This is a genomic window from Saccharolobus shibatae B12, from assembly GCF_019175345.1.
In the GTDB taxonomy this organism is placed as follows: domain Archaea; phylum Thermoproteota; class Thermoprotei_A; order Sulfolobales; family Sulfolobaceae; genus Saccharolobus; species Saccharolobus shibatae.
Genome location: NZ_CP077717.1, coordinates 576,107 through 633,777, shown reverse-complemented (window position 1 = coordinate 633,777; position 57,671 = coordinate 576,107). Strand labels below are relative to the sequence as shown.

At 36.5% G+C, this 57,671-nt stretch carries 47 protein-coding genes and 7 pseudogenes (1 of these 54 cut by a window edge); 24 read left to right on the top strand and 30 right to left on the bottom strand.

Going from position 1 to position 57,671, the window contains the following annotated elements; all coding sequences use genetic code 11:
- Window positions 1–484 precede the first annotated feature (484 nt).
- The 8 genes from J5U23_RS03565 to J5U23_RS03530 form a co-directional block, all read right to left on the bottom strand.
- Entirely contained in the window at window positions 485–2,014 is a 1,530-nt protein-coding gene (locus J5U23_RS03565) for a phospholipase C (protein WP_218266979.1), read from the bottom strand.
- Between the two features lie 91 nt (window positions 2,015–2,105).
- Complete coding sequence (locus J5U23_RS03560) at window positions 2,106–2,516, bottom strand: DUF2299 domain-containing protein (protein WP_218266978.1); 411 nt, start codon at window positions 2,514–2,516, stop codon at window positions 2,106–2,108.
- A 2-nt stretch (window positions 2,517–2,518) separates the two neighbouring features.
- Complete coding sequence (locus J5U23_RS03555; RefSeq protein ID WP_218266977.1) at window positions 2,519–3,091, bottom strand: HAD family hydrolase; 573 nt, start codon at window positions 3,089–3,091, stop codon at window positions 2,519–2,521.
- Window positions 3,088–4,569 (bottom strand): 4Fe-4S binding protein, encoded by a 1,482-nt coding sequence (locus J5U23_RS03550; RefSeq protein WP_218266976.1) that lies wholly within the window; start codon window positions 4,567–4,569, stop codon window positions 3,088–3,090. Before J5U23_RS03550 ends, J5U23_RS03555 begins: the two co-directional genes overlap by 4 nt.
- Window positions 4,569–5,219 carry a TorD/DmsD family molecular chaperone gene (locus J5U23_RS03545; protein WP_218266975.1) on the bottom strand — a complete coding sequence of 217 codons (651 nt, stop codon included), beginning with the start codon at window positions 5,217–5,219 and terminating at the stop codon, window positions 4,569–4,571. The genes J5U23_RS03550 and J5U23_RS03545 overlap by 1 nt, the downstream gene beginning before the upstream one ends.
- A gap of 23 nt (window positions 5,220–5,242) precedes the next feature.
- Window positions 5,243–6,085, bottom strand: a complete 843-nt coding sequence (locus J5U23_RS03540) for a 4Fe-4S dicluster domain-containing protein (RefSeq protein ID WP_218261208.1) — start codon at window positions 6,083–6,085, stop codon at window positions 5,243–5,245.
- 10 nt (window positions 6,086–6,095) lie between these two features.
- Window positions 6,096–10,379 (bottom strand): twin-arginine translocation signal domain-containing protein, encoded by a 4,284-nt coding sequence (locus J5U23_RS03535; RefSeq protein WP_218266974.1) that lies wholly within the window; start codon window positions 10,377–10,379, stop codon window positions 6,096–6,098.
- 81 nt (window positions 10,380–10,460) lie between these two features.
- Window positions 10,461–11,285, bottom strand: a complete 825-nt coding sequence (locus J5U23_RS03530; RefSeq protein ID WP_218266973.1) for a tetratricopeptide repeat protein — start codon at window positions 11,283–11,285, stop codon at window positions 10,461–10,463.
- A gap of 119 nt (window positions 11,286–11,404) precedes the next feature.
- Here J5U23_RS03530 and nrfD point away from each other — a divergent pair, with 119 nt between their 5' ends.
- From nrfD to J5U23_RS03515, 3 genes are all read left to right on the top strand, one after another.
- Window positions 11,405–12,472, top strand: a complete 1,068-nt coding sequence (nrfD, locus tag J5U23_RS03525) for an NrfD/PsrC family molybdoenzyme membrane anchor subunit (RefSeq protein ID WP_218266972.1) — start codon at window positions 11,405–11,407, stop codon at window positions 12,470–12,472.
- A gap of 165 nt (window positions 12,473–12,637) precedes the next feature.
- Entirely contained in the window at window positions 12,638–13,264 is a 627-nt protein-coding gene (locus J5U23_RS03520) for an IclR family transcriptional regulator (protein ID WP_218261204.1), read from the top strand.
- Complete coding sequence (locus J5U23_RS03515; protein WP_218266971.1) at window positions 13,261–14,160, top strand: hypothetical protein; 900 nt, start codon at window positions 13,261–13,263, stop codon at window positions 14,158–14,160. The genes J5U23_RS03520 and J5U23_RS03515 overlap by 4 nt, the downstream gene beginning before the upstream one ends.
- On the opposite strand, the gene J5U23_RS03510 is transcribed toward J5U23_RS03515, so the two are convergent.
- A complete protein-coding gene (locus tag J5U23_RS03510) occupies window positions 14,149–15,141 on the bottom strand; it encodes an alcohol dehydrogenase catalytic domain-containing protein (RefSeq protein ID WP_218259475.1) in 993 nt (330 codons plus the stop codon). The genes J5U23_RS03515 and J5U23_RS03510 overlap by 12 nt on opposite strands.
- 163 nt (window positions 15,142–15,304) lie before the next feature.
- Between J5U23_RS03510 and cbsA the strand changes: the two genes are divergently transcribed.
- The 6 genes from cbsA (at window position 15,305) to J5U23_RS03480 (ending at window position 21,025) form a co-directional block, all read left to right on the top strand.
- Window positions 15,305–16,717, top strand: a complete 1,413-nt coding sequence (gene cbsA / locus J5U23_RS03505) for a cytochrome b558/566 subunit A (protein WP_218266970.1) — start codon at window positions 15,305–15,307, stop codon at window positions 16,715–16,717.
- A complete protein-coding gene (cbsB, locus tag J5U23_RS03500; protein WP_218266969.1) occupies window positions 16,714–17,658 on the top strand; it encodes a cytochrome b558/566 subunit B in 945 nt (314 codons plus the stop codon). The genes cbsA and cbsB overlap by 4 nt, the downstream gene beginning before the upstream one ends.
- 36 nt (window positions 17,659–17,694) lie before the next feature.
- On the top strand, window positions 17,695–18,669 hold the full coding sequence (soxL2, locus tag J5U23_RS03495; protein ID WP_218266968.1) for a Rieske iron-sulfur protein SoxL2: 975 nt from the start codon (window positions 17,695–17,697) through the stop codon (window positions 18,667–18,669).
- Between the two features lie 45 nt (window positions 18,670–18,714).
- Window positions 18,715–20,325, top strand: a complete 1,611-nt coding sequence (gene soxC / locus J5U23_RS03490) for a proton pump complex cytochrome B SoxC (RefSeq protein ID WP_218266967.1) — start codon at window positions 18,715–18,717, stop codon at window positions 20,323–20,325.
- A gap of 10 nt (window positions 20,326–20,335) precedes the next feature.
- On the top strand, window positions 20,336–20,629 hold the full coding sequence (locus tag J5U23_RS03485; RefSeq protein WP_218259470.1) for an antibiotic biosynthesis monooxygenase family protein: 294 nt from the start codon (window positions 20,336–20,338) through the stop codon (window positions 20,627–20,629).
- Between the two features lie 117 nt (window positions 20,630–20,746).
- The gene (locus tag J5U23_RS03480) at window positions 20,747–21,025 is read left to right on the top strand and encodes a heavy-metal-associated domain-containing protein (RefSeq protein WP_218266966.1); all 279 of its coding nucleotides are present in this window, start codon (window positions 20,747–20,749) and stop codon (window positions 21,023–21,025) included.
- Here the strand turns inward: J5U23_RS03480 and J5U23_RS03475 are convergent.
- Window positions 20,998–21,426 carry a hypothetical protein gene (locus J5U23_RS03475; protein ID WP_244988814.1) on the bottom strand — a complete coding sequence of 143 codons (429 nt, stop codon included), beginning with the start codon at window positions 21,424–21,426 and terminating at the stop codon, window positions 20,998–21,000. The genes J5U23_RS03480 and J5U23_RS03475 overlap by 28 nt on opposite strands.
- A 243-nt stretch (window positions 21,427–21,669) precedes the next feature.
- Here J5U23_RS03475 and J5U23_RS03470 point away from each other — a divergent pair, with 243 nt between their 5' ends.
- From J5U23_RS03470 to J5U23_RS03460, 3 genes are all read left to right on the top strand, one after another.
- Complete coding sequence (locus J5U23_RS03470; RefSeq protein ID WP_218266965.1) at window positions 21,670–23,190, top strand: long-chain fatty acid--CoA ligase; 1,521 nt, start codon at window positions 21,670–21,672, stop codon at window positions 23,188–23,190.
- Between the two features lie 39 nt (window positions 23,191–23,229).
- A complete protein-coding gene (locus J5U23_RS03465; protein WP_218266964.1) occupies window positions 23,230–24,186 on the top strand; it encodes an acetamidase/formamidase family protein in 957 nt (318 codons plus the stop codon).
- Window positions 24,187–24,353: 167 nt separating this feature from the next.
- Window positions 24,354–24,491, top strand: coding sequence for a hypothetical protein (locus J5U23_RS03460; RefSeq protein WP_218266963.1), 138 nt, complete (start codon window positions 24,354–24,356; stop codon window positions 24,489–24,491).
- Between the two features lie 165 nt (window positions 24,492–24,656).
- Here the strand turns inward: J5U23_RS03460 and J5U23_RS03455 are convergent, their stop codons facing one another.
- The 8 genes and pseudogenes from J5U23_RS03455 to J5U23_RS03420 all read right to left on the bottom strand — a co-directional run bounded on the left by J5U23_RS03455 (window position 24,657) and on the right by J5U23_RS03420 (window position 30,653).
- On the bottom strand, window positions 24,657–25,451 hold the full coding sequence (locus J5U23_RS03455; RefSeq protein WP_218259465.1) for a hypothetical protein: 795 nt from the start codon (window positions 25,449–25,451) through the stop codon (window positions 24,657–24,659).
- Between the two features lie 190 nt (window positions 25,452–25,641).
- A pseudogene (locus J5U23_RS03450) lies at window positions 25,642–26,504 on the bottom strand (transposase).
- Between the two features lie 143 nt (window positions 26,505–26,647).
- Window positions 26,648–27,451: pseudogene (locus tag J5U23_RS03445) on the bottom strand (helix-turn-helix transcriptional regulator).
- Between the two features lie 351 nt (window positions 27,452–27,802).
- Window positions 27,803–27,993, bottom strand: a pseudogene (locus J5U23_RS03440) (IS256 family transposase); the annotation flags it as partial.
- 754 nt (window positions 27,994–28,747) lie between these two features.
- Complete coding sequence (locus J5U23_RS03435) at window positions 28,748–29,131, bottom strand: nucleotidyltransferase domain-containing protein (protein WP_218259463.1); 384 nt, start codon at window positions 29,129–29,131, stop codon at window positions 28,748–28,750.
- Complete coding sequence (locus J5U23_RS03430) at window positions 29,128–29,505, bottom strand: HEPN domain-containing protein (RefSeq protein ID WP_218259462.1); 378 nt, start codon at window positions 29,503–29,505, stop codon at window positions 29,128–29,130. The genes J5U23_RS03435 and J5U23_RS03430 overlap by 4 nt, the downstream gene beginning before the upstream one ends.
- A 242-nt stretch (window positions 29,506–29,747) precedes the next feature.
- A complete protein-coding gene (locus J5U23_RS03425) occupies window positions 29,748–30,224 on the bottom strand; it encodes a GNAT family N-acetyltransferase (RefSeq protein WP_218259461.1) in 477 nt (158 codons plus the stop codon).
- A gap of 123 nt (window positions 30,225–30,347) precedes the next feature.
- Window positions 30,348–30,653: a hypothetical protein gene (locus J5U23_RS03420; RefSeq protein WP_218259460.1), complete on the bottom strand. Its 306-nt coding sequence runs from the start codon at window positions 30,651–30,653 to the stop codon at window positions 30,348–30,350.
- A gap of 337 nt (window positions 30,654–30,990) precedes the next feature.
- Between J5U23_RS03420 and J5U23_RS03415 the strand changes: the two genes are divergently transcribed.
- The 5 genes from J5U23_RS03415 (at window position 30,991) to J5U23_RS03395 (ending at window position 37,269) form a co-directional block, all read left to right on the top strand.
- On the top strand, window positions 30,991–32,889 hold the full coding sequence (locus J5U23_RS03415) for a 2-oxoacid:ferredoxin oxidoreductase subunit alpha (protein ID WP_218266962.1): 1,899 nt from the start codon (window positions 30,991–30,993) through the stop codon (window positions 32,887–32,889).
- The gene (locus J5U23_RS03410; protein WP_218259458.1) at window positions 32,876–33,793 is read left to right on the top strand and encodes a 2-oxoacid:ferredoxin oxidoreductase subunit beta; all 918 of its coding nucleotides are present in this window, start codon (window positions 32,876–32,878) and stop codon (window positions 33,791–33,793) included. Before J5U23_RS03415 ends, J5U23_RS03410 begins: the two co-directional genes overlap by 14 nt.
- A 169-nt stretch (window positions 33,794–33,962) precedes the next feature.
- Window positions 33,963–35,795: an FAD-binding protein gene (locus tag J5U23_RS03405; protein ID WP_218259457.1), complete on the top strand. Its 1,833-nt coding sequence runs from the start codon at window positions 33,963–33,965 to the stop codon at window positions 35,793–35,795.
- Window positions 35,796–35,797: 2 nt separating this feature from the next.
- Window positions 35,798–36,985: an NAD(P)/FAD-dependent oxidoreductase gene (locus tag J5U23_RS03400; protein ID WP_218259456.1), complete on the top strand. Its 1,188-nt coding sequence runs from the start codon at window positions 35,798–35,800 to the stop codon at window positions 36,983–36,985.
- A complete protein-coding gene (locus J5U23_RS03395; protein ID WP_012712409.1) occupies window positions 36,982–37,269 on the top strand; it encodes a ferredoxin family protein in 288 nt (95 codons plus the stop codon). Before J5U23_RS03400 ends, J5U23_RS03395 begins: the two co-directional genes overlap by 4 nt.
- On the opposite strand, the gene J5U23_RS03390 is transcribed toward J5U23_RS03395, so the two are convergent.
- The 6 genes from J5U23_RS03390 to J5U23_RS03365 form a co-directional block, all read right to left on the bottom strand.
- The gene (locus J5U23_RS03390; protein WP_218259455.1) at window positions 37,266–38,204 is read right to left on the bottom strand and encodes a PEP/pyruvate-binding domain-containing protein; all 939 of its coding nucleotides are present in this window, start codon (window positions 38,202–38,204) and stop codon (window positions 37,266–37,268) included. The two genes, J5U23_RS03395 and J5U23_RS03390, sit on opposite strands and share 4 nt — an antisense overlap.
- A gap of 96 nt (window positions 38,205–38,300) precedes the next feature.
- Window positions 38,301–39,068 (bottom strand): formate dehydrogenase accessory sulfurtransferase FdhD, encoded by a 768-nt coding sequence (gene fdhD / locus J5U23_RS03385; RefSeq protein WP_218266961.1) that lies wholly within the window; start codon window positions 39,066–39,068, stop codon window positions 38,301–38,303.
- A complete protein-coding gene (locus tag J5U23_RS03380; protein WP_218266960.1) occupies window positions 39,049–39,405 on the bottom strand; it encodes a DUF1641 domain-containing protein in 357 nt (118 codons plus the stop codon). Before J5U23_RS03380 ends, fdhD begins: the two co-directional genes overlap by 20 nt.
- Window positions 39,369–42,308, bottom strand: coding sequence for a formate dehydrogenase subunit alpha (gene fdhF / locus J5U23_RS03375; protein WP_218266959.1), 2,940 nt, complete (start codon window positions 42,306–42,308; stop codon window positions 39,369–39,371). Before fdhF ends, J5U23_RS03380 begins: the two co-directional genes overlap by 37 nt.
- Before the next feature lie 273 nt (window positions 42,309–42,581).
- Window positions 42,582–43,058, bottom strand: a complete 477-nt coding sequence (locus J5U23_RS03370; protein ID WP_218259451.1) for a hypothetical protein — start codon at window positions 43,056–43,058, stop codon at window positions 42,582–42,584.
- Window positions 43,045–43,674 (bottom strand): molybdopterin-dependent oxidoreductase, encoded by a 630-nt coding sequence (locus J5U23_RS03365; protein ID WP_218266958.1) that lies wholly within the window; start codon window positions 43,672–43,674, stop codon window positions 43,045–43,047. The genes J5U23_RS03370 and J5U23_RS03365 overlap by 14 nt, the downstream gene beginning before the upstream one ends.
- Before the next feature lie 86 nt (window positions 43,675–43,760).
- Here J5U23_RS03365 and J5U23_RS03360 point away from each other — a divergent pair, with 86 nt between their 5' ends.
- Both J5U23_RS03360 and J5U23_RS03355 read left to right on the top strand, forming a co-directional pair.
- Window positions 43,761–44,780, top strand: a complete 1,020-nt coding sequence (locus J5U23_RS03360) for a potassium channel family protein (protein WP_218259449.1) — start codon at window positions 43,761–43,763, stop codon at window positions 44,778–44,780.
- A gap of 179 nt (window positions 44,781–44,959) precedes the next feature.
- Window positions 44,960–45,274 carry a winged helix-turn-helix domain-containing protein gene (locus J5U23_RS03355; RefSeq protein ID WP_218266957.1) on the top strand — a complete coding sequence of 105 codons (315 nt, stop codon included), beginning with the start codon at window positions 44,960–44,962 and terminating at the stop codon, window positions 45,272–45,274.
- A gap of 32 nt (window positions 45,275–45,306) precedes the next feature.
- Here the strand turns inward: J5U23_RS03355 and J5U23_RS03350 are convergent.
- The 4 genes and pseudogenes from J5U23_RS03350 to J5U23_RS03335 all read right to left on the bottom strand — a co-directional run bounded on the left by J5U23_RS03350 (window position 45,307) and on the right by J5U23_RS03335 (window position 50,499).
- Window positions 45,307–45,744: pseudogene (locus J5U23_RS03350) on the bottom strand (STK_08120 family protein).
- A gap of 109 nt (window positions 45,745–45,853) precedes the next feature.
- Window positions 45,854–46,811: pseudogene (locus J5U23_RS03345) on the bottom strand (mechanosensitive ion channel domain-containing protein).
- A gap of 94 nt (window positions 46,812–46,905) precedes the next feature.
- Window positions 46,906–48,534: a hypothetical protein gene (locus J5U23_RS03340; protein WP_218266955.1), complete on the bottom strand. Its 1,629-nt coding sequence runs from the start codon at window positions 48,532–48,534 to the stop codon at window positions 46,906–46,908.
- Window positions 48,535–48,741: 207 nt separating this feature from the next.
- Window positions 48,742–50,499, bottom strand: coding sequence for an AAA family ATPase (locus J5U23_RS03335; RefSeq protein WP_218266954.1), 1,758 nt, complete (start codon window positions 50,497–50,499; stop codon window positions 48,742–48,744).
- A gap of 169 nt (window positions 50,500–50,668) precedes the next feature.
- Here J5U23_RS03335 and J5U23_RS03330 point away from each other — a divergent pair.
- From J5U23_RS03330 to J5U23_RS03315, 4 genes and pseudogenes are all read left to right on the top strand, one after another.
- A pseudogene (locus J5U23_RS03330) lies at window positions 50,669–51,898 on the top strand (RNA-guided endonuclease InsQ/TnpB family protein).
- Window positions 51,899–52,027: 129 nt separating this feature from the next.
- Window positions 52,028–52,729 carry a creatininase family protein gene (locus tag J5U23_RS03325; protein WP_218266953.1) on the top strand — a complete coding sequence of 234 codons (702 nt, stop codon included), beginning with the start codon at window positions 52,028–52,030 and terminating at the stop codon, window positions 52,727–52,729.
- On the top strand, window positions 52,726–53,109 hold the full coding sequence (locus tag J5U23_RS03320; RefSeq protein ID WP_218266952.1) for a putative metallopeptidase: 384 nt from the start codon (window positions 52,726–52,728) through the stop codon (window positions 53,107–53,109). The genes J5U23_RS03325 and J5U23_RS03320 overlap by 4 nt, the downstream gene beginning before the upstream one ends.
- Before the next feature lie 442 nt (window positions 53,110–53,551).
- Entirely contained in the window at window positions 53,552–54,061 is a 510-nt protein-coding gene (locus tag J5U23_RS03315) for a PaREP1 family protein (protein ID WP_218266951.1), read from the top strand.
- 38 nt (window positions 54,062–54,099) lie between these two features.
- On the opposite strand, the pseudogene J5U23_RS03310 reads toward J5U23_RS03315, so the two are convergent.
- A pseudogene (locus J5U23_RS03310) lies at window positions 54,100–54,345 on the bottom strand (ISH3-like element ISC1225 family transposase); the annotation flags it as partial.
- Between the two features lie 716 nt (window positions 54,346–55,061).
- Window positions 55,062–56,762, bottom strand: a complete 1,701-nt coding sequence (gene glcS / locus J5U23_RS03305) for a glucose ABC transporter substrate-binding protein GlcS (protein ID WP_218266950.1) — start codon at window positions 56,760–56,762, stop codon at window positions 55,062–55,064.
- 761 nt (window positions 56,763–57,523) lie between these two features.
- Between glcS and glcT the strand changes: the two genes are divergently transcribed.
- Window positions 57,524–57,671, top strand: partial view of a glucose ABC transporter permease GlcT gene (gene glcT, locus J5U23_RS03300; protein ID WP_240781742.1) — the start only. The gene runs 710 nt beyond the window's last position; 148 of the gene's 858 nt are visible here — the first part of the coding sequence; its start codon is at window positions 57,524–57,526; the stop codon falls past the right edge of the window.

The window sequence follows — 57,671 nt, the reverse complement described above, 5'->3', positions numbered from 1 at the left end:
CGTAACTTATAAGTTTTCATTAAACCTAGTGTATTCCCTAAACGTTTCTCAACGAACCGGAGAAACTCCTCCACCTTTCTGCTCAATCCTTTCATCTCCAGTATTCCAACTAAGGAATTGAAGGATTTAATGAAATCACTCTGGCAATGTCCGGCTTCTTCTCGGACTTCCCACTTTTCAATCAACCAAATGCAAAATTAAAAACTTCATCGATAGTGCTCAAAATCTTGAATAACCGAGGGAAATTAGAATAACTGCTACTAATATGATACTCATAACTAAAAATCAGTATTAATGTCAACTTTAAAACATGTTCTATAGAATCTGAGACTAAAAATGGTAATTAGGTTGAGAATAATCACATTAATCATCCTAAAGATCATATCAAAACTTCCGTTTTTAGAATTTGATGTTAAAAAGGAGAAGAAATTGTCTCTAGTCCCTCAAAATTGGAAGGTAAAAAAATGAAATGGGAAACGCTTGTTCATTTCTTTCTCCTCCTAACTAATAATGCTGTTCCTCCAAGTACTCCTATCAGTGACGAATATACGTAAAACTCAGCGACGAAACTATATAAATTATAAAAAGTGTAATAATAAGTCGAAATTCCAAGCACAATCAGTAACACTATGAGACCTATAGGAGTCAGTAACTTTTTCCTCCCTATTATTAATATGATTCCGACTATTTCTAGAGGCAATATATATTTCAATGAAGGTGCAGGGTACACTGTAGCATAACTTTTGTAATCGTTAGTAACTACAGCAATGTAACCATAATGGATAGGATGTTGTAATGGAATCGGATAAGTCCAATTATTTGGCGAGAGAATGATAGGGGATCTTGGCTTAGATGAGAAGTTAAACGCTTGTAATAATCCTTGCAAGTCACTGTTCTCCACGTATTTAGTTAACCACGGTAAATGCCAATTATAGTCAATAAATGCCAGTAACGTATAACCGGAGATGGTGTAATTATCCACGTAACCTTCCTTTGCATAAGGTGAAATTATAAGTAACGGAACTCTCTGCCCTAGCCCGTAATAATTAATTGCAGGAGGAACTACGTGATCATAATACCCACCGCCCTCATCAAAGGTTATAAATATTATAGAGGAGTTCCAAGACTTACTCTCCATTACAGCATTAACTACTTTAACAAGTTCCATTTCACTAGCAGTAACATTATAGGGCGGATGCATATCATACTTATCGCTATTACCTCCTAAGAACATCACCCAACTAACGGCTGGAAGGCTACCATTCTCTAAATCCTTAAAGAACACTGATAAATCGTAAATATAAGTCATATTAATTCCCGTAAATGCGGTTAGAGGCCATGGTATTCCATTAAGGTCATAAACGAAATAACCCCAACTTATATTACCCTTCTCTAGCTGATACATTATGGTCTCGTTGAAAGGTACTACGTTATACGCTTCATCGCTGAAGAAGTCAGGAGGAAATCCGGTTAAATAAGCTACCCTATTTGGTTCAGTCAATCCTAATACCGGCGAGAAGTAAGCATCAGCTAGCGTGTATTCCTCAGCGTAATCCCAAAGTATTCCCGCTTGTTGATAAGAAAAGTAGGCCATTGACTGTGTACCGGAGTAAAATACGAAACCAATTGGTTTTCCAAACCAGTAATCTCCATGGTATATAGTCCAACCTTCAGAAGGATCTAGTGTATCATAAGCATTAGCGTAATATGGATGGGAATACGACAATGGTAACCAAGGGATTGTGGGTACTGATAACCAACCAAGGACTCCGTTTCTAGTGTCTTCAAGCTGTATGTAGTTATCGTATAGTCCATCCGGCCACATCACAGAGAGCGTAATATTGTTTATAATTGGTGGGTAACCAAATGGATAAGTCCCAAATAAATTATCGAATGAGTGATTCTCTTCTATTATTATAATAACGTGTTTTATTGGCATTGAGGTATTTGCATGGAAGGTATCACTTATCAATAAAAGTGGGATTAGTATTATTAGAATTAACAACTTTTTCATATATTAAAATGTAACGTATAGATTTTAAGCATTGCTATATAGAGTATATAATCCATCCATAGTGAAAACGTATTAGGAAGTCAAAGAGTTTTCAACTTTCATTTAAAAGCTGTAATACTAATAAGGCCGAGTTCTTAACCAGAGTTACGTTATTTAAGGCTTCGTTTTTAGTTAATCCATCTGTAAACATTAGCCTAGCCACCTGAATCGACTTCGGTTCCTTATCATTAGGAGTGAAGAAGAATTCTACATTCATTCTCAATAACTCTTTCTTGATTTGTTCAACTAATCTTGGACTGTTTTTTAATTTCTCTTGATCTAACTCTAGTAATACAGCCACTATGTAGTATGTTGAATCTTGTCTAGGTCTTATAACAGACACCGGAAGACCGCCCATTGGAGGTGATACTGTAAAGTGAAAATATAGGTCACCGCTTTTAATTTGCTCTACCTTCATCCCAAGCTCTTTAAACCAACTGAATAATTCAGTATCACTAACCATTCCTAACACCTCAACGCTGAATCCCCCATTCCAGACTCCACCTTATGTTGTGCTGTAATCTCAACCAACTCAATTAGATTCTTCCTTATCTCTACCTTTATGTCTTTGGGCAATGATATTAAGTTACGAATTAAAATAGCTCTCACACCTATGTTACTTATAAGAATAGCGTAATCTATATGGGGAGTAATGAAAGTAATTGAGCCTAATGGTGAATTAGCTTTTCTGGATATGAACATTAAGACCTCTTTTGAGGGAAAGTATTTATTAGTGTCCTCTGGTGTTATTACGTCTTGGACGAATGTGTCTATGTTATGTCTTAAAAGAAGTGATTTAGCGTCTATTTTAGGTAAGTTAGTTACAACGTAAATTCTAGCCCTATAATTTAACTCTTCTAAATACTGTGAGTCAGGGTAGGGTTTAAATTTAGAAATATCGAGATCTCCTATTACTGTCTTCAGCAAATCCTTAGGTGGATAGTGTCTTACATTTGAGAGGGATGAAGTGATTAGTCTATAGATTTCAATAGAGGATAGATCGAAGATTGCATCTAAGTCAATAATGTATGGTATCATTTCTTACCACTTAACAATTTCTCCAACCAGATCTTAGTTAATATTTTTTGCTTACATTCATTGCAGACATCAGTATACTGTGCAGTTCCAGCGAATCCATATTGTATTAGTAGAGTATCAACCTTAGTCTTGATCTTCTCTGAACCCAATGGTTTTCCACAGAATCTACACTTTGCCACCTCTGCCTTATTTACAACTTTCTTTTTAAGGTCAGAAATCTTGGCGAAACCAGTTACTACTACGGCTTTCTCTGGGCAATTCCTAACACATCGTTGTGAACCAATACAATAAGGTATATTATAGCTTAACTCTAAAGTATTATTACCCTTTAATTCGGGAACTAACATTTGACAAGCCCTTACACACACTCCACATAATACGCACTTGTTTGGATCCACCTCTACGTTATAAACTTCTGGGACAACATCGTCTTCGTTTAATTTAACCTTTTTCGACATCTCTTCTATGGACCATATTAGGAGCGCTCTTCTCCTACTACGCTGTAAAATAACGTCTAGGGGTATTTCGGATCTACTAAGTTGTGTCCACTTAATAGAGAGGAGTGTGCTTTTAAGCTCCTCGTCATCTTTAGCCTTACTAATGGTGAAACTAGTACCGGGAAAATGAGATGGTAATTCGTCTAATCTCTTTAACGCAATATCCCTACTTCCACATTTTGATGAAACGTGAACTATAGGAGTTATTCCAGCGGCACATGATGCAAGAACGAAGGAGTCGTGAACTCCTGCAGTACAAGGCATTAAGAATGGGAATATGCCTTCTGGTACCTCGTCCATTATTGAGTCTGTAAACAATAATGCAGCTTGTTTATCCTCATAGTAGTTAACTATTGCATTAATGAAACTCACTACTTGATCCGTAGTCGCTGTTGGAATTTCAAGATACCCTAAGTATGAACTCGCGGAGCAATAACCACATACACTGCATCTCTCTGGATAACCCACTGATGGACCTTCTGGAGCTTTAACTATTAATCCTTGAGGGCAAGACTCAATCGCTCTATTTATTTCCCTTTCTGCGTGAACTTCATCGAATAGTACTGGGTATGGTTTGTATTCGTATGTTTTCAATTTAAGCAGTGATCTTCTGGAGACCGAGGAAGTGGGAGTAGGTTGAACTCTATAAGCTAAATCCATTAATTCTACTCTCAAAGAATATGCCGTAAGTAAGGTAAAAACGTACTCCTTAGTCTTATCTTTAAACCAGCTCGGAGGTATTATAAGAATAGCTAGTGGCGAAATTCCTAACTTCTGATCTATATCCTCCATCCATCTTTCTCTTCCATTTTCACTAACTACTAACAAAGCTTTCAGCTCATTATTCTTAACGTCATCTATTATGTAATCGCCCATCTCAGCAACATAAGATAGTTTAGCCTCTTCAAAAACCTCCTTTAGTATCTCATCCCCTATTATCTCCCTAGCTTTTTTCGATACTATTAATCCAGCGTTTAACATTAATTTACACCTAAATATTTTCTCTCAAATTCAAGAAACTTAGCCAATTCAGAACATACAATTTTGTATATATTTGATCTCGGATCGTTAATTACGTCATTGATCCAATCGGGAATCCACGAGAAAATATGGGTTAGTGCGAAATTCTTCTCATCTTGTACTATTTTAAACGGATCTCTTCCTTCACTTCTGTGCTCATACTCCTCCTCAATAAGCAAAGACATGAATGCGAAAATAGAAGAAACGTGATCAGGTTCAGGATTAAATTGGGATGAGAATTTCATAACAATCCCCTTGGATTTGTAGAACCTGATAACGTCAGTGTACTTGAAAGTGGCAACTTTCTCTCCTATAAGCTGAAATAATCTCTTACTTTCCACTGGCAACAAGGGTTTAACTCCAAATCCAGAAAGGAATAATGTTGAGTATTCCAACAGATAATCTGACCTTTTAGTCTCACTAAAAACCCTTTTTATTTCATTAACTCTTATCCCCATAACCTCTTCCAATTGTTTACCTAGTTCTCTATCCACTACGTCAATCTTCTCCAAGAGCTGTTTATAGTCATCTTCTCCAAACTTATAAAGGAAGAGATCCGCGAATAAATCGTATAACGCATGCCTAACGTTTAACAAGACGGAAACTGACAATATAAATCACCAAATAAAAAAAATTATGAACTTGAATTAGAATTTGAGCCATTACCTTCAGTATATGTAGAGTTGTTCCCTTGAGCTCCAAGTTGTACAACGCCATTAGCAGTCCATACGTTATAATACTCAGCCTCACTAAGTAATTGGACATCACTTTCAGCGTATTTGCTACGCCATGGTAAATAGCCACTTGCAGGCTGTGCTCCAGTTTCAGGCCCCATTACAAATCCTCCTTTATCGTAGAATAAGATCGTACCAGGGTCAGTTGGGTCTAGGATATTAGCCCAAATTCTTGCTTGAACCATACATCCGTGGATACACGCTGGTATTCTCTCCTCTGGTGGTAATGTAGGATCATAAATCCTATCGAAGCAATGGGTACACTTCTTTGTAACGCCTTCTACATAATCGAAGAATCTGTTCCCGTATGGGCATGCATAAATACAGTATTTAGTCCCTATACATTCTTCATAGTCAACTAAAACTATACCATCCTCAGTCCTCTTGAATGTAGCACCTACTGGACAAACTTCGGTACAAGGTGCATTTATGCAGTGGAAGCAGTTTATTGGTATGTTGTAGACCTTTGTCTGGGGATATGTTCCCACTTCTACATAGAGTACTCTTAGCCAGAACATGACGTCTAATTCTCCGTATGGATTTAGATCTGGTATTGGTCCAAACATTCCCGATGTGTTCCATTCCTTACATGACATCTGGCAGCCTCCACAACCAAAGCACTTGTTTAAATCCGTTATTATGGCGTAGTTTGCCTTTAAGCTGAACGGTGGAGCATGTTGAACCCCACCTTGTCTTATATCTAATTTAATTTGGGGTGTAGTCGTATTTTGGGGAGAAGACATATCTATCACCTTAAGAGGAAGAGGGTTCTGTTGCGAACCCGTATCTTATCTTATATTGCCCTATAGTATAAGTTGGGGCTAACGAACCAGGTGCAACATAACTCCATAGACTAGTTGACGTAATATTATTAACGTCAAATCTCAGATGTGGAATATCGATCGGTTGTGCAAATGTTGGTTGTGATGGCGTATTATTTACTGTTATTTGACCTCCCATTTGGCTTACTATTACGCTAAGTATATCTTGGTTTGAAAAGTCTTGGCCCATGTAAGTGAACTTATTGGAGACTACTTGAACTTGTGTTGATGCACTTTTGCCCACAATTCTTATTCTACTATCATGCCATGAAGTTTGTCCAGTAATTGGATCAAGATATAATATTGGGAACGCATTATCTTTCACAGGATCTAATATTCCACCTCTGGATGGAGGCATATAAGAGATATTAGCCCAATTGTTAAGTATGCTATATTTAACCTGTGGTGAATTGGTTGCTTGGCTTCTAAAGCCTGGTAAGGCTTGCGACGATACGATCACCCATGCCGTACCTGGCCTTGTTGCGTTATCTAAGAAGGCAATTGCGGTAATAGTAGTTCTTTGTCCTCCGCTAGACGGTTGGTTAACTGCTTCAAACTGTACCATATCACCACTTTGGATTCCCATGCTCTTAACATAGGGATCTGCTGCACTTAGCATTACTGGTGTGTATGGCATTATTGCAGTTAACCATGGTACTACGTAAGACCACGAATGGTACATTCTATCATGTCTTCTAACGAAGAAGGTTAACGGATACTGACTTAGATCTATTCCATCAGAAGTTATATCTGACTGCCATGCCGGTACGGGATAGTAACCACCAAATGGTCTGAAGTAATCTAGAATATTCTTTTGTAGAGCTTGACCATAACTATCATTAGGAAGCTGTGATCTTACTAGGAAGCTGCTATTCTTAGTTTTTAGATAGTAGTAGTAATAGGCAGCATTATAACCAGTCCATTTTCCAGCAGCGGCTAATCTAAACTTCTGTAAGTATTCTAAGTATATTCTATGTAAGTATGGTAGACCTATTGATCCATAAGCTCCGGGCATGTAAGCTCCCCATCCAAGGAAGTAGAACATATTAACGTTTCTCATGTATCTTATTGAAGGTGGTAATACGTATACTGCCCCTCCTTTTCCTACTTTAACATAACCGGGATTGATATCGTCCAATGTCATGTTTCCTGCAGCGTATTTATTGATTATGGTCTGTAACATTGATTGTAACTTAGGTTGAAACTCTACTGGAATCCTAAAGTAATGTTCTATTCCGCTTGATCTATTGCTAGTGCCAATCTTGTAAGTTGGAGCCGTGGAAAATGTTTGTCCACTGGGTACACTACTTAGTATCTGATTTATTACAGCATCTTGCGTTGAATTGTTTGGTACTGATGAGGCGTAGAGCTTTAATTGCTGAGGATTGGGTGATTGTTTACCATTAGCGTCTGTCAAAATGTACTGGAACTTGTCACCATAACCTGCCAATAATATCCCTTGCTTTAATATGAACATTCCGGTGGATATTAATCCGGGCTGACCTTGTTGTAGAATTGTAGTTCCGGTGATTGGGTCATGCAACGTTATAGGGCTAACCAGGTCTCCACCCGTGATAGGATCTTGAGTTGTATAGAATGGGTTCTTCGTGGGGTCTATTGTATTCTGGCTTGGATATGCCCTTAATATCCATAGTAATGTTAATAGAGTGTCACCAGTACTTAATACGGGGTATAATGAGGGTAATGCGGGCCAGTTCAACGAATCAGAAGGACCTTGAGGTAATGAAGTGGGTCTATCAAAGGTACTGTGGAAACCATATACTTCAAGGAATGATAAGTCTGGCATAATTAGATCAACGACGTTATCGGTTTCATGCATGAACAAGTCGTATGAGACTGTAAATGGAATGATGTAATTTCCATTGCTATCTTTTTCAGTTACCATTTGAAGAACTTCTGCAAGATTATATGCGTTATTCCAGAACGGTGATGTTATGTACCACATCATGGCATTTATCGTATATGGTATAACTTGCTTTGGATACTTGTTCATAAGATATGAGGTAGGTACTACAGCTGAAATAGACCTCTGCGTTGTTAGTGGTAGTTCCCAAGAATAACCTCTGTCTACTAATAATGGTCTTCCAGTCTTATAAATTACTAAATCATCTGGCCCATCTGGAAATCCATAGGGCCCAGCTCCTACCACAGTTACATTCTTTATATCTACTGTTCCATCATTATATATGTATTCAGTTTTCAAGAACCCACTCCTACCCTTGGGTATTGTTAGATTTAGCCCTTGTATCGCACTTGCAACACTTGGGTCTATTTGTGGAGCATTAGCCAAGGGATGCGGTGGTACTGCGTGACCGGGGAAGTAGTGCGGATAAGGATATTTGTACAGATCAGCGCCCGGGTTATCCCACGCACCTACCATTAACACTAAGTAGTAAAGCGATGCAGCACTCATAAAACCATTTGCATGAGCAGCTAAACCTCTCATGAAGTAAATTGAAACTGGCCTACCTATCACGTGGTCATGGAATCTTCCTAAATAGTCTACCCACTTAGCTGGTTCGTATATCGCCTTTTGGAAAGCAACATTAGCAATCTCATTAGCAATTCTCACTACAGTTTGATGTGGAATTCCAGTAACTGATGCGACGTTTAGTGCACCATATTGTGGAGTTTGTGATGAGGGTGTGTATGGGTCGTAGTTAAATAACTCAGCCCTTAATAACTCAAATGCCGTAGTAGCCGTTAAGGTAATTGTCTCTTGAGAACCTAAAGCTTTAGGAACGGTAACCTGAATGGCTGGTACTTTTACTACTGTTCCGTTCTTTAGTTTATAAGGTACTTGAACGATCTGTGATTGCATATTTTGTGGTAACTCATCTAAAGTAAGTACTGGCATAACACCTTTCTGCCATGGAGTGTCAACATACGCATAAACATTACCATCGCTTCCCATTATTGCTTCTAGCCAAGGATTATTACTACTATACTGTGGATTACTTACGGGCATTCTTACGTGAAGTCCCACGTTATTCTCAGCTGTAGGATCTGTGGGATCTAAACAGTCACCGTTTTGTGGATTTGAGTTTACAATTACTAGCCAAGATAAGTTAGTGTAATACCTTAAGAATTCTTCATCAATATGTGGGAATACTGCTGTAGAGGGAATATCACCTAAACTTGATAGAGTTACTACTTGACCGGATGTGGTTATTGTTTGCATCCATAATTGACCAGAGGCCGGATCTACAGCTTGTTGGACTGGCTGTAACGTTATTGGGTTAAGTACTCTTTGTCCTTGAGAAACCTTGTATACGTAATAGTGGAAATCAACAAGAACCCTTATCCAACCCATTGCTAGTGCTCCATCTGATGCCGGATTAACGAAGAGATGTTCATCAGAAACTGAATAAAATCCATACCTCTCGGGGGCTATTGTGAGCGCCTTTCCACCATTCTCCCTTATTCTAGCAATTATCCTTCTCATCCAGTTAGGGAAATGATCTCCAGCTAGCCCGGCTAAAATAAAGTATTGTGATCTTTCCTCATCTGGCCCTGCATACTCCCATACTGGAGCGCCGGTAACGTAAACTCCAGCAGTGTAAACATTCATTGAGCAGAAACCACCGTGAGCTGCTGCGTTTGCTGTACCGAAATTTGCTGAGAAATATCCACCCGTTATAGCGGGTATTAATTGATCTCTTCCTTCCCAAAATGCTAAAGCATGTGGATTTGTTTCTCTAATTTTAAGCAATCCAGGGAAGTTTCCAATGCCTAATTGTTGGGGATTTAATCCCAGTTTACTCCAACTTTGTGCAGATGTACCATTTACCAATATATCAAACGCGGTATCGTAGTCAACAGCGATCCACTTTCCAGAACCCCTTTCTCCTGCTCTCAGTAAGGGATATCTAAGTCTAGACGGAGCAAAGTAATAGAAGACATCAGCTGCACCTCTTGGACAAACTCCTCCATCATTTATGTGCCATCCTATTGTTCCAGTCACATATCTGGGGAAACCTGTAGGAGTCCTAACTACTTCTATTGCACACCTACCTAAGCATTGGAAACAATTAGTGTATACGATTTCGTCACTAGGATAATTAAGAGTGTAATTCGTCTCAGAAACACTATCAAATATCCTCTTCGCTACACTATTACCTCCTAAAATTAACGCAGTTGCTACAGCAGTTGCACCAGATATCTTGAGAAAGTCCCTTCTACTTAACTTTAACATTAGACCTCTTTCTTCACTTCCGTGTGTTATTTATTTAAATATTCATTTCATTTTACCGATATTTCCTACTAAACATATTTCCTATTTTTTGAAAATATCTTCTATAATTGCCTTGGTTGATGGATCTAACTCAAAGGCCTTTTCTATTTCTTTGGAAAATTCAGCTTTAAGTTCTTTAAGTATTAGTGCCTTTAATAGATGGTAATTAGCTTTCTCACCCTTTGATAGGGCTAAATCTATGAACGTCAAAGCATCATTATACATTTTTAAGTTATAATAGCAAGACGAAGCATTATAATAGTGATCTGGATTATTGGGCTCGTAATGAGCAGCTATCTTAAATTCGCTTAAGGCTAGCTTATAAAATCCAGTCTCAAAGTATATTTTACCCTTTAACTCGTGAAGTGATGGATCATCTTTTCTAACATTTAACGCGCGATTAATCTCTGATAACGCATCTAACTTTAATCCCATATTGTAGTAGCAAAACGCTTTCATGACCCTAGCGTCAACGTTGCTTGGATTTATCCTTAAGACTTCCGTTAACTCGATATTAGCTTCTTCATACCTTTCTAATTTAAACAATATCCTAGCCTTTATGAATCGATATTCAGAGGAAAAGGGCAAAATTTCTAACGCCTTATTTATGTTCTCTAACGCCTCTTCCAGTCTTCCCTCATCCTCCAAAATCTCAGCCTTAGCTGACAATATTAGGTAACTGAAGGGAAAAGTTTGAATACCTTTATCTAATTCCGCCAAAGCCGCTTTGAAGTTACCCATTCTCAAATAGGCTTCAGCCCTAAGCAAGTACGCTTCCACATTTTCAAAATTCTCCAAGATTCTCAAAACTTCGTTATAGTTGCCTTTTTCCAATAGTTCCTCAGCTTTCTTAATGACATCCTCCACATTTTAATATACAATTATATTAGCAAAAAAGTTTATTTAAAAATATGTACAAGTGAACATATCGGAAGAGTGAAATGAAACTTTATTTAAATTATTAGTCAACTTTATAAAGGATAAAAATGGGACTATTTACTGCACCTGCGCCAAGTACGTCTTTTGGGGTACAATCTCCTATCATTCAGATAAATCAGTATCCATTATGGGGAGAGTACGTAGCATTAGCGTTATACTTCACAGAGATAGCCGGTATGCTAATGGCCATAATAGGTTTAATGGAAGTAACTGGAAAGTATAGGGCTTTCAACAGAAGGGCATCGGTAGCTGCTTTTGTCGCGTCCATCTTAGCCTTACTGTTTTTCGATATGGATTTAGGTAGACCAACAGCGGCAATACTTGCCCCAGCTGAAGCATTATTCTATTTTGCATTTTCATGGATGGCCAGGGGCATTATATTCGTAGGTGGACTGTTACTTTTCTCGTTTATATACATGGTAATTTCGTTACTTAACGTTAAGAATAAATGGGCTAGGGGTGTAATTGCTATATTAGGCGTATTTGCAGGAATATTTTCCACAACTTATAGTGGATTTGAATTGGCAGCCACTACTGGAATACCATTCTGGAATAACGGTGGGTTACCAGCCCTCTATTTAGCTGATGGTATATTCGCTTCTAGTGGACTTGGATATCTAGTATCGTTAGTAGGTAAAAGTGAGGATGTTGTAAGGGCTAGGATAACGCTCACTAAGTTGATGTTCTACTCCAGCATTGCAATTTTAGCAACATGGTTCCTATTCCTAGCCAACGTTAATTACTTGAACGTTTTCAATCAAGTAGCTTATGAGTATTTGTTATCTCAAGTTACTTTCTATGTAGATATGGCACTATCTGCGATTACCTTGATCATATCTGGAATAGGTTATATGTCAATTACTAGGTTCTTAATGTTCGGAATGAAGCAAAAGGCTCCAGAATCGGCTACGGGTCCAATGCCAATAATTGATTTGCCGACTGCAATTAAATACGTAATAGTTGTAGCTGCAATATTTGCGTTAGTTGCTGGTTTTCTAGCGAGAGCTGATGTATTATTTGCTGGCCAATACGCATATCAACTATCCCCAATGACTCCATTCCAATCAGTCTCCAATCAGCCAATTCCAATTGGTTCCTTCGGCTGGAGAGGTTGAAAGTAATATCCTTTTTCTACTATTTTTCTATGTTAGATTTAGAATTTTTTAGAAAAGCTAAGTAATTTAAGAAGTAGTGTTAGTTGATTAGAGAAACATAAAAATTTTTTTGTCCTAAATCATGATAATAAGAATATATAAACTAACATAATATATTTATTATTGATGAGTATCAAAATCCTCGATGAGAGGGACACTGTAGTATTAGAGTTCTTAGTAATATATGGCTATCTAACTTCATACAAATTAGCTAAAATCTCAGATATTCCAATGGCTACAGTATGGCGTATACTAGTTAATTTAAAATCCTTAAGTCTAGTGACAAAACAAAAGAAGGGATTTACAATTACTCCACGTGGTCTAGCATTTGCATACTATTTAACAAATAAGGAGAATATCCGTTTACAAGCTCTTCAAAAGCTTAAAGAAGCATGGAAGTATGACGGTTCCGTGAATGAGATTAGATCATTTTTAGATACGTTGAATCAATTTTTGAAAAAATATGAAATTTCACTAATAAGTGTTTGTTTTAATCATCCACTTTCTGTAATAAGCCTTATGTTACCCAAGGCAAAGGAATTAGATGAGTTCAGTCAACGTTTGCTCGCTAGGTTCATACTGAAAGCATTTCCAACAGTTGTTCTTCCTACAGGTTGCAAAGCTATTATAAGCTTTGACGAAAAAGGTGAACCTTATGCGCTAGCTGCAGATTGTAAAGATGAGGGAGTTCATATATTTCACAAGTGCCCCTACATAAGCAAATACTTTAGTGTAGAGGTCAAACCAAGGTGATTGACCTACAGAGAAAATTTTTCCTTAATCTTTCCAAATTAATTAGACATGGTTTTCATCCAGTCCTACTCCTAAATGGTTGCCAGAAAAAGGTATTACCAAATATGAAGATCATCAGCTCTAACGGAGAGTTAAGCGGTGACCTTAAGATAAACTTGTGTATTAAAATGGGAATGAGAGAGGACAAAAGTTGTGAGTTCTTTTATCCCTCTACTAGAGAAATCACTTACGAAAAGGAAATCTCCACGTCTAAAGGTAATAGATTACTTATGGCCAGTAGTGAGGGTTTACTTTTCGTTGATGTTATACACCCTGAAAGGAACAAGGAAATACTAAGAGCTACACTATCTAATTTAATAACAACATGGGGAGTTGAGTGGTATGAAATCGAAACTAAGGATGATATGGTAGGTTTTGTATGGGGCTTTGCAGATAGGGGATATGTGGAAGTTAAGGAAGGAATGAAGGTTGGTATGATAAACAGACCAGGAGGAATGTTGCCAGTGAAGTTGCTTTATAAGGCACTAAATGGAAATATTGAATATCTTGAGAAGAGAGGTATTGGTATTAATTACGTTTATGAGTTAGCTGAAGAGACTTTGAGTAGGGCAACTAAAATATTGAGATTAAATAGTAACATTTTACCAATAAATATTACTAGAGTAGGAATTAATAATATAGATAATTTATTTCCAAATTATTCACTGAAAATCCAATTACCAACGCCGTGGTATGCAGAAATCATGAAGGAGACTGCTCCCTTTATTCAAGACCCATTACAGTCAGAGTTGTTAGTACTTGTAATAGGTGAAAAAAGGGAAGTAGAAGATGTCCTTCAAGAGGCGGAAAAACAAGGATTTCCATCTTTCCTAGTTGGAGAAATTTTAAGGAGATAGGAAAATTCTACCATCCCTCTCTTTAGAGAAAAGCTCTTTCAGAGCTTGTTTACCCTCCTCTAACTTAAATATCTTCCATGTCTTTACTTTACAATCCTTACAAATGTCTAATAACTCTACAAAGTCCTTCCTATTACCCCTATTAACACCTAGAATACTAATGTGCTTACTGTATAACTGACTTAAATCAACCTTCACATTACCACCTAACAATGTTCCGAAGGTGACTAACTTACCCCTAATCCCTACAACTGAAAAGCTCTTATCCCAAAGTTGTTCTCCTAAGGAGTTCACAACTACGTCAGCCATCTTACCATTTGTAATTTCCTTCACCTTTTCCTCTACTTCATTATAATCAACTACAAAATCGGCTCCGTATTCCCTTAACCAGCTCTTTTTTGATACAGCTATTACTTTTGCCCCAAACTTCTTACCCAATTGTACCAAAAACATTCCAGTATTTCCAGATGCCCCAAATATAACTAGTGTTTGTGACGGCCTCAATTGTGCTTCCTTTAATGCGTGATAAGCTGTTAAAGCAGCTACTGTCAAGCTTGATCCCATTTCCCACGTATATTCATTTGGTAACTTAAACACATACTTCTCTTCAACTGCAATATATTCAGCCCATCCACCATTAGCGTCAACTCCTATTCTCCCACCATTTCTACAAACTGTTTCATATCCAGCCATACACATGTCACAGGTTCCGTCAAATATTCTACCATAAATTGTAACCTTATCGCCTACACTTACACTTCTAACATGATCTCCAACCTTAGCTATCTCCCCGCTAAATTCAACTCCGGGTATATGTGGTATCGGGTTCGCTTTTAGTCTTTCAACAGTATAATAGTCAACTGGATTTACGCCAGCCAGTTTCACTCTTATTAATACTTCATGATTACCTATTTCTGGATCTCTATAATCTGTAAACTTTAGATTTTCTATTCCGTTCTTATCAAATGCGAGAGCCTTCATCACTTTTAACTTAAGCTTAAAGGTTAATAAGTTAACTTTAGATTGGTAAAGATAATAAGCAAAGTTAGGAGAAAAATTATCTTAAACGCATCTCGTTACATTGCTCATAAGTCCAACGATTTATGTTTAATAGTAACATTTGCTTAAGCACTTTTGTGAGAGGATGAGCATTAAGAGAAGGTCAAAATACACATTAAGCGTTCTTCTACTTGCTTCATTTTTAGCTATTATAATGGGATTAGCAAACGTTCCAATGGCTCAGACTTCCCCGCAAATTCCCGTTTATAAAGTCGTTGGTAGTGCAGATTTGTCAAATCCTGGATCTGCAAGTTATTGGAACCAAATACCATGGATTAACATTTCATTAACTGCAAATATACCAATGGCGCCAACTTCTGGGCTTACTCATTATCTTCTTGTCAAAGCAGTATGGAATGGATCTTGGATAATAATATTAGAAAGATGGTACGCTCCAGAACCCGCATTTGGCGCCTGGTCAGCAGCCGCAGCAGCACTTTATCCCCCAGCGTCTGGTCCAGGTTTGTTTAGACAAATAATGCTAACACCTGGTACTACTTATACGATAGAAAAGAATTATACTAACTATTTCTCAATAGTTAATGGAAATACTATACAAGGGAGATTAGTATTAAACTACTCTGGAATCTTGTTACCAACTCCAAACAATACACAAATTAGCGTAATGTCTAATGGTACAATAATATTATGGCATTCCCTAAGACCAATGGAAGATCTTCTTTATTCAGATGGAATGTTTTATGGTTATTACACTAACTCAACGTGGTATTATCCAGATAGAGCTGCTATAATGTGGTATATGGGTAGTGTAATACCACCTACTAAAGATGGGATGAATATTGGTGGCAAAGCTCCTGGCCAAACATTTGATGGTGTGACTTTTAAAGATGCCGGAGGCTCTTTAGTACAGTCTGGAGGCGCAGCAAATATATGGATGTGGGTATCCGGGGCTACATGGAACAACGCAACTTATGATCCTGCATTTAAAGCAAATCTCTGGCAGAACACATCATTAACCGGATTATCTTATGTAGACCCTAATAATCACGGATTTGCAGTTCCACTATATACTAATAATACTAACATGTATGAAGTAGATACTTCTGGAATATGGTACGCACCAGTAGCATCAAGTGGATTAAACGGATCGCTATTCTTTATATGGACTGGAGCAACATATCAGAATGGTTATTGGACAGTAGAGTTCGCTAGGCCCCTTGCAGTTCCTTCGGCCTATGCAAATTGGATGCCTAATATAACAGTTGATAAAACCTATTATGTAGCGTTTGCAGTATGGCAAGGAAAACTTGGTGAGACGTTATTTGACAAGTCTATTACGTCAAACTTCCTAACGTTAGAATTAGTTACTACTCCACCAACTAGCACGACCTCCAGCACAACGCCTGCCACTTCAGTTACCACAACTAGCGTTATCACAGTTACAAGCATACCCTCTGCTACAATATATGTTACAATAGTTGGCGTCGTGATAGCTATAATAGCACTTGTAATACTTTATGTGGTGTTTAGAAGATGAAAATAGTAGATGAATTAAAAGGTAATTTAAACCTTTTTTTAATTTTACTTGGCATTTTCAGCCTCTTACAGTTTTCATTCAAACAAGCCTTTATGTTTCCCTCTATTTTACCTCTTAATATCCCTAATGCAAATTTACTTCTCGTTTTAGGGAATATCTCGTTCTACTTCTACTTCGTATTTCTGTTGATAGTCAGTATAATCTTATCCTTTACCTATAAGTCATTAATACCCATTACAGTTATATTGCTAGTCTCACCCTTTATTACATTAATACCTAACTACGAGAACTCTTTCTTGGTATATTCTCTTGAAATGGCAATTCTTATATTAGGATTAGCAAGCACTATTGAAGGCTTAATTAAATCCTCGTTGTTATCAATTCTCTTAATTCCTACTTTAATCTTAGTAAATCTTGGAATATTTGCATCAATACTTCTTAATATATTTCATAACGCACTATTCATAAGCTACCTCACAGTTTATTTAATTTCTATTGCGGGGTATTTGACATATGTAATATTATGGGGCAAAATTAAATCCTCTAGAAATTACATAGCTGTTTCAGTTGGCCTCCTTTCAATTATTCCATTTTTATTTTTTGAAAATACGATAAGCCAAAATAGGTACCTGGAAATTTTAATGAATATGATATTACCGTCGACCTTGGGAATAACCTTGTATAATCCTTATCATATTACTCTCTTAGTGATCGCGTTAGGTTTAAGCATAATGGGTATTGTTACATCCTTAATAAAGGGTAATGTCGGTGCAAGTGTTGGATATTTTTTGATAATAACTACTGTTTTTCTTGGAATTGATGGGTTCTCTTTATTAATATATATGCTAACTCCAATAATTGGTTTCTTAGTAATTACTTCTGGTGAAATTGAAAGTAAAAAGCGTTTAATTGACATCATAAGTCCAACGAGAAATGGATAAAAGCTATATTTTACTATTTATTTTTTGTGATTCAAAATGATTAGATTTAAGTCAGATAAAGAAGATAAGCCTATCTTAGACTACTCTAATCTAACATTTATTAGAAAATTAACTAGAAAAATGAGAGATCCTAAGACAAAATTTGATACAAAAGAATTTATAAATAGGGGTGAAGACTATTTGTTCAACTATACAAATAAGAACGTTGGAAGTGTAGACGAAAAGAGACGAAAATTTCTCAAATCATTAATCTTTGGGATAGCGGCTGCTGCGGTAGTTGGTGTTATACCGGGACTTAAAGTATTGGTTCCACCAACAGTTACAGTTACTAGTGGTTTCCCTAAGTCGTTATTGGTAGACTCTTCTGGAAATCCAATTAAAGCATCGCAAATTCCAGTTAATAGTCCATTTATAGTTATATTTGAATATCCAATGACAGGTGAACCAAACTTTTTAATAAATCTAGGTGATTCCTCAGGGAAACCAGTAGAGATCCCTTCTACAATTGTAGAAGTTCCTCAAACTGGTAAAACCTATACTTTTCCTGGAGGTGTTGGACCTAATAAGTCAATAGTAGCATATTCTGCCATTTGCCAACATTTAGGATGTACTCCGCCTTATATTCACTTTTACCCTCCACAATACGTAGGTCCATCGCAGTTAACTGCATCTGAACCAGACCAGCTCACGGCGGCAGCATTATTAGCAGCTAAACAAGCTAAGGTCCCGGCATTAATACATTGTGATTGTCACGGTTCTACTTATGATCCATATCATGGTGGTTCAGTATTAACGGGACCAACGGTTAGACCATTACCAGCAGTGGTATTAGAATGGGATTCGTCAACTGATTACTTATATGCCATAGGTGCAGTTGGTGTAGCAGCATATCCGAACGGAAGTAATGGGGTACCTACAAATAATCCTAATGAAGATTTAAGCTCAAGTTTTGGTAGTCCAGTTGGTGATAAGACAACAGTGCAAGAAACTGAGAATCCTTTCTCGTCATAAGTCCAACGTTTAATACTTTTTACCTTTTTCCCTTAATTTATTCTTATGAGCTCTAAATTATCAGACTGGTTTAAGGAGAGACTAGGATTAGATGATTTACCCTTCTTCAAAACACCAGATTATATGTACAAGGTAGACTATTGGCTAGGAGCATTAGTAGCGTCTGCTTTCATTTATACCGTAATAACCGGGCTTATCCTTTTGTTATATTATAATGCCCAGGCTGGATATAATTCAACGGAGTTCGTTATAAATAGTGTACCATACGGTTCAGTAGTGCTTTACAGTCATTTATATGGGGCATACGCCATGATAATCCTAGCCTATGTTCACATGTTTAGGAATTATTTTGCCGGAGCGTATAAGAAGCCTAGAGAATTATTATGGATAATTGGTGTAATAATGTTAGTACTTACTCTGGGCACTGCGTTCTTAGGATATAGTTTAATAGGTGATGCATTGGCAACTAGTGCTGTGGACGTAGGAGAGGGTATAATTAGTAGTATACCGGGCCTTTCCATCTTCATTCCGTTACTATTTGGGAATTACGATGCTGGAGATTACGGTAGGGTATTAGCATGGCACATAATATTTACCGCACTAATAGGCCTACTATTCGTCTTCCACTTCTTCATGGCAGAGCATTATGGCATGATGCCCTCCAGAAAAGTTAAGGATAAAGTACCAGCTGTTTATACGAAAGAGGAGTGGCAGAAATTCAATCCATGGTGGCCTAGGAATTTTGTTTACATGATGTCCTTAGTATTCTTGAGTTGGGGATTCATTCTTATAATACCAAATGCCTTAGCCTACCTTAATGGATTACCGCAACAATTGAATCCATTCTTAAATCCGAAACCAGCTCCCCCACCAAACAGTCCAGCTGCAGCACATATAACAACTTATCCACCATGGTTCTTCCTGTTCTTATATAAGATAGCGGACTTCACAAGCGACGTATTAATATTCTTATTTATTGGTGTAATTATTCCACTAATATATCTTATCCTAGTGCCTTTCCTAGATAGGACAGAATACTTACACCCATTAAAGCGGAAAGTGTTCGTAGGGATAGGCATTCTAATGGCAACTTACTTAATACAAACAACCATATGGGGTGACCTAACACCTGGCGTAGAGATTCCAGTTGGTCAACAAGTTTTAGTATATTTACCACCAGCCATAATAGTAGCTTTAGGGCTTACTGCGATCAAACCAAGAACAGATAATAAAGGAAATATAAAAGGAACAATAAGTCCTATAACTGTGTTGGCATTTGTCTTAGCTTCATCTCTGTTTGTAATAGCTGGAATCGAGCTACTGGCTAATCCCACAATTTTAACGGTCGGAATATTTATTCCCCTTGCAGGAATATTTGTACTAACTACTAAAAAGATCGCACCCATAGCATTAAAGGCGGAACAAAAAAGCGAGAATATGGCAATTAGTGAAGAAAGAGTACCAGAGTGGAAGAAGAAATTGGCGGAAGGCTTAGTAGCTGTATTGTTTATTTACGCAGTAGTATTGGCAGCGCAAATATGGACGATACCAGCTACTGGATATTTCTCTAATCTATTTGGCGTAGATTTAGGGCTAATCTTTCTAATGCTAGGTGAGGGCATCTCCCTATATCATTACGTGGTATATAGAAAATAAGGTGTTAGTTATGATTAATGTTGGTTTTTATTATAAGGTTAAGAGAGGTTTCGAGAAGGATTTTGAGGATAAGTTTAGAGAGATTTTGAGTTATTTGAGGGCTAACGCTGATGGTTTCATTGACGCTAAGCTTTACAAGAGTGTTGATGAGCCATCAGAGTATTTGATTTATAGCGTTTGGAGAGATTTGGACTCGTTTAAGAAATTCATTTCCACTGATGCATATAGGAGTACTGTAAATTACGGTAAGAGTATTATTGAGAATAGGCCAACACATAGAATACTACAAGAAATCAACGGATGAGAGATGAGATTTTTTATTCTTGCATTCTATGTTAAAAGAAGCTTTATTTAATATAAGTGTTCAAGCATAGAGAATACTAATATAAAGTTTATTAATATAAATAACCCATATTAACATATGGCAGAAATAGACAAAATATTGAAAAATCTTAGTATGGGGGAGTTAAGGTTTTGGGTTAGCGGTGTATATTGTAATAATTGCGTTAATAGAATTAATAGGGCGTTAAAGACCATAAGCGGTATAGAGAGTGTAGAAGTTAAACCGGACTTCAAGGAACTTAAGGCCTTTGTAATACTAAAATATAGGGGAGAGGTAAGTAAAAAAGACATTGAGGAAGTCCTCTCAGAGGCTTCAGATGAGACTCCTTATCATGAGTATAAGCCAATTTGGGAGTAGAAACTTATCATAGCTTCTATAATTTTTTGTCTACCCTCCTCAATTCCTTTTTCTCTCAGACATTTATAGTAGTCATCCTTTTTCCTATCTCTACATAAATTTTCGGCTCTTCTCATGATCTCCTCTCCCTCATTTATTAAATTACCTAATGTCACATCCTTTGATGCTATTAGCCCTTTTACTGTGCTAACAATTTCACTAAGTTTATTTATTGCCTCGTTAGAGTATGTTCCATATCTACTTGCAATTTCAATGAATTTGTCACATATATCTAATCCCATTTTTTGGCATATATGAAAAGACAAGTGCTCTTCTGGGTAAAGATATAGAATAGGTTGGGTACTAATCACTAAGGCGGTATTTCTTCTATGACATATTGGGCATTTGAAGTTGGTTATCATATAATGAAAACTGGAATAAGTAGACTAAATGACTTTAAGAGATAAATCAAAATCTTCTATGGCAGATTTAAATGTCTCAGTTACCGTCTAAGTTCTCACAATTTATAGCAAAACTAATTAGATGAACTAGGCTAATGATGGTAATCCTAACTGGAATCTGAGTGAGGTCCGCCATTTATCCCTAGTAGTAACGTGAACTCAATAAATTAAAAAACTTATTAGAATAAAATGTGATAAATACTTATGGATTCAACAATAATGGACTACAATCTCAATATTAAATCCATTTTCTGGAGAATAGAAAAATTGTATAAAGATAGAGAAATCATATCTAGAACCCATGAGGGAATAGTCCGTTACAAATATTCTGATTTCGCATTAAGGGTTAGGAAATTGGCATCTCTCTTGAAGGCCAATGGTATAGCAGGGGAAACAGTTGCCTCAATTGCGTGGAATACTCATAGACATTTAGAGTTGTACTTCGCAGTTCCTTTACTAGGCGGAGTCTTGCATACAGTTAATGTGAGGTTTCACGAATCTGAAATGGATTATGTAATTAAGGCAATAGGTGACAGAGCGGTATTTATGGACAAGGACATAGCTTATAGGAATTCCACCTTACCTACTTTCATCTTTGATGAAACATATGATGAAAACGTAAATTCACAAGAACCGACCAAGGACTTCAGTGACGTAGATGAAAAGGAGGGTGCAATAGCTTGTTTTACTTCGGGTACAACCGGGAAGCCAAAGGGAGTTGTATACAGTCATAGGAGTATATTCATTCACTCTCTCTCACTATTAACAGCCGACGTACTAGGTATTTCATCTTCTGACACAGTAATGCCAATAGTTCCCATGTTTCACATATCAGCATGGGACTTACCATTTGCGTCACTTATGACCGGGGCAAAATTAGTTTTACCTGGTCCTAGGCCTAAGGCTGAGGATATAGTAAAATTGATAAAGGAATTCAAGGTCACGGTGGGAGTTGGAGCTCCGACTATATGGATTGATGTCGTAAATTACGTGGAAAGGGAGAATCTGGATCTACCACTAAAGGTCGTAGTTACTGGTGGTGCTGAGCCACCACTAGGATTGATCAAGAAACTGAAGGAACTTGGAGTCAAGACTTATCACGCTTGGGGAATGACTGAAACTGAGGCTATAGCTACGGTGAACAAGAGCGATAATATAGAGAGGATGTCAGAACAAGGCTATCCAATTCCAGCGTTTGAAATTACATTAATGGACCCAGAAGGAAATGAGTTACCTTGGGATGGAAAATCGACCGGTGAGTTAGTGGCAAGAGGGGCGTTTGTAACTAAAATGTATCTTAACGATAAACCCGATACACAAATTAGGTGGTTTAGGACTGGAGATGTGGCAAGGATAAATCCAGATGGAAGCGTGAAAGTTGTAGACAGGCTAAAGGACTTAATTAAAAGTGGTGGAGAGTGGATAAGTAGCGTTGATCTGGAAAACGCTATCATGTCATATGAGAAGGTATTAGAGGCAGTAGTTGTTGGAGTTAAGGATGAAAAGTGGGGCGAAAGGCCAATTGCCCTTGTTGTAAAGAAGCCAGGGAGAGAGATTGGTGAACATGAAATAATAGAGTACTTGAAGTCGTTAAATAAATTTCCAAAATGGTGGCTTCCAGACAAGATAATATTCGTCGATTCAATACCAAAAACTAGTACTGGCAAACTCGACAAGAAATTGGTAAGGGATCAGCTGAGATCAATGCTAGAAAGCAACAAGTGAACACTCTACACTTATAAGTAAAGAAGGAGAGTTAATATTATGCAATATACTATTCATGCAATAACCCACAACAAATGGGATAATTCCTTACCCCCAATTATGACGATAACTGATGGGGATATTATAACAGTAGAGACTAAAGAGGCCTCTGATGGCCAAGTCACGCCCTCATCTACAGAAAAGGATCTACTAAAACTAGACTTCTCTAAGATTCACCCATTAACCGGTCCCATAGAGGTAAAGGGTGCAGAACCTGGAGATGCTTTAGAAATAGAGTTTCTGGATTTTAGGCATAAGGGATGGGGATGGACTGGAGTACTCCCTGGATTTGGATTTCTTGCTGATGAACAATATACTGCACCTATAGATCTCCAAGGCCCTGCCCTCAAGATTTGGAAAGTTGATGAGAGATACGCTTACGCCAAGTTTGGTGATTTAAACGTTAAAGTCCCCATATATCCTTTCCCTGGTGTAATAGGAACTGCATTACCATATAGGGGAAAGCTGAGTACAATACCTCCCAGAGAAAACGGAGGAAACATGGACATAAAGCACTTAACCATAGGCACTAAGTTATATCTCCCAGTGTTTGTAAGTGGAGCGCTACTTTCCATAGGTGATACTCACTTGGCTCAAGGAGATGGTGAGGTATGTGGAACTGCAATAGAGGCCCTCATGGAGGTTACAATGAAGGTTAGGTTAATTAAAAATGTTGGTCTAACTCAACCACTCTTCGTAGCCAAGAAAGTAAAGGAAATGGAATATGACGAATATATAGCTTATCCCGGTATAGATCCTAACTTGTGGAATGCGGCAAAAAAGGCTATTAAGGGAATAATCTCTATGTTGTCCAAACACATGACCCCAGTAGAGGCTTATATATTGGCTAGTGTTGCAGTAAATCTTAGGGTCAGTGAGGTAGTCGATGTTCCCAACTGGATAGTTACAGCGTACTTGCCAAAAAATATCTTCGACATGAATGTGGATGTGTTCTGATTAAGTTTAAATATTTAAAAAAATTTAAATCTCATATTTCTACATTTTGAAGAAAGGTATTTAACATAACCGTTTTATGATATGGTTCTGAAGGAAAATAAGGAATTAGCTAAGGGTACCGTCTCGTTTAGATAAGTTATTACTCAAGGTATTAGTGGTCCCCTGCAATGGCTAGTCTAGTGGCACTAACTGAAGGTGCTACTTATGTCTCAATTCCTTCGGCAGTTCTAATTGTAACTTTAGGAGTGCTATTAGATACAACCACATTATCCACTACAAGTAGGTATGTTCAAGAACACAAGTGAAATATATACCTCTATTTTCGCCGGATTAGTAAGAGCCAAAAATTTCATTTCAACAGCATCGATTTACCCCTAGTATTGATTAGTGGTAACATTGTTTATATATGGATGATAAATGACGTAATTTATAAAATGTTTTCAAATAAGAAACTAAGTGAAACTTAAAATCTAAACTTTATTGGATATTCCCACAAAGAATTGAAAAGCTTGTGGCATTTGGGATTGCATGAATATTAAATAATTGTCCTTAATTCCTACAAAGTAGTAAACACTACCATACTGACTAACGAAGCTCAAATTAAAGTACTTCATACCATTAATGGTTGATACTGTGACGTTCTGTCCAGTACTTCTCAATAAATAGGTAAATAGCGATGATATGTTTGACGAGTTCGCTAGATCTATTGAGATATATGAGTTGTTATACATTATGGTTTCGAAATAAAGGGTATAGTTTTTGGTTATAGCGTTGCCAAACTCCAACAGTGAAACGCTACTATTAGCTGGGAATAATAGCTGGTTGAGCTCTGGTTTAAGACCATTTCCACTCTTCAATGTTTCTATTTCTAGGTTCTCTATACTACTCAGGTCAAACTTGCTTGAATTACCGGTTATGTTTGCGGAAACCAGATACTTTCCAACCTTAACTCCTTTTAATGTTGTGGTTGAGGAGTTCAATTGAATTACGCTGAGCGTTATCGTTTGATTTCCCTTTTGGATGTATTCTTGAAATAAAGCTGTACCTCCAGGGTATTGTTGGTTAACTGCACTACTGTAATTCTCCTCAAATAAACCAGTTATGTTCCACCCATTCCCTAAAATTGAAGAAATTTGGTTTTGGTCAGGAAATACCACTTTTGTCAAATTTGTCTGCTGTTGTGAAACATTATGAACCAGAATAACAATACCAGATACAATTAATATAACGGCAATAACTGCGATCAAAATTATATGTAACTTCATGCTAATTAGTCTATGCTGAATATAATAAAGTTATTTTTACAACCGAAAGCCTCGAGGGCAGGGAGCTTCCGGTATAAAAACCTTTCCATGAAAAATGCTTTGTTGATCTCTTCAATTTATTTCGTAAACATAATATGACGCAATGAGAATTTCTCAGTAATTAATATTTATTTCAATATTCTTCTCGAGATCACACCCTAATAGCTGGAGCACTACCGACTACACAATTTGCCAAGTGGTCCATCCATGCGTAGGTCCAAGGCCTTAGCCTCAACTACTTGCCCGGCAAAACTTGTCCTAACCGATTCCCCGAAACTACGCTTTACAGAAGAGAACAAGGACTCAACCCGCAACTTAATCCATAACCCTCTCTCCAACGATCATAACCAACTTCTTGAACTCTCGTACAGTCTTACGTCTAGCAGGATGACCGCGTTTAGTAGAAGCGTTCTTCTTGGGAGGAGCTACAACCTTAACTCCAGTCTTGTACACTTCGTTGGCGTCATATGTCTTATCTCCATAAAACTTCTTACCCTTATCTTGGAGATCCTTAATTGTTTTTACAGCGCTTTCCACCTCGTTGCTGGTAACCTCAGCGTTTACCATGTTGAATTCGTTATTGTTCATTATTATCTCGATCTTGAGAAATTTTGAATCCTTGATTTTACCCCACTTTGCTACGATGTATTGTCCTCCCGTGTTTGTGCTAATACCGGTTGTATCTGCAATTACTTCAAGTTCATTACTTGCCTTGGGGAAGGTTATGTTCATGTTCCTCACTCTCTCCCATTGAGTAATCGAGGCTGATCGTGATGTTCTTCAATTGTTTTGAGGCCCTTAATACTCCTTCTATGCCCCTATAAGGCGGGAAGAGGTGTAGGAAGGCTAAGAAGTCGTTGAACTCTTTCGGAGCTTTATACTTTGTCCCAGCACTTCTGTTCTCCTCTGCTAATAAATCCCATCAATGTTCGAATACGTAGAAGGGGAACATTAGCTAGTTATGATGTTCTCGTCGTACTTGTGCCATTCTCTCTTGTACGCACTCTTTCCCATAGGTAATACTTAACGAGTAATCTACAAACTTTTTGTATAACTCTGAAGCAACTCACAAAGTATTACTAACGTTAACATTTTTATATCTACAATATTCACAAATTGCAATTCATGAAGAAAACATAAATCACCCTAGGAACAATTCAGCTATAAAATGCTTTGCTTTTAGGTTTTATTATAAATCTACAAACATTTGAGTTATTGACTTGTCTATGAGAGTTTTCTACTTCAGCATCTAAGACTTTAGAAAATAACTCTCTTTCCATTGAGCATGCCTCTTCATATATAGAGGCTATCTTATAAATTGGACAATTAAATTCAATTAATTCAAATGAATTTCCACATTTCTTAACTTCTGCCATATATCCTTCAGAAGTCCTTAATTTAGCTAGAATTTCTACCTTTTCATCTAATTCCTTTTTACTTAGTTTATCCTTATATTCAGTATATAACGCTTTATATCTACCTTTAAGAAATTTTATTACTATTTCGTCTTTTCCTTCTCTTTTAATATACTCTAAGAATTTTAATAGAATGAGAGAGTCAGAATTGGTAAAATACAATTTTCCACTTTCAGTTAGATTAAAAACATATATAGGTCTACCTATTTCTTTCTTTATAACTTTTCTTGAAATTAATCCTTCATGTTCAAGTTTTATTATATGTTTGTACGCTCCCATTTTAGAGATTCCTAGATGATCTGCTATTTCTTGAAGTGTTGCAGGACCGTTCTTTTTAATAAACAAGATTATCTTACCTTCTGGTGAAGTTTCACTCATAAATAATTATAAACTTTAGAGTTTATAAATTATGCTTATTAACATTATAATCACGTTATAACAGTAAGGTTTAGAAACTTTATAAACGACTTTGTTTATTAATACGTTTACCCTAAGTAACTTTATGATAAGCTCTATCAGTTCGAAAAAATACCTTTCGCTTCTAATCAAACATATTCGATTAATAATACATTTTATGGAGAAGTTAAAACAGGTATTCAGGTCTCGAACTAAAGACTTGAATGATAAAAAGGAAAATGATATCCCTATATATGATTATCCATTGGAATATCTTAAAAATGAATTTCCTTATGAATATGAAAATGTGATAAGAAATAGAAGATCAAGATGTTTTTGGTGAGACATTCCATAGATTAAATCGATTTTCCACCTAGTAGGATAAAGAGGAAAATATCCTACAAAAGCTATTATCAAATTTGTTTTATATCCTTCTAAAGAATTTTTCTTTATATATCAGAAAAATGAGTTTGAATTATCTATATGGAATATGAGACCGAGGTAGTTGGGACTCACCCTCTCAGCCTCCTCCAAGGCCATTTTCTCGATCTCCTTGACCAATTTGTTTAATAATGCGTTTCCGGAAGTATATTGGGGGCGAGCGTGAGGGTTAAGCTCTGTCCGGGTCTCTCTACGAGCTCCCTTAGCTGAATGCCGTAGAGGGTTACCTCGTTAACAGTTGGCAGTTCCATGGTATTACCTCATGCTCGTCCCCTATTAGTGTTACTCGAAATGTAGAATCAATTTCTCCTATCTACTTCTATAGAAATAAATTGAAATCGCAATGGAATCCTGAGCCGCCCGAGACCGATTAAGATAGAACAAATCTGCTAGGAAAAAATATAATTGCCGTTTTACATAAAAAGCTAATTTTATGATGAATACCATGGGTTCATTCTTCCACATGCTCAACCTACTTTCTTATCTTTACTGAAGCCTTAAATCGACATATCATGCATATGATAAAGATAATCAAGAAATCAATGAGAAGCCTTCCCCTTAACCGTTATTTGAATAATAGTTCCTGGCATTGTTAGTGTAAAACGTTCTTTATTATCATTTCATTCTCTTCCAGTATCTATCTTCAAATGGGAATATAAGGGAAGAATCCCGATTCTGTATACTCTCACTCAGTTTAGGGTCTACAACTAGGGGTCCGTTATTTTATATTATAATGAAATATTAACCCCTCATATTGAAAGGTATAATTGAATTTTACTCCCAGTAAGTTATGATAAGATGTTTCCGTCTCTATTTATTTATTGAATTATTTGTATTTGAAACACTATCTCAAAGAAATTAAGTTCTCTCCTCCATTTGAATTTTATAATTTTCAGTTTCTTGGTGAGCGCTTCAATTTCCTTAGATGTTAAGCTCATCTATTTTCCTTAAATTCTAAATCTATCATTGAATCAAAAGTGCGTTTAGTGTTAGCTTTGATAAAGATCAAAGCAATCCACAAAGAAAATCTTCAGCTTTAATGAAATTAGCACCTCCTCTCTTAAAGGCGCTAAACATGGAGAGAGTGAAGAAGTGAATTTCTAATGGTAGCCACCAAGGTAATCCTTTACTTTCAAGTGCTTCAAAAATTTCCCTAATGATCTCCTTTCTTTTTTCTGGGACTTTATTTGCCAGTATTGCAACATCGATATCGCTCACTGCGGTAAATTTACCATTTATTACTGAACCGAAAAAAAAAATTTCAGCATTTATATCATATTCTTCAAGGACCTTTCTAATCACCTCATATATTATTATCGCTATTTGAGGAAAATTTGAAAGAATATTCATCTTCTCCTTAACAAACTCGATATAGGGATCAACTTTCATATTAAATTAAATAGTTCCTCCATTATATTTAAACACTCCCTAGCGTCTTCCTCATTGTAATCTATCATGCCATACCTAGCTTCAGTGTATCCCTCTTCCAGCTGTTTCAAAGCATTTCTTTTCTCATTTATAAATACCCTTATCCTTTCGTCTTGATTATATTTATATATTATTGAAAGCAATTCTCTTATTGCGTGAATTCTAGGTAGAAATCCAAGATTTTTTAATACATAAGCCTTAATTCTAAGCTGTACAGCTTGTTCCGCATAGAAGCAAGATACGTCATAATATCCCTCATTATAAGCATTAATCGCGTCTTTCTTAAATTTTTCAGCCCTTCTCAATATTCTATTTACGTCATCGTAACTGCTCATTGTTATTCAGTCGATAAAAGACGATAAAAAGCTTTTATTAGATACGTAACAGTGTCGTTGCTAACAGTTTCAGATAAGTCATAAGGTTAATGTTATTTGTATTCATTTAACTTTTCAAATCCTCTTGACACTATGCTTGAAGTTTGACCGAAAGGTTATTACTGAACGTCCCAGTCAGATCTGTATTACTCCAACTTGACTAATATGCTTTATATAAGGGAGTCAGAACAAGGTAAGAAGCCTTAGGGAGAAGTCGCTAAATTAACGTTTACCTCTTTTTCCATTAATTTCATTTCTCCATACACTTCATCTTCGTAGAACCTTAACCTGAAGCCCAGCTTTCTCCCAATTTTTATCATTGGAGTATTCTCTGGTAAGGTGTAGAATCTTATTGCATTTAAACCAGACTTTTTAGCCTCTTCAATTAGTGTTTTAACTAGCAAAGTTCCTATGCCTAGAGCCCTATAATTTCTATCCACAACTAGTGAAAACTCTCCATCTTTATGTAAAGAAGCTTCTCCAACAACTTTTCCATCAACTTCTGCTAGGAATGTAACGTGATCCTCATTAGACGCTATTCTCTTTGCGTCTTCTTCAGTTATCCTATAGAGGTGGAAGAATCTTAAGTATAGATCCTCATCACTCAAAGAATTGTATAACTGATAAATTTTCTCCCAATCCTCCTTAATAGCCTTCCTTATCTTTATCTGTTCACTCATCCTATTTATACTTTAAAGCATAGGTTTAAATAGATTACTGTAATCTTTAAACGTAAGATCTAAAACATATATCTATGAAATGTTTTATGAGGAATCGTTCCATAAATAAATATTTTTTATCAATTACATGAACTTACATGTTTTGCAGTTTGGAAACACGCTGTTCAATACTTTAACTAAACAATCCTCTCTAGATATACTGTTGCATTCGAACAGTTTATAGCCCATTTTAACTGCATCATGAACTTTATTCCGATCAGTCTGCCTAACTATAAGGATATCGATTTTCTTTGGTATAATTCTATTCATCTTAACTATTAATCCGTTATCGTTTATCAAATAGAAAGTTTCTGTATCATCTTCGAATTTTACAGTTAACTCTCTGTTCATTGGAATATTTATGTAGCAGTACCTTAATAAAGGTAGCATAGAAAAGTTATGTGATCTTTTCAATTGGATCCAATGTAGCTTTATAATTACTAGAACTTTTCAAATAAGTGAAAACTTTCACAAAACTATAATTGCCGATATTATATAGTTACATAACTTATGTAGTCAATTTAAATCTTTCTCAGATACTCTAGTCTAATGTTTGGAAAGTTTGTACTGAAGGAAAATCCAGTTTATGAATTCTTAAGTTATTATTAGATTTACATAATATAATAAACCACCTCACTAATATTTTTAAACATTAGGAAGTAAGTTCATATTTTTAGTAGGGATACTCTTATTTACCATTATATCTATAATTATATACTGATAACTCATGCGAATAAGCTGGATGATAGGCGGAGCCCAAGGTTCAGGTGTAGACACTTCCGCTAATATTTTTGGCAATGCCGTAGCTGCTAGCGGTTATTACATATATGGAAACAGGGAGTATTACTCCAACATCAAAGGCAGACATTCTTACTTTAATCTAACTATTAGCGATAAACCACCAAGAAGCATAGCCCAGCAAGTTGAGATTCTAACTAGCTTCGACGCTGAAACCATATTTCAGCATTTCAATGAAGTAAAAGACGTATTAATATATAGTACTGAGGTTGAGAGTACCAAGGCTGAACAAGTCCAGAGCATGGAACCAGAAATAACTGAACATGTGGTTAAATTCTTGAAAGAAAAAGGTTATGGGACTACAGTAAAAGACGTAATAAACTATTTAAAGAAAGAGAAGGGCATTAAGGTAATACCAATAGATTACATGGAGATCTTGAAGAAGGTCGCAGACCAGGCTAAGGTACAGCTAAGCGTTGCTGATAGAGCTAGGAACACCATAGCCATAGCTGCTTCCTACAAATTGTTGGGATTAAAAGAGCAATACCTATTAAACTCTATAACCAGAACGTTTAGGCAAGAAGTCTTCGCTAAAATTAATACTATAGCTGCACAATTAGCAATGCAAGCAGTTCAACCGATGTACAATCTTCCTGAATTACCTAACAATGAGGACAAAATAAACTTAGATGGTAATACGGCAGCGGCCATAGGTAAGATTTATGGTGGATTAAGGTTCCAGTCATACTATCCAATAACTCCAGCAAGCGATGAGAGCGTTTTCATAGAGGCACATCAAACTGTATTCACTGTAGATCCTAAAACTGGAGAAAAAAGAAAATCTACAATAGTGGTTGTTCAGGCAGAGGACGAATTAGCAGCAATAAATATGGCTTCCGGTGCTGCCTTAACTGGAGTGAGAGCAGCTACTGCCACTTCTGGTCCAGGATTCTCCTTAATGGTTGAGGGAATGGGATGGGCTGGAATGAACGAAGTACCAGTTGTGATCACTTATTATATCAGAGGAGGTCCCTCAACGGGTCAGCCAACTAGAACGTCTCAAGCTGATTTAATGTTCGCTTTAAACGCAGGACATGGTGAGTTCCCCAGAATAGTTATCGCATCTGGTGATCACGTCGAAGCCTTCCACGATGGTACGTGGGCACTTAACTTGGCCCAAAAGTATCAAACGCCGGTGATACACTTAGTAGATAAGGCGCTAGCGAATTCATATTCAATTATTCCCAAGAAACAATTAGGAATGGAGAACATAAGGATAGAAAAGGGTAAGATTGTAATTAATTCAAGTACACCAGAATTAAAGAGATTTGAAATAACTGAAGATGGGATATCCCCATTTGCCCCATTGGGTGCAACTAGGATTCATTATACTGGAGATGAACATGATGAATATGGGTTCATAGCGGAAGCTAGTGAAAATAGGGAGAAAATGTATGAAAAGAGGATAAAGAAATTGTTTACTGCTGATAAGGAAATACCAGAGGAGACCAGGCTTAATATCTTCGGAAATACTGATTCAAAGATAGCCATAATAACTTGGGGATCTCCTAAGGGAGCCATATTGGATGCTATGGAAGAGTTAGAGAGTGAGGGAATTAAACCAATGTTAATTCAGATAAGAATGTTTAGTCCATTCCCCAAGAACCTAATGAAGAAGCTATTAAGCGGGAGAGAGTTTATAATCGATGTGGAAAGTAATTACTTTGGGCAAGCGGGAGAAGTGTTAAAGTTGAACACTGGGATTGAACCTACACATCATATATTAAAGTGGAATGGTAGACCCATGATGAGAGATGAAGTAAAGGAAGCTATAAAAGCAGTTGTTCAAAAAGGAGAAAGGAAGGTGGTCTTACATGGCGGCGCTTAAGGTAGAGTGGAACGATTGGTGCCCAGGTTGTGGTAATTTCGGCATATTAAGCGCTGAGCAGCAAGCAATCCAAGAACTTGGCTTAGATCCCAAAAAGGTAGTGTTGGTAAGCGGTATAGGTTGCTCTGGAAAGATTCCTCACTTTATTAGGTTACCAGTAAGTGGAGTACACACTTTACATGGCAGGGCATTAACTTTCGCCATAGGCGTAAAATTGGCTAACCCGTCTTTGGAAGTTATTGTAAATGGCGGAGATGGAGATCAATTAGGTATTGGTGTTGGTCATTTCGTAAGTGCTGGAAGGAGAAATGTAGATTTGACTGTAATAGTTCACAATAATGGTGTTTACGGATTAACTAAGGGTCAAGCTTCACCCACACTAAAGTTAGGTGTTAAGACTAAGAGTTTACCAAAACCCAATATTAATTCCGACGTAAACCCGATAGCTCTTGCGATAAGTGCTGGATACACTTTCGTCGCAAGGGGATATGCTTATGATGTAAAACACTTGAAGGAGATAATTAAGAAGGCTATTAAGCATAAGGGATTAGCAATGATTGATGTATTGCAACCTTGTCCAACTTACAATGATATTCACACTAAAGAGTATTATGATAAGAGAGTTTACAAGTTAGATGACGATCCAAGTTGGGATCCAGTGGTTAAAAAGCCAGAAGAAGCAGAGGACAAGATGAGTAAGGCTATATTGAAAAGTATGGAGTGGGGAGACAGAATACCAATTGGCGTATTCTATCAAAACGAACTAGTGTCAACTTACGAGCAAAGAATTGTTGAAAGATCTCCATCATATTTGGATAATCCACCAGCACAAGATGTAATAGAATTTGAAGGAAAACCGACTACTGATATTGAAGACATTTTGAAGGAAAGAAGAGTAGTATAAGATATAATATTTCCTTTTTCTTTTTATCTCTTTCACAATTTTTATTTTGATTCATTGAAATCCTTGCAATAAAGGGACTATTTTATACTCTACACTCGAGGACTTTAAATTACATCCTTTTTTTGTGAAATCTTAAAAACTATCAAGAATACTCATTATAGAGGTAAAATTGCCGGACCTCAAAGTTGTTGTTTCAATAAAGCAGGTCCCAGATGTGGATGAGCTAAGGATTGACCCAGTAACTAATAATTTGGTAAGGGAAGGAGTACCAGCTGTTATTAATCCCCCAGATTTACACGCAATAGAAGAGGCTGTTAGATTAAAGGAAAGATACGGAGCGAAAACTATAGTTATAACAATGGGTCCCCCTCAAGCTGACTCGGCACTCAGGGAGGCCCTAGCCATGGGAATTGATGAAGCTTATCTGATAAGCGATAGGGCAATGGCTGGAGCTGATACTTGGGCAACCTCCTATACCATATCTAAGGCAATTCAAAAGTTGGGTGGGGCGGATCTAATACTCTTTGGTAGAAGAGCAGTTGATGGAGAGACTGAACAAGTAGGACCTCAGACTGGAAAATGGCTTGGAGTCCCAGTTATTGGTTATGTCAGTGAAATAAAGAAGTTAGAAAAGGACAAAATAGTGGTAACTAGGACCACTGAATTTGATGAAGAAATTATTGAGGCTCCTATTCCCGCAGTATTAACCATATTGGAAGTTGCGAATAAGCCAAGGCAACCAGATATATTAAGCCTGATCAAAGCTAAGACGGCTAAAGTTACTGTATGGAATAAGGATGATATTAAGGCTGAGCCAGACAAAATCGGTTTGGCTGGATCTCCGACTAAGGTAATAAAAGTTCAACCTCCACCCAAAACTAGAAAAGCTGAGGTAATAGATGGTAAGAAAGATGTGGAAAAAGCTGCGAAATGGTTTTTAGATAAGATTTTCGACTCGTTAAAAGAAGATGAGAGTACATTAAAGGAATATGTGAAGCCTAAACCTAAGGTCAAAGTAAATGGTGAGATTTGGGTATATATTGATCATATAGGAGAGAAACCAAATAGAGCGTCTTTTGAGATTATGGGGGAGGCGAGAAGAATTGCAGATCTAATGGATACTAGTCTCTCTGCAGTAATAGTCGGAGGTGAGGCTACTAAATCCTTAATAGATGAGACTTTTGAATATGGGGCAGACAAAGTATATTTCGTTGAAACTAAGGGATTCGATAGATATGATAACGAAGTGTACACTAGGGCATTGGCCACTGTTATAAAGAAGTATAAGCCAGAGGCGGTATTTTTCCCCGGAACTAAAAACACTAGAGAACTAGCATCGACTACTGCAATTGAAGTAAATACTGGATTAATTGCGGATTGTACTAACTTCGATGTAGATGATAAAGGAGTTTTACTTTCCACAAGACCAGACTTCGGAGGTAAAGAAATGTCTACCATAATATGTCCTAGACATAGACCAGTAATGGTTACAGTCAGAGCTGGTGTGTTTATGCCATTACCAAGAGTTCCGGGTAGAAAAGGAGAATTAGTAAGAGAGGAAATTGATGATCTATTCACCAGACTTAAGGTATTGGATTATAGAGTTATAGAGAAGAGGAATATATTAGCGGAAGCAGATATAGTAGTTGGTGTAGGTAGGGGTATTAGAAGTCCAGAAAATATAAAGATGGTAGAGGAATTCGCCTCATTATTAGGTGGTGTAGTGGGAGTTTCTAAGCCATTGGCAGATATGGGTTGGTATCCTAAGGATAGACAAGTTGGCCAAACTGGTACAACAATTAGGCCTAAAGTTTATATAGCGTTGGGAGTTTCTGGTGCAGTGCAACACTTAGTTGGCATATTATCTTCTAGAAGAATAGGGGCAATAAACTTGGATCCAAGTGCACCAATTTTCGAGAATTGTGATTTTGGAGTGGTTGGAGATATCTTCGAGATAGTACCTAAAATGGTTGAATTGCTTAAGAAAAAAGAGGTGAGCTAAGAATGAAGTTCGATATAGTTGTAGTTGGAGCTGGACCAGCTGGTTCATCCGCTGCCATAACAGCAGCTAAAGGAGGAGCCAAAGTTCTATTATTAGAAAGAGGTCCAGAACCAGGTTCCAAAAACGTTTCCGGAGCTATGATAAGGCTAGACGATTTCTCTTCAGTTTATGACATAGCTTCTATACCAATAGAGAGAAAAGTAAAGAATGTGGATTTGATTTTACTAAGTGACTCAAGTAGAACGAGAATCAGTGTAAATGTTGAATCAAATTTAGCAACTGTTGCAAGGTTAAAATTAGATAAATGGATGGCTCAACAGGCAGAAAAGGCTGGAGCACTACTGATAACAAAAACGACTGTGTTAGGAGTTGAAAGGGAGGGAAATGAATATAAGGTAGAGACTGACAGGGGAGAAGTAAGGGCAGATAGAGTAGTATTAGCTGAGGGTGTTAACGCCCTAGTTTCAATGAAAGCTAATATAAGACCTGATCTAACCCCAGATCATGCTGCGCAGACTGTTAAAGAGGTCTATAGTTTAAATAAGGATGAAGTTAATAAGCGATTTGGATTCAAGGCTGATGATGAGGGTGTGAGTTGGAGGATATTAGGGACAGACCCAGTTCCATACGCGGGATTTCTTTACGTATATAAGGATGCAGTGGCAATAGGTGCTGGAATTCCGATGAAGATACTTATAAAGAGAAAAATAACACCTTATACTGTATTAGATGAGGTCAAGGAGAGATTGGGCTTTAACGAGTTGATCAAAGGAGCGTCACTCAGAGAGTACTCTGCAAAGGTTATACCAGAATATGGATTCCCATCTTGGAAAGCTTGTTCAGGTAAGGTTTATTTGGCTGGAGATGCAATAGGTCTGGTGGATCCATTAACATTTAATGGTATAGGTCCCGCAGTGGCCTCTGGAGTAGTTGCAGGGAAGGCAGCGTTAGAATCTTATGAATGCAGTAAATATGAAAGTGAATTGATGAAAAATAGGGAAGTTAGAAGAGTTGTGAATGGGAGACCATTAGTGAAGGAGTTAATAGAGGAGGAGAATTTCAAATATTATGTGAAAACAATTAATGATCTTCTGCACGGTTGGGTTTACAGTGACTTTTCTAAAGTTAAATTGGACACGTCTAAACTACTTAAACACTTATTATTGGGTATGGGGGTATTTAAGTCATGAGAGTAGAGGAAAAACTTTACACTTTAAGATATAAGAAAGACGAGCAACCTCATTTAGCCATAATCGATCCCAATAAATGCCTTAAATGTGAAGAAGTTAACGGAGTTCCCCAACCTTGTATTGCAGTCTGCCCTGCAAACGTCTACTCATGGATAGATAAAAGAATTGTAGTATCATATGAGAATTGTGTGGAATGTGGTGCTTGTAGGATTGCTTGTCCCTATTCTAACATCTCTTGGAAGTATCCAAGGTATGGGTTAGGCATAGCATTAAGGTATGGTTAAAATTCGGGGTATAATCGCCTAATCCCTCTCACTTCCAATAAGTACACTTTTTTATCTTCCATTGCCCATTCAATATTTATATTTCTCTTAAATATATTTTCTACAGCTATAACCATGTTTGCAATCCTTATGGCATCATTATCACTTAGGCTTTCAGCTGATGCTTCCTCCTTACTCAGTTCTACGCTCTTTATCTTTCTGTCCTCAAAATCGTAAGTTAGTTTTATGACCTTCTCAGAAATCCTTTTACTTACCAGTGATCTAGTAGCCTTGCTCACTATGTATTGATCTGGAGTGACCATGCCTCTTGTTACGCTTTCGCCTAGACCAAAAGATGACTCTATAAATACGTAATCTGGTTCTTCAGTTATGGGATGTATTGAGAACGCAGTCCCTGCACTAACCGGATTTATCATTGTTTGGACGAAAATTGCCATTCCAGCTTCATTATGAGTAAGAATTCTATAAGCTATTGCCCTTGGGTTAAAATACGACGCAATAACTCTCTTAATACTCGGAATGAGATTTTCTTGAGTAACAAATAGATCAGTTTCATACTCACCAGCGAAACTTGCACCACTTAGTGGAGATGTAGCTGTAGCCCTTACTGCGACGTATTTTGAACCCAGTTGAGAGAATCTCTCGTATATTTCTTTTTCCATTTCCTCAGGCAATTTCGACATAATGATCATGTTTTTGATCATTTCACTTTTCTTTTCGAGATCTGTTGTATCGTTTAAATTGACAGAAGACAGTATTCCTCTTATTTCATCATCAAGATCCTTAATTGCCTCATTTACTCCTCTTGACGACACTATGAACCCTTTAGGAATGTTAAATCCCATCTTATATAATTCACCTAGGTAAGCGCTTTTTCTACCTACAATTGAAACCATGGATAAACTAACTTCCTCTAGCAAGTATGTATAATTCATAAGTTACATTTTGATAGATAGGTTTAAAATACTACCTATTAATAGTGTTAAAAAGTTATAACCGAAAACCTCTCCGGCTGGGATGGATATTTATATCTAAAATATCCTTTCATCATGGGTGTAAATGTTGAAACTTTTTCCCCTTAAAAAGCCTATGAGAGTTAGTCCAGCTTCTTCGGCAATTTCTATAGCTAGGCTGGTAGGAGCTGAAATTCCGCATATTATCGGTATTCCAGCTTTTATCCCTTTGCTAACGATCTCATATCCTAACCTTCCACTAACTTGCATAATGTAATTACTTGCTGGAACCTTATCCTCTAATAGAAGTTTACCAATAACCTTATCAACAGCGTTATGTCTTCCCACATCCTCATATATAAGTAATAATTCTCCGTTGGGATCAAATAACGCTGTAGCGTGGAGACCTCCGCTAACGTTAAACACACTCTGTTTCTCTCTCAATTTCTCTGGAAATGAAAAAATCAGCTCTTTTTTGACTTTCAGATCCGACTTGAGTATATTTAACGTATATAGAAAGGCTCTACCACAAACTCCACAACTTGAATTCACAATTAAGTCCCTTATCCTCACTTTAACTGGTTTATTCAATCTAACCTCGACAACGTTATCTTTCACTTGCTCAACACTTTCAACATCACGAATAGAGTTTATTACACCTTCAGAGTATAAAAAACCTAACGAGAGTTCCTTATCATCCCCTGGTGTTCTCATTATTATGGCGAAATCTTCACACTTTTCATAACAAACCCTAATATTTAATGGTTCCTCTACTGCAACGAAATCGTTATCCTTATATTCCTCATTCTCCTTAACCCTTACTAAGTTAAACTTCTTTACCTGCACTTCCAATCGCCTTAAGTATCTTTAGTAATAAGTATAGTCCTCTCTTTACGTCTGGGTCGTTAAGCTGTTTAATTAATTCAGTTAAACTAATATCCTTAGCTTCCTCTTTCCCACTAAGTACACCATATATTACATTAACATTCCTTATCAACATTGCGTTTTGCTCGGCTAAAAAGGCCAAATTGTGGTCGAGACTATTCACAATTCCTACTAGCAATGGCAAGATCCCAGTCTTTTGTAGAGCGTTAATTAGTTTTAAAAAGCTCTCGATGGCCTCTCTACTCTCAATTAATTGTTCAATTAGCTTGTCAATGGTTTGAACTCCTCCCTCTTCCATTTCTTCTCCACCTCTATGCCTATTTGTCTTCTCCTTTCATTCACGTGAAATCTCCAATTATCTAAGGGTAAGGGGCTTTCACCCTTGCCCTCCTCTATTTTCTCGATAACAACCGGCGTATCCTTATACCCTGGGGTTCCACTAGCCTTATCTATCACTAACCCAGTCAAGTTATTTACACCTTTGGAAGGATCAGATGCATATAGAGGTATGAAGATTTCTTCGCCCTCTACCCTATCACTAACTATAGCCCTTGCTCTAATTTCTCCACCGAATTTGGACTTGACAAGCACAAGGTCACCGTTTTTGATGGCGTACTTAGAGGCTAACTCTTTAGATACCTCTACAAACGTCTCGGGAACTTTTCTCCTCAAACCCTCAACTCTCCTAGTCATATTACCTACATGGAAGTGCTCTAATACCCTTCCAGTATTTACAGTCACTTTGTGAACCTCATCCTTAAGTTCCGGTGGCTTCCAAGTTAACGGATAAAGTATAGCCTTACCATCTTTAGTAGCAAAGGCATTTGTGTAAAGCAGTGGAGTATCGCTACCATCCTCATTAACAGGCCATAATAGACTATTAAACCCTTCTAATCTTGAATAGCTAACCCCAGCGAATATAGGACATAGTTTTGCTATCTCATCCATTATCTCTGCTGGATGTTTATAGCTCCAATTGGCTCCTAACGCGTTAGCAACCATTTGTATTATTTCCCAGTCAGGTTTAGAATCACCCATTGGTTCCATAGCCTTGTAAAACCTTTGTATTCTCCTTTCAGTATTAACGAACGTACCATCCTTCTCTAGGCTAGCAGCTGCAGGCAATATTACATCAGCTAGCTTTGCAGTCTCAGTCATGAACATATCTTGTACCACTAGGAAGTCTATTTTCTCTAAAGCTTGTTTAGTTAAAGGAGTTCCACAATCAACCATTACAGTATCCTCGCCAACTATATATAGCGCGCGAGTTTTCCCTTCCAGTACACCTTCAATCATTTCTGGAATCTGTAATCCAGCTTTTCTGTTTAACTTAACACCCCAAGCTTCCTCGAATTTCCCTATTACATTTTCATCCTCTAGTTTTTGATATCCGGGTAAATAATTAGGTAAACAACCGAAATCACTAACTCCTTGAACGTTGTTATGACCTCTCATTGGGAATGCCCCACTACCCGGCTTCCCGTAATTTCCAGTTATGAGCAATAGGTCTGAAATTATCGTTGAAGTATCAGCTCCGCCTAAATGTTGAGTTACTCCCATTCCCCATAGCACTGCTACACTACTTGCATTATGAACCATTTCAGCAAGTTTAACTATTTGCTCTCTAGGAACACCTGTTATACTTTCCACGTAATCTAATGTGAATCCCTTAATGGATTCCTTAAACTCCTCAAAGCCATAAACCTTCTTATCGATAAATTCCTTATCAACCCATCCTTGATCAATAAGGTATTTAGTAACACCAGCTAAAACTGCTGCATCAGTACCAGGCTTAGGTTTGATAAACAAGTCAGCCTTTTCAGCAATCTCGTGTTTCCTAACGTCGATTACCACAATCTTTGAACCCTTAATCTTCTTAGCCCTCTTTACCTTACTTCCTATCACGGGATGACTCTCAGTGGTATTGTGTCCAACAATTATAATTAGGTTAGCGTTTTCAATGTCCTTAATTGTACCCGAATCGGCACCTATTCCCACTGTTCTCCATAACCCAATTGTTGCTGGAGCTTGACAATACCTTGCTGAGTTATCTACATTATTAGTACCTATTATACCTCTTGCCAGTTTCTGTAATAGATATGCCTCTTCATTGCTCATCTTGTCTGAGGCTATGAAACCTATGGAATCTGGACCATACCTCTCCTTGATCTCCTTTAATCTTTTAGCTATGTACGAGATTGCCTCATCCCAACTAGCTTCTCTAAATCTATCTCCTTCCCTTATTAAAGGCTTAGTAATTCTCTCCGGACTATTTACGAAATCCCATCCAAACTTACCCTTTACGCAAGTTAGAATACCATTTGCAGGAGATTCTGGTTTTGGCTCAACTTTTAATATCTTTCTACCCTTGGTCCAAACCTCAAATGAACATCCAACACCACAGTATATACACACTGTTTTAGTCTTTTTTATTTGCGAACTTCTAGCATTAGCCTCAATTTCACTAAAAGTCATTAATAAGCTAAAGTTATCCTCAGCTTTCCCTATAGCCTCTATTGCCTTTTTCTTTAAATCCTTATTAATCCAAGTGAGATATCCAGCCTCCCCTAACATTGACTTCTCCATTAATGCGTTAACTGGGCAAACAGTAACACATGTACCACAATTGACGCATGAGGAGTTACCTATTGGATTACCATTATCCCAAACTACCCTTGGGGGATTGAGATCCCAATTAATCCATATTACCTCGTTTACTGCAAAATCTTGGCAAGCCTCAACACATCTTCCACATAATATACATTGAGATGGATCATATACATAGAAGGGTCCACTATCGTCAACTTGATAAGGCTTTTCAATGTACTTCTGAGAGTTAATATTCAATTTTATTACAGACTCGTGAAGAACGCAATCCCCATTATTATTTTCACACATACTGCAGTACAACTTATGATATCTCAGTATCCTTGAGATTGCTGTCTTTCTTGCTTCCATCGCTCTCTTAGAGTTGACTGAAATATTCATTCCATCTTCGACCCTTGTTGAGCAAGCTCTAACTAGTTTCCCATTAACCTCAACTAGGCAGGAATCACAGCTTTCTATGGGAACTAGTCCTTCATTGTAACATATGTGTGGAATGTAAATACCATTCCTCTTTAGGACTGATAAAATTGTCTCTCTTTCGTTAGCTACAATCTCTTTATTATCTATAGCTAATTTTATTGACACAAAAATCATCTCTTATGGGGCTCTTAAAAAGTTTCTTAACTAAAATTTTCAGGAGTTAAAAATAAGGGGCTTGATAAATTACTTACATAGGTGCACGCTATTAGGGTACATTTCTCCTCGTCTTCACATTCAAATATTCCGTAACCCGAATGACAGATTGATGTCTTTCGTATTGTATAATATTTTCCCTTTTTAGGATACATAATCTACATTACTTTATACACATATATAAATCTTTATTATTAATTTTGGAAATTTTCCTATTAAAAATGGCCATTTAAGTCATAAAAAGTAATATAGATCCAAATAGACTACCACGAGATACATTATTATCCAAACAAAAGGGATGACGTATTTGAATAATAGCGGATTTTTAATACCTTTTGAAAGTAATAGTGACCCAAATCCAGAGACGGTGTGTAAGATGAAGACTAGTGCCAATGGAATTATTAGAACTAGATGCAATTCTAAAGAGTTTCCCCTATTTAACAAGTTAAAAGTTAATGTACTAATTATATTTGAAGTTTGTGGACCCGCGCCGAATCCCGAAATACCCTCTAAGATGGACAATATTAGTAGAATTATCGACGTATCTTTTCGAAAATTAGGGCTGTAAATCGAATCCTTAAAAGTTGGATCAAAGGCCTTAGTAGAAGATATGGAACCTATCATTAGTCCTAATATCCAAACCGGTTGGTAAATTAACGTAAATGATGGAATTATTGCAGAAATAATCATTCCAATGTTACTTTTTCGCATAATCAGGGTACCCCAGAGATTCCCAATAGCCTAAAATGTTTTTAGATGTGAAATGAAGCCTAACTAGCCATTTAATGTAAGTATAACCCCACCACCCTGGTACTGAAAGCCTAACTGGATATCCATGAACTTGTGGCAATGGTTTACCATCAGCCATGTAAGTTACTAGCACATTTGGATCATTTGCCTTTTCTATAGGCAAATCTGCAGTGTAGCCATCAGCACCGTAACCAACTATTTTTATTACACTAGGCTTAGGTTTAACCATGTCGATTATATTGCTTAATGGCACTCCCTTCCAAACTACATTTGCCCTGAGAAAATAGGGGTCCGAAACGCATTGTATTGTATCCTTAACCTCAATTGAAGGCATGGTAAGTAAATCTTGATAAGTTAATTGTACCGGGTTCTCGACCTCACCATCCACCGTTAAAACGTAGTTACTCAGTAGAATATCTGGTACGACTTGACTGTATTGAACTACATACCAAGAACCAAATGGTGTTAAACCATTTTGAGCATGTTGCATTTCACTAATTGATAACCTACCCAAGACCAACAACGATGAGGATATGAGGAGTAATTTTAAGAAATTCCTCCTATTTGTTAGCTTCATAAGTGAAATAGCAAGGTTAAGCTATTAAGGATTTTTCCCAAATCTAAGCGATTGTTTAAAATATCAATAATATTATACTCATATTTGTGGACAAGGACAAAATTTGGAATAGGATAGTTATACCGATCTTGGAAAATCTTGTGGCACCATATTCAGTATTTAAGAGAATCTATATTCAGATTGTGTTATTAGGTTTGGCAGTACTCATTAATGCAATAGTTTTTGTGAACTATCAGCATTTAGACTGGATTTCCGCTATATACGCTGGAGTGAACGTTGTAACCACAGTAGGATTATATTCACCAAACATTTACCAAATGACTTCTACCGAAAAGATAATACTAACGTTAACTATTATTCTTGCGGTAGGATTATATACTAGCATAATACAGAGTATTGTAGCTACCTTAATAAGTAGAGCTACATGGAATGACGCAAAAGCTAGATGGAGAGGCAGACATATGAAAGGTCATACTATTTTAATAGGCAACGGTAGCGAAATACTAAGTGCCGTTAGGAGGCTAAATAGACTTGGTGTGGATTACATTGTGCTGACCAGCTCTAAAGACATTGCGAACAATATTAGAGGAGATGCGGTAATTCTAGGTGATCCTAAGGATGATAATAACTTAATTTCAGCTGGTGTCAGTTACGCAAAAAACGCTATAGTCATAATGGAAAACGATATGGAGGCTCTATTAATAACACTTAAGTTACAGAAACTTAACCCTCCTCTTAAGGTAATAGTTGCAGTTAGGGATTACTCGTTAACTGATCTCTTTAAGACAGCTGGTGCAGATTTGGTAATACCTAGAGAAGATATTATAGGCAGAATAGCTGCCAGTGCAGCACTCTCAACCAATATCGCAGGCTTAATATTTCCAGAAAGGACTGGAGATATGATAATTGGAATCTTTGAAGTCAAAAAAGCGAAGAAGATTAGCGATTTACCTAGTGAAGTAGTTCCGTTGGCTATTATAAGGAATAATAAAATAGACCCTTATTTCAATAAGGATACCGAGCTAAAACTTGGAGATCAGCTGATAATCTTAGGAAATCCGTCGACTTTTCAAAAGGTTAGGGAGTTGCTAGAATTGCCGGATTAAAATAAGCTTTTCTAAAATTTGCTTTAACATGCTCGCTAGTTTGCCATAAAAATTTTTATCATGACAATTTCTTATTGTGTTTATATATTGTGTTCTAAATTTCAACGTATTCCTATAATATTTTCGCTGTTATTAAATTTTCCGATAATGTTTATAAACTTCTACTTATATATTATTATATGCAAGTTGAACGACGTAAAAGAGGAACAATGGAAATAATGCTTGATATATTGAGGAGTTGTGATCCAGAATGTGGTGTTACAAGGGTAATATATGGTGCGGGTATAAATTATTTGGTAGCTCAAAAATATTTAGATCGATTAATAAAAGTAGGCGCTTTAAGCATTAAAACTGAAAATGGAAAAAGGATTTATGAAATAACTGAAAAGGGTAAATTACTGAGGACGCATATTGAAGAGTTTATTAAGATAAGGGAGAATTTAAATTTAGCTAAAGAGAAAGTCATTGAACTTCTAAAAACCAACACTCGATGAACAATATGAAGCTAGAGTTTTCTCTTTATTCCCTATAATCTAATTTTCTTATCAAATGTTTTCTCTAGTTCATTTAATTTATTGGATATATATACCCTTAGTGGCAAATATATTATATATAAATTCTGGAATAGTACGGTAATATTTATTTTATCTTCGATAGCTTGAATATTTATTTTCCCGGAGACACTGGGTGGTCTATAAAATTCGATTACGTAATTAATTGTATAGGATTCCACATATTCTCTACCTTGGAAAACAACTGGTAATCCTCCTATGTTCCCCTTCATACCTCCTACGGTTGCAAACCCAGTCTGTCAAAGGCTGAGCATATAGTGCCTATATAATTTGTCAGAACTTAGAAGAAATTTCCTAACTGGTAGAACTAAAGGTATGAGAAATTCTGGATCAGCCAGTATTTTGAATACTGCATCGATATCATGTTTGGTCTTTATTGTCTCTTTTATTATTCCATTATATATTAATGTGATCTTGTGTATAATAAAGTTTAAACTATAATCTATAATAGAATCTTTTCATACATTTCTATTTTAGTACTACACTCATTTTTATTATTATTTAACTCTTTTTCTTAAGTTCCCAATATGCCTTATCAAAGGCTTCATTTACTAAGCTTAATATACCATTGAGTTGATTTATATCATTAAAATGTAAAATTACAGTGAAAGCGTTCGTACCTCCATTTTTTCCCGTGAAGAAAATTTCCGGCAATCTGATACTCATTTTAGAGAAGGAATCAGCAATATGTGCCTTGGCTAAATTAAGTAAGTCGTTAGCTGGTACATCTGCATTAACCAGTAATTGGTAAGGGTATGTTAAGGATTGTTCAGATTCCAATTTTTGAAATACAGTATTTCCTAGAAAAGCGGAATTAGGTATCTTAATAACGTTTCCATTAATTGTCCTAATTTCTGTGAAGAGTAGTGATATCTTACTGACTTCCCCAATTATTGGGTTTCCCCATATCCATGATATTAGTGAAACGGAATCGTTTAGCCTTATGGTTCTGCTAGACGTTACTAATAATCCTGATAGAATATTTTGGGCAATTGTTTGGACTGCCAAACCAATTACTATACCACCCACAGCTCCACCAACTAGTACTCCAGTTAAGTTAACCTTTAACGCTGCTAGTATTACAAGAACAAGGATAGTATAAAATACAATATCAAGGGCGACTTTTATGCTAGAAGCTGTACTTTTCTCCAATTTTGCCAGTAGTTGATTGTAAATTAAACCTTGTAAAATTCTTATAATGTAAAAACCGCCTATGGCTATTATAATAACCGTTATTGCTGTAAGGGCATCAGAGGTATAGGTGGATATTTGAGGAAAGAAAAACACTAGTGCCTTTAAAATTATACTAGCTAAATAATCCACAAGAGCCAGAATTACTAGAGTGAGAAGAATTTTTATAAAGGGCTTATAGTCCATACTATAAAACTTCATACAATGAGTAATAAGCGTTATCAGAGTATTTTTACTGAAGTAATTGATATAAGCCAAGAAGAACCATAATAACTGTAGAAGATTTTAGGCAAACATAAAAATAGCAAAAAATCATAATATATATATATAGATTCCCATGAAGATTGAGAATGAAGGTCGTGTCAGCGGCCGACTATGAGACTCTTCATGGGAGTTTTTTCAAAGATCAAAAGAACAAAAGGCAAGATAAGGAAAAATAGGCTTACAAAAAATAATTCATGTAATAAAATCGTAAGAGAATTCTGGGAAACATTACTGTTAAGTTCAAGAAAACCTTCGTAGTTTTCAGCATTACTCCAATAGCTTGAATACGGTAATGAGACTACGTAAGGTGGTGCATCACCATAAATTTTAATCTCTTCATTGGAAATGCTATAATTACTAACTGGACTTCCATTTAAGTAATGCACTAGTCCAGTAAAATTCTCGTTATAGTACACTAGAATTGGACCGAACGTTTTCACTAGTTTTAACTCAGCATAATTCATTTGCGATGTTGAGAGAAGATATTTCATTCCGTAAAACGGGTTAGTGAGGTTATGCACAAAACTAGGATTATAAATGAAGCCGCTAAACCCCGGCAAATATTGTATGTATTGATATTGCGTTACTAGAGAGTAAACATTGTTAGGGTTATTTTGAGCTAAGTAGTCGTAAAGTTCATAATACCAAGTAGGTACTGGTTGTGGATTAAAGGAGAAAATTGAATAAGTAGTTGCTTGTAATCCTCCGGTATTGGTAAGGAGGACTATCAATAACAAGAAGAGTAAAGGTATTGTGAACTCCCTAGTCCTTTTTAGATAAAATAAACTTAGGTCCAGAAGACCAAAACTTAGTAGGTATACCTTAGTTTGGAAAGTTGTTATAGCAGCAAGCAATGCAGAAATGATTGGAATATTAAATTGGAAATTCTGCAAAATAGCGTAAATTACCAGCAGAAATCCTAGCGAGGTAATAGTTGCTAGAGCGTATTTATTCTTATAAATAAATGCAGTTATTATCACAATCGCAAATAAGAGCGCTGATACTATTGTTGAATAATAGGCTAACCCTAATCTTACTAAAGTGTTTGCTGGTGAAACTAACACGTCAGGGACAACGCCAATGTATAGGTAAATCTCCCATGATAGTTCGGATAGAAATCCCAGAAGATCAGCTAGAATAGGATATAGGAAAAACATGTATTTTCTTTCCCTGATGGATAGTAGGATAAAGGGTAATTGAAAAAAGAAAGAGAAGAGGAACATTTGAAAAAAGAAGATTTGACCTATTACCTCTACAATACTCAAGTAGATTAGATATTTGAATCTATTCTTTACGTCATATAACATCTTATACGTGAGATAATACACTAATGGTTGTAATGAGTAAACTAAAAGTATACTTTCACCATCTCCAGTATAAAATATTGAAATGGCAATAGGGTTTAATGTGAAGATCAAAGGTAAAATCAGTCTTTTAAATAGATCACCTTTTCTCCCTAACGTAAAGTAGATCGAAGTTGGTGCTATTATGAAGGCGAGAAAGTTTAACGTTTTTATTAAATTGTTCTCACCAATCAAGAGGGATAAATAATATTGTATTATGGCTGATGGCGTGTATAATCCTGGATTAGTTGGGGGAAGTATTGTAGTATCTCCCAGAGTGTAAGGAGGGGATATTATATAGTTTCTTAGGGCTATTAAAAATACTAGTACAAATATTGATAGGTAAATTATATCATCTCTTTTTATTAGTCCTTTTAGGTTCATTGAAATCACCAAGATACAGTGCTAATAATAAAGCTAAGAAATATAGAAGGGACGAGTAAAGAAGGAAAGGATATGAGACCAATTTAACACTATACAGAAGCATGGCTTCTAGTAGGATTAAAAATAGAGAGAAACCAATAAGCCCTTTAATCCAATTTTTCACGCTATTATCTTAATCGTTTTTGGGATTAAACTTTTTCTCAAACATTATCTTCTTTCAAATCCGAATTTCTCGTACATCATCAACGTTTGTCTATCTAAGCTCGCCTTTACTCTCTTCAATACATCCATGAAGTCCTCCAGTTTTACTTCAGTCCTCAAATTACCACTGATTGATGCCTCCTTTAGTAAATTCCTCTTTATCTCCTCCACTACTAATTTTAAATCTGCTGGGGTGTAATTCTCAGTAAGTTCAGCAACCTTAGAAATAATATTTTTACTAATAATCAAATCCTTAATTAATACTTGTAATATTTTCTCTCTCCCATCCTTATCTGGCGGAGGGACGTAAATTATCTTATCAAATCTTCCAGCTCTCAATATTGCGGGGTCTAGGTCCCAAGGTCTGTTAGTGGCACCAACGACTATTACGTTGTGAATTTCCCTTAAACCATCCATTTGCCTTAGTAATTCAGTCAAGGCATTTCTCCACTCATTAGCCATTCTATTTCTAGCTATCATATCTATTTCATCAATGAATATTATTGCCGGGGCATTATCTAGTGCAATGTAGAATTTCTCAGCTATAATCTTTGGGGCATCTAGAGGACCAGCACTACTTACCTCTTCACCAGACAGTTCTATGAAATTAAACCTCAGATCATTAGCTAGGGCCTTGGCAATACTAGTTTTTCCAGTCCCAGGTGGGCCATATAACAGTATGCCTTTAACCGGATATATTCCCAGTTTCTCTGCAAACTCCTTGTTGGTTATTGGCAATACTATGGACTCCCTTATTATCCTCTTAACCTCCTCTAAATCCCCTAAATCGTTCCAAGAAATGTTGGGAACACCATACGTCTTTATTATTAGTTTACTCCTCTCGTACTTTCTAGCAACATTTTCAAATTTAATTATGGTTGAAAGTTGAATAGAGGGTTTGTAATTTTCAATCTCTCGTAGAAAGTCCTCAGTTTTTGGACTATTATTCTTACTCAATACCTTATCGACAACGTTCTTAATGTCTGCAGGAGAAAATCTCTCACTCCTCTTTGCCAATAAGGAATAGTCGATATCTTCTCTCTTTATATAACCCCTCCATATCTCCTCTCTACTCTTCTCATCCGGTAATGCTACGTAAATTACTTCGTCAAATCTTCCAGGTCTTAAAAACGCTTCATCAATTTCTTGAGGTACATTCGTTGCTCCAATTATTATCACCCTTAAGCTCTTATCGTGTAAATCTTGAAGTCTCATTAACATTATATTTACTAACCTATGAGTAACCTCATGCAAATCACTTTGCCTACTCATGGCTAGGCTATCTAATTCGTCTATGAAGACAACAGCTGGCGTGTTCATCTCTACTTGGTCAAAGAAATTATCTAACAAGAGTTCACTCTCACCATACCACTTGCTTAATATTTTACTTGGTCTTAACTCAAAGTAAGCCCAGCCTAATTTATTCGCTAAAGCTTTCGCAATTGTTGTTTTACCAGTTCCAGGGGGGCCAAAGAGTATAACACCATATGCCCTTCCCTCTTGAACCATTTTAGCTATCTCTTCTAATCTCATTTTAACTTCTTTCAAATCATATACCTCATCCCATCTAATATTAGGAATATAAATCTTAGGTCTTCTACTTCTAGTAGCATTCCCTATCATCATCCTCCTTGAGAAATAAAACCAGAAAATTAATGGAACTAGAAAAAATAATATTGTTAGTATTATCTCTAAGATAAGCTGTATGGTATTATTGCTTAATCCTATAAGTATACTAGAGTTATTAGAAGACACTGTCGACATACATTTTAATTTTACCTCTCAAACTTTTTATCTTTATATGATCCCGAGACTTTCTAACTTTTATAAAGATAAGGGGTTCAAAGGGGACGAAAAACTCCGCCTTTTAAAGTGGAGATGGATAGTCCCCTTTGTAGTTAAGTTTTTAAATATAAAATGTTAACTTTTTTCAATGCCCATCGTAACGTTTCGTTTTAGGGCTTACACTGACAAGCAAACCTTGAGGGTGTTAAAAACCCAGTTGAAGTTAGCATGTGAGATATATAACACGTTACGATGGGCAGACATCTACTTCTACCAAAGAGATGGAAAAGGTCTAACAAAAACAGAGTTAAGACAGTTAGTCCTAGACTTGAGAAAACAAGACAAGGAGTACAAACAACTCCATTCACAAGTGGTACAACAAATAGCCGACCGCTTATATGAAGCCAGACAGAGATTCTTCCAAGAATTAGCACGTTACCCAAAGGAAAAGAAAATCCACAAGTGGTACTCGTTAACATATCCACAATCGGGCTAGAAAATACTCTCCGCTAGGGAAATAAGGACTAGAAGCAGAAAGAATAAAAAGAAACTACTCGTGCTAAGTTTGTCCCACTTAGGCATCTTCAAGGTCATTGTTCACAGAGACTTTCCCTTGGACAAGGTAAAGAGGGTGGTAGTTAAGCTCACTAAATCTGAAAGAGTATACATATCATTTGTGGTAGAAGACTATGTGTTCCAGCAAGCTCCGAAGACTAACAATGTAGTGGCAATAGATGTTGGTGTTGGAAAGCTCCTAACAACTTCAGATGGTGAATATTTACCCAACTTCAAGTTCTACGAGAAAGCACTCCGTAAGATCAAGTATCTGCACAAGGAATTGTCCAGGAAGAAGTTCCTCTCCAAGAATTGGTTTAAAGCCAAGGCTAGGTTGGGAAGAGCATATGAGCACTTAGCCAACTTGAGGAAGGATTTATACATGAAGATTGGGAAGTATCTAGCTTTCAGCTACGATGTTGTGGTAATGGAGGATATTAACATTAAGCAGTTGGTTGGTAAGTCCTTGAGGAAGCTTAGGATGAGGTTACATGACGTATCGTTCGGTGAACTAAGGGATATAATCAAATATCAGATAGGGAAGTATGGAAAGAAATTTGTGTTAGTTAATCCATCAAACACGTCGAAGACATGTGCTAAATGCGGATATGTGAAGGAAGACCTGACTTTAGCTGACCGTATCTTTACTTGTCCTAAGTGCGGTTGGGTAGCTGACCGTGACTACAATGCTTCTTTAAATATCTTGCGTAGGTCGGGGTGGGAACCACCCTTAGTGCCTGTGGAACTCCACCCTCTACCAGTACTGATGTACTGGCAAGGTGGGGTTGTGAAGCAGGAAGCTTCCTCCTTCAGGAGGGAGTAGCTCACAAAGAAGTGACCAACAAAGAGAAAAGCTAGTTTAATATTTAAGTTATCAAGAACGAAACTCTATAGTTTCTTCACGATACTTATTTAGTAAACTATTTTTCTTCAACTAGGAAACTCTTATCACATGAAATTAATAGAAATAGCAAGGGATGAGATAAGGGAGGATCTAGTCGGATTAGTGCCAGTTGGAAGTATAGAACAACATGGCCCCCACTTGCCAATGGGTACTGATAGTATAATTTCAGAGTATGTAGCTTCTAAAGCAGAGGAAAAATTAAAGGAGATTACGCTACTCTTTCCCACCATATATTATGGTGTATCTTTAGAACACAAGGGTTTTCCTTTCGTCTCATTATCCTTTCAAACTGCAATCTCGTTATTTAACGATTTACTTGAAAGTATTTTCAAGGATTTAGGACTAAGGAGGATAATCATAGTCAACAGTCATGGCGGGAATTCCTATTTTCTTCCATTAGTTCAAAGGGAATTTAATATGAAACATAACGATGCTAAAGTAATGATTTTTAACACATTTAGTGAAGAGGAGAAACTCCGATTTAACGTAAACGATCTTCACGCTGGTACAGTAGAAACATCAAAAATATACGCAATAGATAAGAGAATAGTGAGGTTAAATAAAATAGAAGAGATAAAAAGTTATGATGTTAGAGAGGGAGTATTCGTTTATTATTCCACACAGGAAGCTAATCAATTCGGAGTACTAAACGATGGTAAACCTATTCGAATTGATGAAGAGCTTGGCAAAAAGATCTTAGCTGATACCGTGGATAAGTTAATATGGTTGATACTGAACTTTAAGGTATGATAAAGTATATTAGGTCTCGAGAAGGTGAATATTTGTTAAGAGATATTGTTATTATTCTCGGATTAGACTACATTAATTTAGATAGAGTAAGAGTAGTGGATTCTTATGGAGCTAAATCTAAGGCAATAGCTAGAATTTGGGCAGTCCCCAAAATCGTACTTGAGACTTTTAATTTAGAACCCCTCTACGTAATAGAACTAGTTTCAGAAAGATTTAGCAGATTATCTAATGAGGATAAAATTAAAGTAATGATTCATGAAATACTTCACATTCCATACAAGTTTAGCGGTGGGTTAAGAGCTCATGGAAAGAAGGTGAATAGCAAAGAAGTTAACAAATTGTATAAAAAATATATTGAATTAAAAGAAAAGAGGATTTAATCTAGCTTACTTTACTGGGATAGTTTCAATTACTCTCTGTTTTTTAGCCTTCCTTTGCTGTATCATAGCTTTCTCATATTTTTCATAACACATAAATGTTATGTTTAACTTGCTATCTTATAAATTTTCATTATTAATGAAATAAGCTTAGTTATATACTCTACGTTTTATGCTTATACAAAATAAGTAATATAAGAACTATACTAATTCTTACCTTACAAGCAATTCTTCAAGGTTCACAGTATATAATATTATTTTACGTTTACGGAATGCTTTGTAGATAGTTTTATTTTTTATCTGATCTAATGCTAAGCTTACTTTTAATCTAACGCTTGATTTTGAATTTAGTAAAATTTAACGAGCTTAACGCCAAAGAAAATTGAAGGATTCAACAAACCAACAGTTCCACAAAGTTAAAAGGAAGTTTATTAATATAAACTTAATGTATGAGGTTCTAGATTACAAGGCTGATCCTAGATCTTACGTTTACGTAAAAGTAATGGAGACCCTTACTGAAGGTAAACTAGCTTTAGAAATGCTTAAAAAGGGAATGATAACTAACGCCTCATCTAAAGCCTTTATTGCAGTCAAGGCCATGGTTAGCGCATTGGTTATAAAGAACTTTGATAAAATTGTACAATCGAAGTCAGAAAAAGAGAAGGATTGGTATGAGAGAGTGGGATACTCGGCACCAACTACTGGTTTAATAGGGATATCTTACGATCTAGAAAAGCTTGGCTATGATGTACAATTAATAGTTAAAACCGCACTCCTCCTTCACTCCTTCTCATATAACGGCTTTGATCCAAATTTTGTAAATTATAAGGATAAAGGAGAAGTAGAAAGAGATATACTCACTGTAGTGGAGTTCATAAAGCACAATATTAAAAAATACTTTGAAGATATCTGGGACGAAAAATTAGAAGATAAGCTGAAGGAGCTTAGCTATTGAGTCTGACTTCCACACTGCTATAAACGGTAGACCAAAAATCACCTCCATAAAAATAAATCTATAGTATTAATAAGAGTTTCTAACAACTTAAATGGAAAATTTTTTAAATTGAATAGATAATCAGGAAATAAAAGGATAAGCAGTAATCTGCACTCTTCCCTTCATACCAAACCCTTAAAAATGGTGTACAAGGAGTAAAAAACCATCAAAACGAAGATCAATATGCGGAAGACGAACTTAGCGGAACCGGTGAAGGGAAGGAAGGCCTTGATGTTCAGATAAGAAGGTACTACATGTTTCACCTCTAACAAACCTGGGGGAATCGAGAATTTGTAGGTATTAACCATATGCTCTTCTATATTCTTTGCTATCATAATACCATGTGTTTCTTTCATAATATTAGCTACCTTGAGCCCCTAGAGTAATTTGGTTACAACCTCCTACTCGGGGTTTTGTCCCCTCTTGTTAGATCGTTCTAGGGGCTTCACAGCCAGCCTTTTGTATGGGGTTTTATCCCCTTGGAGGACATGGGCTTATGTTGTTTTTCTCCTTCCTTGATTATTTGTTTTTCTCTTGTAATACTTGTTTTTACTCGTTCTCTAGTTTTGCGTGAATTCCCCGTAGGAGGAGGACTGGGTGGATTATAAATAAGGTTAGGGAAGAGAGGATTCACTTGACGGTCTTAGCGAGGGGTCGCGATTCACGACCTACTGTGGTCTAAAGCGTTAGATTAAAAATCTTGAAATGCTATATAAATTTAGAAACCCATTAGACTAATTTGTCCCAGACTCCGGGATAAGGACTAATCCCAGAATTTATAAGTAGATGACAGCACTACTAAACATCACTGATCTTAACGATAGGATTATTACCTTTTTAATGGTTTATATCTAAAAATATTTTTCTAACTATTTTGAAACAGCATCGGTCTGCTTAAATTTAATTAGTAAACTTTATACTCAAATAGGAGAGTATAATAAAAAATTAAATTAAAAAAAGATCATTTTCCTATATGCACAATGTTGTTTTTATTAAAATATTCCCTACTTAGTTCACTTGTTATTAGTAGTAGTCCAGCTAGTATTAGCATTGTTGGTAGTATTACATCTGAGTTATTCGCCTTACTGTTCTTCAACCCATATGCCGCTGGACTAATAACCCATGGTGGGTAGTAGTTTGCAAACGGATGACCTGGGAATCCTAAGTATCCTAGTCCTAGTTTTGCCGCAGCTAACCACTCTTGCATCTCATTATGCATTGATGAGTATAGTGTAGAATTCCATGCTGATAACCCAGCAGGACCAACTTGTTGCAATGTTAATAGTCCAGAGTCTAATTCTGCAAATACGTCATCAAAAACTCCACCATCTGATAACTGATAAACGAAATCTTGCGGATGTGGAGAATCATTAATTAGTTGCTGATAATCGTACCATTGCGCAGGAGTATTAAACCAGTCAGTAGCATTCTTATAATATGTCACTGCTTTCCACTTCGTCCATATTTCTTGTCCGTTATAGGATGACCAGAAGTGTGCTAATTGTAATGCTTGCTGCTGTTGTGGACCTACTGGTATTCCTATGGAGTCTATTACTAAGGCAAAATAGTTTTGTGTCCCTGGGAATGGGGATTCTATTAATGTTACGCTTGAATTGTTTATATACTGTGGTAATGGTGGGTAGGCTGTTGTGTTTAAGAAATCGTATGCGTAGTTTGTTAGCCAGTTTCCATTAGCTTGGAAAGCTACCTTACCTTGCACTAGTAGCGTTAGCCCTTGTGTCCATGTCATTGATTGCCATCCTGGATAATCGTAGGATGTGAAGTTTAGGAACCAGTAGTTTGTTTCGTTTATTAGTTTTTGCACTGTTAAGTTGTTTAGGTTTATTGTTCCGTATATCATTTCATTATATAATTGAGGTCCTGCTAAGGCTAAGAAAATGTCTTCCCATAGATTCAATTGATCCCATCCTCCGTCTCCTCCCGGTACCATCCATGGGTGTATTCCGTGATTTGCCAGTTGAACAGTATCGTAAACTAGAGTACTTAAGTTATATGGGAATGGTAAGTTGTATTCTCTTAATAATTGAGCGTTAACGTATAGCAATGCTCCCCTATGAACGTTTACTGGGATCGATAATAATGTACCATTAAAAGCTCCGGCCTGCAATACTTCATAAACTGCATTATTGAATAGTCCCCATTGTTGAGCATAAGGCGTTACGTTAACAAATGAGTTAACACCATTTGGTGCAGCTTCAACATAACTTATCATTTCTGGTCCAAAGTGGACCTGGAATGATGCTGGTGGTTTTCCCGCCTCTATTAATGCTAATATTGCGTATTTTGCGTTTGTTCCTCCTGCTCCTGGTACTACATAGGGTTGTGCTTGTAACCCAGTTGCTTTTTCAAATGCTGGTATTAAATGTTGTAATGCTATTTTTCCTTCTGTTGCCCACCATGTGTAGAATACTATTGGTCCAGTTACTGAGGTTGCTGTTATTGGTGCTGTTGTAGTTGTGGTTGCTGTTGTTGTAGTTGTTGTTGTTATGGTTGCTGTTGTTGTTACTACTGTGGTTGTTGGTTTTCTTGTTAGCATTATTCCCGCTACAGCCCCTATTACGACTACTATTACTACTACTGCTACTATTATCGCTACTTGTGTTGATGATAAACCCTTAACCAAACTATAATGATATTTCATGACAAATTAACTTAGGTGAAGATTACTAATAAAGTTTTTCTCAACATCTAAAAGTATAGTACATTGATTTTGCTCAGATATAACATGATTCCCTATAGTAGGGAATAGATTAAGTTTTTATGGATTGTTAGTAATTTAAAAGAACTTTGACAATATAATTATAAGTTGTAAAATTGATTTTCTGCTTGATAGTTCCATTATTAAGCTATAAATTATTGATGAAGGGATCTCGTCTTAGAGTAACAGTGCAAAATAGGAATTTATACATCTCTTAAAAGCAAAAAAAGAGAGTTTGTAGCTCAGTGACGATACTATGACTTTTGTATGATATTGTCGGGGCCATTCACGCATCCTTTGCGAATTCAGTTTATTTAAAGAATCGTAATGAATTTAATTAAATAACACCGCTCTGGCTAGGTAGAGATCCACGCTCAGCAGCTTACTTTATTGTATTCATCTTATTCATGAATTACAATTCGCAAAAGAGACTTGAATTGTCTATGCTTATAATGGACTTGATTCTTGACATATTTTGTTGGCTTATTCAGTTTATTTCATTAAGATGATCTTATATAATGAAAATTTTTCAGTAATTAATATTTATAACGTCTTCATCGTACTTGCTCCAATTCCTCTTGTGCTTTCTCTTTTCCAAAGGTAATACTTTACATATTAGTTATAAATTTTTGTATAATTCTGAAGCAATTCACAAAGCATTCTCGATAATAACATATAAATACCTTTTTTCTATCATTATAATTATGAAGAAAGGTACTATAATTTTAGTTATTCCCACTGCTATTTTTTCCGTAATGTTATTATATCTAGTAGTATGGAATGCTGTATTCTCTTTTATGAATTGGTCGCTTCTTAATCCTAAACCAGTCTTTGTAGGTTTATTAACTTTTA

What these genes read in the sequence shown, in the direction of transcription:
- J5U23_RS03565 (WP_218266979.1), bottom strand. Translation starts at nt 2,014, where the DNA reads ATGAAAAAGTTGTTAATTCTAATAATACTAATCCCACTTTTATTGATA.
- J5U23_RS03560 (WP_218266978.1), bottom strand. Translation starts at nt 2,516, where the DNA reads ATGGTTAGTGATACTGAATTATTCAGTTGGTTTAAAGAGCTTGGGATG.
- J5U23_RS03555 (WP_218266977.1), bottom strand. Translation starts at nt 3,091, where the DNA reads ATGATACCATACATTATTGACTTAGATGCAATCTTCGATCTATCCTCT.
- J5U23_RS03550 (WP_218266976.1), bottom strand. Translation starts at nt 4,569, where the DNA reads ATGTTAAACGCTGGATTAATAGTATCGAAAAAAGCTAGGGAGATAATA.
- J5U23_RS03540 (WP_218261208.1), bottom strand. Translation starts at nt 6,085, where the DNA reads ATGTCTTCTCCCCAAAATACGACTACACCCCAAATTAAATTAGATATA.
- J5U23_RS03535 (WP_218266974.1), bottom strand. Translation starts at nt 10,379, where the DNA reads ATGTTAAAGTTAAGTAGAAGGGACTTTCTCAAGATATCTGGTGCAACT.
- nrfD (WP_218266972.1), top strand. Translation starts at nt 11,405, where the DNA reads ATGGGACTATTTACTGCACCTGCGCCAAGTACGTCTTTTGGGGTACAA.
- J5U23_RS03520 (WP_218261204.1), top strand. Translation starts at nt 12,638, where the DNA reads ATGAGTATCAAAATCCTCGATGAGAGGGACACTGTAGTATTAGAGTTC.
- J5U23_RS03510 (WP_218259475.1), bottom strand. Translation starts at nt 15,141, where the DNA reads ATGAAGGCTCTCGCATTTGATAAGAACGGAATAGAAAATCTAAAGTTT.
- cbsA (WP_218266970.1), top strand. Translation starts at nt 15,305, where the DNA reads ATGAGCATTAAGAGAAGGTCAAAATACACATTAAGCGTTCTTCTACTT.
- cbsB (WP_218266969.1), top strand. Translation starts at nt 16,714, where the DNA reads ATGAAAATAGTAGATGAATTAAAAGGTAATTTAAACCTTTTTTTAATT.
- soxL2 (WP_218266968.1), top strand. Translation starts at nt 17,695, where the DNA reads ATGATTAGATTTAAGTCAGATAAAGAAGATAAGCCTATCTTAGACTAC.
- soxC (WP_218266967.1), top strand. Translation starts at nt 18,715, where the DNA reads ATGAGCTCTAAATTATCAGACTGGTTTAAGGAGAGACTAGGATTAGAT.
- J5U23_RS03485 (WP_218259470.1), top strand. Translation starts at nt 20,336, where the DNA reads ATGATTAATGTTGGTTTTTATTATAAGGTTAAGAGAGGTTTCGAGAAG.
- J5U23_RS03480 (WP_218266966.1), top strand. Translation starts at nt 20,747, where the DNA reads ATGGCAGAAATAGACAAAATATTGAAAAATCTTAGTATGGGGGAGTTA.
- J5U23_RS03475 (WP_244988814.1), bottom strand. Translation starts at nt 21,426, where the DNA reads ATGATAACCAACTTCAAATGCCCAATATGTCATAGAAGAAATACCGCC.
- J5U23_RS03470 (WP_218266965.1), top strand. Translation starts at nt 21,670, where the DNA reads ATGGATTCAACAATAATGGACTACAATCTCAATATTAAATCCATTTTC.
- J5U23_RS03465 (WP_218266964.1), top strand. Translation starts at nt 23,230, where the DNA reads ATGCAATATACTATTCATGCAATAACCCACAACAAATGGGATAATTCC.
- J5U23_RS03460 (WP_218266963.1), top strand. Translation starts at nt 24,354, where the DNA reads ATGGCTAGTCTAGTGGCACTAACTGAAGGTGCTACTTATGTCTCAATT.
- J5U23_RS03455 (WP_218259465.1), bottom strand. Translation starts at nt 25,451, where the DNA reads ATGAAGTTACATATAATTTTGATCGCAGTTATTGCCGTTATATTAATT.
- J5U23_RS03435 (WP_218259463.1), bottom strand. Translation starts at nt 29,131, where the DNA reads ATGAAAGTTGATCCCTATATCGAGTTTGTTAAGGAGAAGATGAATATT.
- J5U23_RS03430 (WP_218259462.1), bottom strand. Translation starts at nt 29,505, where the DNA reads ATGAGCAGTTACGATGACGTAAATAGAATATTGAGAAGGGCTGAAAAA.
- J5U23_RS03425 (WP_218259461.1), bottom strand. Translation starts at nt 30,224, where the DNA reads ATGAGTGAACAGATAAAGATAAGGAAGGCTATTAAGGAGGATTGGGAG.
- J5U23_RS03420 (WP_218259460.1), bottom strand. Translation starts at nt 30,653, where the DNA reads ATGCTACCTTTATTAAGGTACTGCTACATAAATATTCCAATGAACAGA.
- J5U23_RS03415 (WP_218266962.1), top strand. Translation starts at nt 30,991, where the DNA reads ATGCGAATAAGCTGGATGATAGGCGGAGCCCAAGGTTCAGGTGTAGAC.
- J5U23_RS03410 (WP_218259458.1), top strand. Translation starts at nt 32,876, where the DNA reads ATGGCGGCGCTTAAGGTAGAGTGGAACGATTGGTGCCCAGGTTGTGGT.
- J5U23_RS03400 (WP_218259456.1), top strand. Translation starts at nt 35,798, where the DNA reads ATGAAGTTCGATATAGTTGTAGTTGGAGCTGGACCAGCTGGTTCATCC.
- J5U23_RS03395 (WP_012712409.1), top strand. Translation starts at nt 36,982, where the DNA reads ATGAGAGTAGAGGAAAAACTTTACACTTTAAGATATAAGAAAGACGAG.
- J5U23_RS03390 (WP_218259455.1), bottom strand. Translation starts at nt 38,204, where the DNA reads ATGAATTATACATACTTGCTAGAGGAAGTTAGTTTATCCATGGTTTCA.
- J5U23_RS03380 (WP_218266960.1), bottom strand. Translation starts at nt 39,405, where the DNA reads ATGGAAGAGGGAGGAGTTCAAACCATTGACAAGCTAATTGAACAATTA.
- fdhF (WP_218266959.1), bottom strand. Translation starts at nt 42,308, where the DNA reads ATGATTTTTGTGTCAATAAAATTAGCTATAGATAATAAAGAGATTGTA.
- J5U23_RS03370 (WP_218259451.1), bottom strand. Translation starts at nt 43,058, where the DNA reads ATGCGAAAAAGTAACATTGGAATGATTATTTCTGCAATAATTCCATCA.
- J5U23_RS03365 (WP_218266958.1), bottom strand. Translation starts at nt 43,674, where the DNA reads ATGAAGCTAACAAATAGGAGGAATTTCTTAAAATTACTCCTCATATCC.
- J5U23_RS03355 (WP_218266957.1), top strand. Translation starts at nt 44,960, where the DNA reads ATGCAAGTTGAACGACGTAAAAGAGGAACAATGGAAATAATGCTTGAT.
- J5U23_RS03340 (WP_218266955.1), bottom strand. Translation starts at nt 48,534, where the DNA reads ATGAACCTAAAAGGACTAATAAAAAGAGATGATATAATTTACCTATCA.
- J5U23_RS03335 (WP_218266954.1), bottom strand. Translation starts at nt 50,499, where the DNA reads ATGTCGACAGTGTCTTCTAATAACTCTAGTATACTTATAGGATTAAGC.
- J5U23_RS03325 (WP_218266953.1), top strand. Translation starts at nt 52,028, where the DNA reads ATGAAATTAATAGAAATAGCAAGGGATGAGATAAGGGAGGATCTAGTC.
- J5U23_RS03320 (WP_218266952.1), top strand. Translation starts at nt 52,726, where the DNA reads ATGATAAAGTATATTAGGTCTCGAGAAGGTGAATATTTGTTAAGAGAT.
- J5U23_RS03315 (WP_218266951.1), top strand. Translation starts at nt 53,552, where the DNA reads ATGTATGAGGTTCTAGATTACAAGGCTGATCCTAGATCTTACGTTTAC.
- glcS (WP_218266950.1), bottom strand. Translation starts at nt 56,762, where the DNA reads ATGAAATATCATTATAGTTTGGTTAAGGGTTTATCATCAACACAAGTA.